This window comes from Archaeoglobaceae archaeon (assembly GCA_038734275.1).
Classification (GTDB): Archaea; Halobacteriota; Archaeoglobi; order Archaeoglobales; family Archaeoglobaceae; genus WYZ-LMO2.
This window is the reverse complement of sequence record JAVYOO010000004.1, coordinates 1-56826: the sequence shown is the minus strand read 5'-3', so window position 1 is coordinate 56826 and position 56826 is coordinate 1. Positions and strand designations below refer to the sequence as shown.

Below are 56826 nucleotides of genomic sequence, written 5' to 3'. Positions count from 1 at the left end.
AACTGCAAGCATTGCCAACTCAAAAACCGTGTGGTCCTGTTTTACATCCTCAAAATGTCTTTTCGTGTGAACTAACAACACGTCCTTTTCTTCCGCTGGTTTAGGCTCCACGAACTCATAGCATTTTAATTCATTAATAATCGACTCCATTCTCCCAGGTTCTGCAGCCGGCTCATGGCTATACACTTTATAGAATTTTGGTGAAAAGACGATTTTCATGCTCTATGATCTTATGCCGACTTTAAATATTTTTTGAGAAAGAAATGCAAAAGTTTAAAAATTAAAAGCCGAAGCAGTTTAACATGAAAAGGGGAGAAATTTCACTTATTGTGCTTGCGGTTGGAGTTATTGCAATCTCTGCATGCATAGGTTTGGGAGTTTCTGGGACATATGAATGCACGAAATCAGGAAATGGATTCCCAACTTTTTCTAAAGGAGATACTGTGGAGTTCAAACCAAATGGAGAAGTGATTTACAAATCACATCTTGGTGGACCTTCGATTGTGGGTGAATACGAGGTAAATGGAGACAAAATATCCATAAAAGTTACCTTACTCGGAACGAAAATCAGCATTAATGGAAGAATTGACGGCAAAAGGATCATAATGGATGACGGAGCAGTGCTGGAAAAGTCCTGATCTTTTTTATATCATTTTACTCCGAAAAAAGTTTAAAAGCTTCATGAAATAGCAAGTCAAATGATCGCCTCTGCTCCTGGAAAGATTATACTCTTCGGGGAGCATTCGGTCGTTTACGGAAGACACGCCCTTGTATCTGCTATTAATCTACGATGCAGGGTAAAAGTTAAGAAAAGCAACGATTTTCGTATTATTTCCCCGCTTGGAGCTACCGGAATCGATTTCAAAGTGCACCCCTATATAAGCACCGCAATAAAGAGGTTTTCTGATATTAAAAAAATTGATGGAGCAGAGATAATTGTAAAAAGCGAGATTCCAATCGCTTCCGGACTCGGAAGCTCTGCAGCAGTAACAGTTGCCACTCTCATGGCTTTGAGTGAGGAATTCGGAGCTCACTTAAACAATGAGGAGATATTTGAGATCGCGAAGAGGGTTGAGCTCGACGTTCAGGGTAGAGCAAGTGGAATAGATCCCTTTATTTCAACCTTTGGAGGTTCATGGCTCTTTCCAGAGAGACAGAGAGTAGAGTTACCATTTCAGTTCTTTGTAATAAAGCTGTGGGAAAGATCTACCAAGAAAATGGTAGAGAAGGTTGCAGAAATGCGAAAAGCATATCCGGAAGTTTTGGAAAAAATTTTCGATGCAATTGATGCAATAGCCCTAAAAGCCCCCAAATGTAAAATTGAAGAATTCGAAGAGCTAATTTACATTAACCAGTCTCTACTAAGAGCAATAGGTGTGAGTTCACCAGAGATCGATGAAATAATTTCCAAGCTCGAAAAAGATGGTTTTAAGGTTAAGCTAACCGGAGCTGGTGGCGGTGGATGCATTTTCGGGATATACAAGGGTAAAAAGCCTGCTGGGAGCTTTTTAGTTAAACCCGAAAGGGAGGGGGTCAGAATTGAAGATTCTTAAAATCGGAGGCTCTGTTCTCACACAGAAAGAAAAATTTGAGACTTTCAACGAGATAGCAATAGAAGAGATATCCTCAGCTATCGCGGAGAATTACGAGGATTTGATCCTTGTTCACGGAGCTGGTTCATTTGGTCATCCACATGTTAAAAAATTTGGGCTTGACGATCCTGTTTCGATTGCCAAAATCCATGACGCATGTGTAAGGCTGAACGAGAAGTTCTGCAAGAAGTTAATCGAGTTCGGCGTTCCCGCAATCGGTATGCATCCGATGACTTGCGACTTTTCCAAGATCGCGGAATTTTTGAAGAAGGGATTTCTGCCAGTGCTTCATGGAGATGTGAATCTGAACTTTGGAATCACTTCTGGAGATGATCTCGTCGTAGAACTTGCAGAGAAATTTAAGGTTGAAAGAGTTGGTTTTGCAACCAACGTCGAAGGCATTATCGTTGGGGGGAAAGTTGTCAAAAAATTCACCCGCGAGATGAGAGCGGATCAAATTGGTGAAAATGATGCAACTGGAAAAATGAGCGGAAAGATTGAGAGAGTCCTCAGTATGAAACATAAATGCAGAGTTTTTATATTCATGGGTTGCGGGGAAAATGTTAAGAAGTTTCTGAACGGCGAAGAGATCGGGACTGAGGTGATTCTGTGAAAACTGGAAAAAGAAAGTTGGATCACATAAGAATATGCCTAACCGAAGAAGTGGAGACAGGTTATACAGGACTGGAAGATGTCATGTTAATTCACAACGCAATCCCCGAGATAGATTTTTCAGATATAGACCCATCAGTGGAATTTTTAAATAAGAGGTTGTCCTTTCCTTTTATCATAGCCTCAATGACGGGGGGGCATGAAGAAACAGAGAAAATAAATGAGAATCTTGCAATAGCGGTCGAGAATACAGGCATTGGAATGGGTGTTGGAAGCCAGAGAGCAGGTTTAGAAGATGAAAAAGTTGTTAATACATTCTCAATCGTGCGAGAAAGGGCTCCAAAAGCTTTTATTTACGCAAATATCGGTGCACCGCAGATTATTAAAGACTCTGAGATTGTGGATAAAGTAATCGAAATGGTGGATGCAGATGCTGTTGCAATTCATCTAAACTACCTTCAGGAAGCCGTTCAGGACGAGGGAGATAAAAATGCGAAGGGTTGCCTTGAAGCCATTGAAGGAATTTGCAAGAGTGTTAAGGTTCCGGTCATTGTAAAGGAGACGGGTGCTGGGATCAGTAGAGAGGTTGCAATAAAATTAAAAAAAGCCGGAGCTTTTGCAATCGACGTTGGAGGTAAGGGGGGGACTTCTTTTAGCATTGTAGAAGCATACAGAAGCGAAGATGATGTTATAAGAGATGTTGGATTCGAATTTGCAGACTGGGGAATTCCTACAGCCTTTTCGATAGTTGACTGCGCAGACGTTTTGCCAACCATTGCTACAGGGGGGATTAGGACTGGCTTAGATGTTGCGAAAAGCATTGCACTTGGAGCTAAACTCGCAAGTTCAGCATTGCCTTTCTTGGCCCCAGCAAAAATTAGTCCTGATGCGGTGGAAAGAAGAATTCGTAGATTTTTGCTTGGGTTCAAAACTGCAATGTTTTTGACGGGTTGTATACAAGTTGAGGAATTAAAAAGAAAGCCTTTGTTTATAAGCGGAAAACTTGCAGAATGGATAAAGTTTAGAGGTTTGGATCTTGAGAGTTTTTGTGGAGGGAGAAGATGAAAGATTTACAGGATAGGGCTAGAATAATTAACGAAGCCATACAATGCTACTTACCCGAAAAAGAGTTAGAATTGTATAAAGCTGCAAGGCATCTAATCAAAGCTGGTGGAAAAAGGCTTCGTCCCATAATAGCGATGGTTGTAACAGAAGCTCTGGGAGAAGATTATCAAAGAATTATGCCCGCAATCGTTGCCCTTGAAGCCATACACAACTTCACACTCATCCATGACGACATCATGGACCGGGACGAAATGCGAAGAAATGTTAAAACTGTCCACACACTTTTTGGGGAGGCAACAGCGATTCTCGCTGGAGACACCCTTTTTGCTGAGGCTTTCAGTCTTATTTCTAAGTGCAAGGTTGATGGAGAAAATATAAGAAGGGCTGTAGAACTCATAGCAGATGTGTGTGTAAAGATATGCGAAGGACAGTTCATGGACATGAGCTTCGAGAAGAGAAATATAAAGGAGCCAGAGTATCTCGAAATGGTAAAATTAAAGACAGGGGTGCTTATCGCGGCGTCATCATCACTTCCCGCAGTGTTATTTGGAAAAAAAGACCATTTTCAACCACTTTGGGACTACGGAATATTTGCAGGAATCGGTTTCCAAATCCACGACGACATACTTGACCTGATAGGTAAAGATATCGGTAAAGACTGGGGAAGTGATATCGTTAAGGGAAAAAAGACTCTTATAGTGATAAAAGCACTCGAACAAGGTGTCGAGCTCAAGACGTTTGGAAAACAAAAGGCAAGCATTGAAGAAATTAAAAAAGACGTGGAAAAACTTCAGGAGTGCGGTGCAATTGACTATGCTAAAAGAAAAGCTCAAGAATACATAGAGCTGGCCAAAAAGAACTTGAGCTGTATTAAAAACGAAGAAAAGAGAAGAGAAATTGAAGAACTGACAGATTTCCTTATAAAGAGGGGGAAGTGAATTTACGGAGAAAAATTTTTAATCTTTCTTATCAAATTTAATTTGCCCGTCAGCCATGCGTCCCATGAGATAAAGATGAATGGGAATCCACATGGCGGGCTACAATGATGCTCTATGGAGACGCTCGAAGACATAAAAAAGGAAATTTTGAATTGTAAGAAGTGCCATCTTCATTTAACAAAGAACAAATACGTTCCTGGAACTGGAAGTTCTTCGTCAGGTATCGTATTTGTGGGAGAAGCACCAGGAAGAGAAGAAGACCTCAAGGGAGAACCTTTTGTCGGCAGTGCTGGTAAATTGCTGACCGAAATGCTATCATCAATAGGACTGACAAGAGAAGAAGTCTACATATGCAATGTTCTAAAATGCAGACCACCAAATAATCGGGACCCATTGCCTGAAGAAATAGAAGCATGTGGTGACTACCTCATCCGACAGCTAAATGTTATCAAGCCAGAAGTCATAGTCTGCCTCGGAAGGCATTCGGCTAGCTTTATTTTCGGTCTATTTGGCCTTCCATTTACATCAATCACAAAAGTTTGTGGCAAAGTTTTTGAAGTGGAGAATTGGAACAAAAAAGTAAAAATATTGCCCATCTACCATCCTGCAGCTGTTCTCTACAGACCACAGCTTAGAGAAGAATACGAAAAGCACTTTCGAATAATAAACGAGTTATGGGGAAAAGGAAAACAAAAGACCCTATTTGACTTTTGACTACTTTTTAACTAATTTAATAAAATTACTTAGAATTTTTAGACCATTATCTCCACTTTTTTCTGGATGGAATTGCAGACCATAGCAATCTTTAAAAGCCACCGCAGAGGCGAATACGATTCCATAGTCTGTCTCAGCTATAACGAATTTTTCATCTGTCTTCAAGTAATAAGAATGGACAAAGTAAAACTGAGTTCCGTCTTCAATCCCGTCCAGTATCTCACATTCTTTCTTTATTCTCAGCTCATTCCAGCCCATGTGGGGAATTTTTCCCACAGAAGCTGGAAATCTCACGACTTCACCCGGTATATAATTTAATCCCGAATGAATGCCGTTTTCAAAGCTTCTTGTAGCAAATAGTTGCATTCCCAGACATATTCCAAGCTTGGGAACATCTGGAAATTCGTAATTCGAGTTTACGATCTTTTCTATTGCGGGCTTAAAAGCTCCTACTCCAGGAAATATGATTGCTGAAGCGTTTTTTATTTCATTTCGTTCTGAAGTGACTTTGGCATTGCCTCCAACTCTTCTTATCGCGTTTAATACACTTTTCAGGTTCCCAACTCCATAGTTCAAGATTGCAATCATTAAGATAAATTCTCATCTGTGTTTTTAAGTATAGCCCCCCTCCGAATTTGTAAAGCCCAGTTTATGGAAACATCTGCAACCGAAAAATAGATATCGAAATGATCACCTCTCTCATTTATGGACTGGAAAAGTGTAGTAGATGAACTTTCAGCAGCAGTTGTTATAATTAATGGAGAGGGTAGAGTAACCTATGTTAACAAGATTTTACTTGAAAGAAGTGGTCTCGATTACGAAGAAGCGGTTACCAATCCGCATAAATATTTCATCCCTGAGGATTATGAAAAGCTTGCTCAATACGTTCTCGAAACATTTCTTCAGAAAAGAAAAAATCCTGATCCTGCAATAATTATTCGTGCAATAACTTCCAAAGGAGAAATTGTTTGGATAGAAGCAAGAGCACGGTATGCGGAGATAGATGGAAAACCATTCTGTATCCTGACATACACCGATGTATCTGAAAGGATAAAATTACAGAAAAAGGTCGAATCTTTAAACGAGTATCTTAGATTCCTCAACAGCATGCTTCGCCACGATATTTCAAATATATTCACCCGAATACAGTCTTACTGCGAATTGCTCGAAGAAGAATACACACCAGAATACGTAAAGAAAATCCTCGAGAGTATAACAGCTGGCTCGAGACTAATTAAAAAAGTTAGAGAACTAGAATCTTCTGCCGTAGATGTCAAGAAACCATACAAACTCTCAGAAGTAATAAAAGAAGTTTCATCGAGTTTCGAAATAAAAGTTAGGATAGAAGGCGATGCTATTGTTATTGCAAATGAAGGAATTTATAGTGTCTTTGAAAATCTTTTCAGCAACGCAATAAAACATGGTAGAGCCACAGAAGTCAATATAAGGGTTATGGATGGGGTCGATCATTGGGAAATACTTTTTAGTGATAATGGCACAGGTATAGCAAAAGAATACAGACATAGGATATTTGAAAGAGGTTTTACAACAGGAGGGAGTGGGCTTGGTCTTTTCATAGTAAAAAAATTAATTGAGAGCTACAATGGTGAGATAGAGCTTGGAGATCACGAGAAAGGGACACTCTTCATAATAAGACTTCCCAAATATTCTCCTGATAACCAGACAACCCGGAATTCCGCCAGTCTTCAATCAGAATCTTCCTCAACCGTTTAAATTAAAAATCTAACAAACTTTGGCTGAAAACCTCGTTTGCTGTCATGGAATAAGGCAGGAAGATGCAATACTTTCCATCCTTCCAATCGAGATATTATTCCTACCCAATATTGCAACCATAATTTTTAATCTCATATTTAAGTCTTATTTCAAATATATTATTGTTGTCCGCTGGTAGCTTGCGTTTCAATCATTTCGGGCAAAGAGAAGAAGGCAACGATTTGTAAGATCATGGCTATGAAGACAATTACCAATCCGATTAAAACTATAACCAAAAAAGCCCCTATTAGGTAAACAGTAGCAGTTGTGCTGAAAAGAGATACCTTCGTGTGTGCATAAATTGAATTGTAGCTTCTTCTAAGGAATACTGCACTTAGAATCACCAAGATCCAGAAAGCAACCAATGCTAAACCTATAGAAGCTAAAAAATTAACCAACCCAGAATCCGAATTTCCTCCCGAAAGCAAAAGTCCTAAATAACCCATAACTAAAACTAATACGGCAACTACAAATGCGACTATAGCGAAAATGAACGAAAATAGGTAATTTTTGAATATTCCTGGGTCTTTTGTTTCATCGGAGATGTATTTTACCGCTATTAGAACCATTATAAATCCAACAATCGCTACTGCTGTCCCTATTACAGGGATTAGCGCTCCAACAACTATCAATATTGAGCCTATACCACCTAAATTTTTTGCAGAAGCCAGATTACCCATGCTGAATTGATGCAATTTTACATTATAAATTTTTCGTTATACCTAAATGCTAACTTCGATCGACCAGAACCTTAAAACCCATGTTTTTGAGTATCCTAATGACTTCAGTGTTGTATGGTATTTTATCTGCCGTGATGTAATTCTCAATAAATTTCTCAGCGAGTTTTAATGAATCTCCGTCTGCAAACTCGTCCTTAGAAACAGTTATTGTCATCTCAAGAAGCTTTCTCTTTAATTCTCCATCAAACTCACAGCCATCGCTAACCGGAAGTCCATGAAGAGAACCGCGCCAGTAAACCACGAGCCCTTCGCCAAAAAGCTCAATGTATTTTGAAATCTGCTTCCTGAAATAGAGTCCATAAGTTTGCAAGTCTGCAAATAGAGCTTTGCTCTCAATCCATCTCAGCTTTTTTCCGAAAAGTTCCAAGGACTCTTCAAAATAGAAATCAGGCGTTTTCTGCATTTTGAGCTCTTTTTCAGTCTTGAATTTTATACCGAGATCTTTCAGCTTGTCTTCAATTATCTTCTCTCCAATTTTTCCCAGCACTGTCTGAAGCTTTGCTGCAAGTGGAGAGTAAACGAAATCCCTCACCACTGCATCATAAACTATACTCGAAAGGTCCCTGTCAAGAGACATGGGTTCTTTAAGCGATCTATTTATTTCTTTGGTTGAAAATTCCATTCCTTTAAGTAGCAATCTCACTTTAAGAACAGGCGTTAAAGTTAACCATTGTGGAAAACTTTTTCTTTCTTCCCAAAATTGAAGAATTTCTTTCGTTCTCCCGGAGAACAGGTGATATTTTTTCTTAACACTTTCAATTTTTTTCTGCATCAATATTGCATGTAAAACCCCCCTGGGTAACTGAAATTTATCTAAATCAGATATCTTGTTTAGATTTTTTCTCACATACAGATACTCCTCTATAGATAGTCTCATAAGTTCTCGCACATTTTAAGATGCATCAGATAGTCGTCAATCGCATAAAGAAGTGAATTAACCTTTTTGGCTCGAATTTCGATTACAATTTTACCTTCCTCACATCTGCACTCGCACCAATCTGGATCGTCAACCCTCAAAGCCCTCACGGTTTCTTCAGCATCTTTACTTTCTATTTCTATGCGAGCATAGCACAGCAAAGTCGATCGACCTCTTTCAAAAATTCTTCAATCTTGTCCTTATCAATGTTTGCCCCTGCAGCAACTCTATGTCCCCCACCAACTCCATTTACACGCAAAGCGGATAATCGCATTACTTCAGCCAAATCAAGTCTTTGAGCTATCTTTTCAGTCGTTCTTGCCGAAACTTTTACCTTTCCATCCCTTTTGATGTTCAAAACAACAATAGGCTTATCGGGTATGAGATAACGTGAAAGAATAGTTGCTATTGGACTCGTAGAGACCGAATCGTCCATTATCAGATATCGGATACAAAAACCCTCCCGAACTTCCTTTCTTCTTTTTGTAATTTCTTCTAAGATTTCCGTTGTGAATTTCTCGGCAATCTCCAAACCACTCTTAAGCGCCTTTTCATCGCCCAAAAGCGCACTCAATGCTGTGCTCGTCTCACCCACACGGCCACAGGAGTTTACTATATCCACAAGACTGATCGCATTCCGAATTGGCAGATTTTTTAGTAAAATCTTCTTACCTACAACCTGTTCAAAGACACCTTCATAAGCACCTATTCTCAGGAGTCTCAGGATTATGGCGTCTGCAAGCTTTTGGATTTCTTTGAAACTAAGTTCATCCACTTCTTTATCCCCATCAAGGCTTAGATTTTTCAAAAAAGATTGCAATTCGTCATCTTTTTTGTAAAAATCGAGATAGGGCTCAAGACTCATTTTCAAAGCCTTTGACAATTTCCCCGAAGGCAAATATACCCCGGGCTTAACCTCTGCATAACCCCCAGAAATTGAATCGTCGAGAATTTCTTTATTTAAACCTACAAACTTTTGCTTGTCTCCAATAATTCCAATGATAGCCATGGAAGACAGATCTTTGTTATTTCCGAGTTCTCTGGCAAAGAGATACGCAACACCACTTGCTGAAACCTCATATGTCCCATCAATCCCGACCAGATGGGGGTTTACATGGGCAAAACTCTTTTTTGGTGTTATCTCTCCATTCGGTTTGTGATGATCCAGGATAATTACGTCCGAATCTATACGGGAAATCAGATCACTATACCCGCTCCCCATGTCGGCAAATATCTGCAAACCATCTGTTTCCGGTTCAAAGTCGTTTAATCCTTTCAAAAAAGAGAGATGAAAATCCTTATCTGCCCTTAGTAAAGCTTTTGCAAGTATTGCTCCTGCTGAGATTCCATCCGCATCGTAGTGTGTATAAATCCTTACGAAATCGTGTTTTGAAACTAAATTCACCGCCTTTTTTATGAGATCTTTAATGGTCAAGCCCGAATTCATCATGGATTACTCTTAATGCATTAATTCCCTCTTCAGACTTTACCGCAAACGAGATGTTGTATTCCGAACAGCTCTGGCTGATCATCACAACATTTATCTTGTTTTTGCCAAGTGCAGAGAATATTCTTCCAGCCACGCCTGGAGTCCCTGCCATACCTGCTCCAACTGCACTTACAATTGCTACGTTCTCAATTTTGCTAACTCGCGTAACTCCATTTTCGATAACCTTTAAAGCCTTGTAGGCCTTTTCCACATCTTTTTTATCCACTACTATTGACAAATTAAGCTCAGAAGAACTCTGAGAGACCATTATCACATTAACCTTCTCCTCTGAAAGAATTCTGAAAACTTCTGCCATGATTTCTGCAAAATCAACTCCGGCACCACTTACATTTACTATTCCAGCATTCTGAATTAAACTGAGAGCCTTAACGATATCCTTGCTTTCCTTTTTGCTTGCTCCAATTACAGTTCCCACCGCATCGGGATTGAAGACATTCTTAATCCTAACCGGAATTCCTTTTCGCATCACCGGAATCAGAGCTAATGGATGCAAAATTTTTGCTCCAAAGTGGGAAAGTTCCATTGCTTCCTGATAAGAAATTTCAGGTATAAACTTCGCGTTTGGCACAAACTTTGGATCACAGGTCATAATACCGTCTACTTCCTTCCAGAGCCAGACCTCATCTGCATTTATAGCTGAAGCTATTATCGTTGCAGTATAATCACTCCCACCCCTACCGAGCGTTGTAATTGTTCCGTCCTCCGTTGAACCGATAAAACCAGTAACGACTGGCACAGTTTTCTTTATTTTTAGAAGGGGTTCGATTCTCGCTCTTATTAACTCATGAACTCCTGGTAGTGGTTTTGCTCTGCCATAGTTCTTATCTGTGATTATCCCAGCATCCCCACCGGTCAAGGCCACAGAATCTACCCCAAGAGAAAGAAGTGATGCTGAAAGAATTGGTGCTACAAGTCTCTCACCAAAAGAGACAATATAATCTTCGCTTCTCTTTGTCAATTCTCCAAGGTAGCTGATGCCAAGTAAAACCTTCTCAAGTTCATCAAAAAGTCTTTCAAGAGCCTGTATAACTCTGCCCTTTATTTCGTCGCTCAAAACCGCCTTTTCTACCGCTTCATAGTGTCTTTTCATCATATCGGCCACAAATAACTTTATGTAGCCCGCACTCGGTTCACTGCTACACTTTGTAGCTGCAGAGATAAGAGCATCTGTAACTCCGGACATAGCAGAGACCACAACGACCACTTCATTACCTTCGGAAAATTTTTTGATAAGATTAGCGCAATGAAGTATACTCGCACCATCTTTTACACTCACGCCCCCGAATTTCATTACGATTCTCATATCTTTGCCCAGTAGCCATGAGAAATATAAACCTGTCGGGATCAGAATATCGAGCTCCAGAATTTAGAAATTAGATATATAAGTATATAAGTGTAAAGTTAAAACAAATTTTAAGTTATTGAGTCTTTAAAATAAACGAAGATTAGACTTCTTACTTATACAATAGGGTTGTATGAACCCTGTTTTCTCGCTATTAGATTTGTTAGCAGAATTTTACATTAATATAAATAAATTTTTTAAATAATAAGTTCGAAATCTCCAAGTCTTCCCTCCGCTTCGTCTCTCTTCTCTTTATGCTCCTTCAAAAACTCCACCATTAACTCTGAAGCAAGTTTTTTACATTGTCCGCACAGCATTTTTCCAGATTTGCAGTCTTCTTCTATTCTTCTAAGTTCATCATCATCCTCTACAAGATGGTATACGTAGAATTCAAATACTACACATTTTTCCGGCTCACCACCGAGTCTCTTCTGCTCTTCTGCAGTCGTTCTACCCCCGGTTAATGCGTTCTTCAACTTTTTAATTGCACTTTGTGGGTCTTCGAGCAATGAAATGTAGCTTTCTGGTTTGCTCGAACTCATTTTTCCTCCAGTGAGCCCAGTTGTAAATTTATGATAAATAGAGCTTGGAGATATGAATGCAAATCCCCCCAATTCGAGTTCGATCTCAGTTAAAGCATTCTCTATATCTCTTTGATCTCCAAAGATATCTACATGCCCTTCGAATTTAACGAACTCAAATCCAATATTTTTCAGCTTTTCAAGAAGCTCCTTTCTTTTGCTCCTGACTCTTATGCCATTTTGAATCCTCTCTACCGAGAAAAGGTTCATTCTTGAGGCCAAATCTCTCGTTAATCTTAAATGTGGATCTTGATCCGCCCCAACAGGCACAACAACGGGCTTTGGGCCACCAAATTCTCTCAATTGAGGTTGAAGAATATCTGCTGACTGAATCAATGATACGAAAGCTTTTGCTATTGAAGTGTCGCCTGTAAATCCGTAAATTGCTCTCATTTCGTTTAAATTAACTTCTGCTGAAAGTTCAAATGCGAGATTCTTGACTTTGTCGTTCTTTGATTGAAAATAGATAAAAGCATTTTTTTCGAGCCCAAGAGCTATTATGCTCTTAACATAATCCATACCAATTTGTTTTGTCTTTTCATAGCTCAAACCACGAACCAGATGAGCCTCCATATCCGCAATCGCCACAAAAGCCTTAGCTCCAAGTTTTTGATGCCAGATTATTTCATCCATCGTCATCTTGTGGCCGAAATGAATTGCTCCCGAAGGCATGAACCCGGACATTACCGCAAATTCTCTGCCACCTTTCATGCTCTCAAGGATTCTCCAGTAATCTCTATGTCCAAAAATTACTCCCCTCCGCATCAATCTATGTGGGCTTGGAATTGAACTGATTAACTCACCAAAAGGATTGATCCCAAAATCTTCAAGTAATTTCCTGTAGTCTATAGCACCCTCAACCTCCCACGGTGTAATCACAGTTTCCCGTTTACATTAGGTTAATATTCTTTGTGCAAACTATTCTCGATGATACAGATTATGGGTGCAGGAGCGCTTGGTTCTCTACTGGGTGCACTTCTCCAGCTTTCTGGTTACGAGGTATTATTCGTAGCAAGGGGAAAGCAGTTGGAGGCGCTTAAAAAAAAGCTGATCATTTCTGGACTTTTAAACGCAGATCTAAAGGTTAGGGTCGTTGAAAGACCTGCAGATGCAGATCTTACACTCTTCACAGTCAAGGCCTATGAGACTGAAGAAGCGGGAAAGGCACTAAGCAAGGTGAATGCGGGAATAGTCTGCACAGTTCAAAATGGAATTGGAGTAGAAAAAATACTGCAGAGATATGTTGAAAAAGTCGTCAGAGGCGTTACAAACTATGGAGCAAACCTCAAAAACTTTGGACATGTAGTTTACGCCGGTGAAGGTAAGATATATCTGCCCGAAAACGAACTTGGAACAGAAGTCTGGAAAATTCTCAGGAACTCTCTTCTAAATGTAGAACTGGTAAAAGATATCGAATTCCGTATATGGGCGAAGGCCGTGGTAAATTCCGCAATAAATCCCCTAACTGCAATATGTAGTGTAAGAAATGGCAGAATTGTTGAAAATGAATATTTATGGAGTCTTGCTGTTCAAATCGCTCGTGAAGGCGAGGAGTTGATGAAAAAATTGGGATACGAATTCGATGCAGTTAACGAAGTCAAAAAAGTTGCAATAGCCACTTCTAAAAACAGATCTTCAATGCTTCAAGACATTGAAAAAGGAGATATGACAGAGATTGACTATATAAATGGTGCAATTATTGAAAAATGTAAGGAATTCAGTTTAGATTGTCCCACTAATTCTTTTATCTATAAGCTCGTAAAAGGGATAGAATATGAACTCGCTGCTCGTTCTCGCAGTCTCTGCAGCCCCGATCTCTGAACTTAGGGGTGGTATACCGCTTGCGATCTATCTCGGATTTAGCCCACTTGAAGCCTACCTACTCTCGGTCATCGGAAACTTTTTACCGGTTCCAATTATTCTTCTCGCTCTGAATAGGCTCTTAAAAATTTTAAGTCGATTCGGTTCAATCTGGGAACTTTACAAAAAAATTGAGTTGAGAGTAGAGAGAAAAAAAGATTTAGTGAATAAATACGGTTACCTGGGACTGGCATTATTTGTTGCAGTTCCCCTTCCTGTAACGGGTGCTTGGACTGCATGTCTTTTAGCATTTCTTTTGAATCTTGACAGATTAAAATCGTCCCTATCTATATTAATTGGGATCTGCATAGCGGGTTTGATCGTGTTGTCACCCATAATTGGTCTCGTTAATTTTATAAAATAACACAAAATAAAAAATTTAATTTATTCTAAAGCTACTTTCCTCGTGCTCGAACTAATAGCTTCAACGAGACTCCAAATTCTCATTAAATTGAAAGAAAGACCTTACACTGCTTCAGAACTTTCCAAAATTCTCGGATTATCAAAAACAGCAGCAAGTTATCACTTAGACAAGCTTGCCTCCAGTGGGCTCGTCGAGAGAATCGAACGGGGAAAGTGGGTATATTATAAGATCACAAATCGCGGACTAAAAGATATGCAGATTAGACTCCTTGCATCGATTATCTTCCTATGTTCCTCGATCCTATCAGCAATTGTACTTATAGCCAGATTATTCCAGAGAATTCCCGAAGTTACAATGCCACAAATTTCAAAAGAAGTAAGACCAGCTGCTCTTCCTACTTCTCCTGACTACTACGTGCTGGAAATAACCGGCATAGCTCTGATAACTATGACCTCAATTATACTTTTTCTATATCTCAGAAAGTGATGAAAAGCCATGCTATCGCTACAGCATAAACTGTTCCCAGCACATCCGCGATTGTAGTTGTTAATGGAATCCCTCCGTTGTCTGGATCAATTTTAACCTTGTGGAGAAGCACAGCGATGCCAAAGGAAAGAAGAAGAACTAAAAGGACAATTAAGATAAAACTGATAAAGAAGAGTGTGAACACCAACACATTCACATAAACATAGCCAAAATAAACATAGGCAAGCACTATTGGGATAACTGAAACGAATGGGAAGACAAAAAGAGCAGTAGGAAGGATAAACTTAATGTCATTCATCGCTTTCTTAAAGTCGAAACCTTCTATTTCTCCAAGATGGAGCTTAGTAGAAGTTCTTGCAACAATTATTGAACCGTAATTGCCAAGCTGGTCAATAATAGATGGATAAGCAAAGCTCATAAAAAGAGATAAATAGATTATCTCGCCAAATTCTTCGAGAACGTTTCCAGTTATACCCTGAATAAAGGCAAGTGAGCAAACAATAGCAAGAGATTCCTCATATATCCTCCAATTCTTTTTATCCCTTAAAGAAAGAACTATAGATGCGATTAAAATCAAAAATGTCAAAAAAGCAACAACCCAACTAATTTCAACCTCAAATAAAAAGATTAGAAAAACCAGAGATGGGATAGTTATCAAATCCGCAATAGAAGTGATAAATGGTCCTGAAATGCTGTCCGGGTCTATTGCTTTCCTGAATGCAAGTATAACCACGGATGCTGTGCAAAGAGATAAAAAAAGTGCGGTGATAACACTTGAGCCGAGTGCAATTTGAGTCGCAGTTGCCATAGAGCTGATGTCCGGATATTTAACGAATGCCAAAAGAAGAAGGATCAGAACAGGCATTGTTGCAAGCCAGATTGAAAATAGAGAATTCGTTATTACGTATCTATCTTTAAAACTCGCATCAGATGAACCAAGATAAAATGCAGTGGAGAGTCTTGAGGCCATGGCACCAAAAACATTTCCTCTGAGCCCCATCAACCCAGGAAGAACAATAAGTAGATAAGGATAATTTTCAACAAGTTTTTCAAAGTTTGCCCCAAGAAAGAATCCTGCAAATATATCAAAAGCTAAACAGAGATATAGAACAGGCACAATTAACTGTAAAGCCATTTTAAAGCTCAACTCCCGCTCGGGAATTAGCACTGGCAAGATTATCCCCTAAACAGAAACCCCGACAGGTATATATACTTTCTTGTTATAAATTATTCTGGGGTGTTTTAAATGGCAAAATACCAGTGCAGTGTATGTGGATATATCTACGACGAAAAAGAGGGGGATCCAGATGGCAACATACCTCCCGGAACCAAATGGGAGGATTTACCTGAAGATTGGGTTTGTCCTGTTTGCGGTGCGACAAAAGACCAATTTGAAAAAATAAGCTAAAGATATATATAATTTTATTTTTAAAATTTAATTTAATGTAGAAATATAATATGATAAAAAATGCTGGAAAGGTTTAAAAAGAAAAGGACTTTCTAAGACGTTAAAAAATTATTTTAAAGTTAGCAAACTTTAAATACTGTTAAAAAAACTGTCTGACGGTGATAGAAAATGTTGTCGGAATTTCTCCTGACCGACGAGCAGAAGGCTATAAAAGATGCTGCAAGAGAGTTCGCAGAGAAAGAGTTTCCAAAATATGCAGAGGAATGCGATAGAGAAGAGAAATTCCCATTCGAACTTTGGAAAAAAGCCGCTGAGCTTGGATTCATTGGAATGAGCTTTCCAGAAGACTATGGTGGCCAGGGAGCGGGTGTTCTTGACTCCTGCTTGGTAGTGGAAGAATTCTGGAGGGTAGATGGCGGTTTGGGTCAGATTCTCTCAACAACCTTCGGTTCAGAGCAGATCCTGATGTTTGGAAATGAAGAGCAGAGAGAGAAATACCTGCCACCACTTGCAAAGGGAAAGAAAATCTGCTGTGCCTGCTATACTGAGCCACAGGCAGGTAGTGATGTAGCGGGAATAAAAACAAGAGCAGACAAGGTTGGAGACGAATACGTGATAAATGGAACAAAGATGTTTATCACAAATGGAACAATCGCAGATTACTACATCGTTCTTGCGAGAACTGATCCGAACCCGAAGAAGAGACATCACGGAATGAGTGTATTCATAGTTGAGAAGGGAACTCCAGGCCTTGAAGCCAAAAAACTGCACAACAAGCTTGGAATTAGAGCCAGTGATACTGCTGAAGTCGTGTTTAAGAATGTCAGAGTGCCAAAAGAGAACTTAATCGGTGAGGAAGGAAATGGCTTCCTCCAGACCATGATGTTCTTCAATGTAACACGCATCCCAGTAGCCTTCCAGGCGGTCGGTTTAGCACAGGGTGCATTTGAGCTGGCATTCAACTATGCAAAGAACAGAGAACTATTTGAACAGAAGCTGATTGACTTCCAGGTTACTCAGGACAAGCTCGCAAAGATGAGGGTAAAGCTTGAGTGTGCAAGACTTCTTGCATACCAGGCTGCCTATCTGCAAGACAAACAGGGCATGCCGGATCCAGGAGTTACCGCAATGGCAAAATACTACTGCGCACATGCCGCAAACGAGATAGTTAACGAAGCTTTGCAGATACACGGTGGTTACGGATACATGGGCGAGCAGGCAATCTCGAGAATGTATAGAGACGTAAGAATCCTTGAGATATACGAAGGAACAAGAGAGATTGAGCTTGAAATCATCGCAAGATCATTGATGGGAAGAATTCCATCTAAGCTCAGCCAGATAAGAAAGCATCCACTCATGTAAATTTTTATTTTTTGGGTGATGAAAATGGAAGAAGTCTATATAGTAGACTATATTAGATCTGCATTTTCGAGATCTCGCCCGAGAGAACCGGAGAAAGACGTTTTCAATAAAATAGACATGCCTGCAGTTGCGGCAATGCTCGTAAAAGAGATGGTAAACAGAACAGGTATTGATCCAAGAGAGATCGGTGATCTCATAACTGGATGCACAATGCAGATGGGTGAGAGCTGGTTGTTCGGCGGTAGAATGGTTCACATGCTCGCTGAATTACCAATCGAAGTTCCAGCCCAAGGAACTGAGAGAGTTTGTATCTCTGGGATGTCTGCAATGCATCAGTGTGCAATGGAAATAATGCTTGGACTGAGCGATATTACAATTGCCTGCGGAATAGAACACATGACACATCTGCCCATGCAACCAGATCTGAATCCACACATGGGTATCTCGCCCTCGCTACTCAACAGACAGGACTTGATCGATAAATACGATTTAATGACCGCAGTAAGCATGGGTTTAACCGCAGAAAAGCTATTTGCAAAGTGGAAGGATAAGCTTGGCTGGACAAAGAGAGATCTTGATGAATGGGGCGTTAGAAGCCATAAACTCGCTGCAGAAGCACTAAAAAGCGGTTATTTCCTTAATGGAGAAGGATATCCAACAAAGAGAAGAGGAGAGATATTGCCAATTGAAGTTGAGCAAGCTGATGGAAGCAGAAAGGTGATCGATAGAGATCAATCCATCCGACCAGATACAACCCTCGAAGCAGTTGAAAAGCTCCCTCCAGCGTTCAAGCCAGATGGAGTTATAACTGCTGGCAACTCCTCGCCTCTAAACGCCGGAGCTACTGCGATAATGCTCATGAACAAGAAAAAGATGAAGGAATATGGCCTAGAACCGATGGCCAAAATCGTCTCTATTGGATGGGCGGGCGTTGATCCGAGTGTAATGGGTGAAGGGCCTGTTCCCGCAACACAGAAGGCTCTAAAGTTTGCAAAGCTCGAAGTTAAGGATATTGACTACTGGGAGATCAACGAAGCTTTCTCCGTGGTAACACTCTTTGCAATTAAGATGCTCAAAATTGATCCAGAAAAAGTAAACGTAAAGGGCGGTGCAATTGCGATTGGTCATCCACTTGCAGCGAGTGGAATAAGACTTACGGGAACGCTTGCAAGGATTTTAAACCTCGAAAATGCGAAATACGGAGTTGCTACCCTCTGTGGTGGCGGTGGCCAAGGAGGAACGACTATAATTGAGAATCCATACGTTTAAAAATTTTATATTTTTCCAATTAAAATTAAATTAAAAGATTATACTCTTGGCCAAAGTCCGTAATATGCGTTCAAAACCATTACGAGGATAAATGTAAGCAAACCTGCAAACACAACCGCCTTCGGGCTTATCTTTATCTTTGTTTTCTCCTCCTCAAAATACCTCATTATACCTGCAGAAGACATCAAGGGTGGAGTTCTTTCCTTTGTTCGTGACACCTTCGCCATAAAAGTAGTTTGTGTGAAGAGTATATAAAGACTTGTGTTGGATTAGTGAAATATTTAAGCAACTCCCAGAAACTTTAACACATGTTCCTCAATCTCATCAAAGATGCGATTCGAAGTTTAGAAGAATTCGGAGACGAAAAGCTCATTAAAGAGAGTGAACATGCGGATTTGACGACCACAATAGCTTTCAAAATAGCCAAAGAAAGAAACCTGAATCCGCAAGACGTTGCAAACGATATCCTGAATAAAATAGAGCCCAAAGGCTACGTAGGAAAAGTGGAAGCTGTTAATGGATACATCAACCTGTTTGCTAATTACGAGTTCTTGGAAGACACCATATACGCCATCCTTAACGATGAAAACTATGGATCAATTGGTGCTAAGGGTAAGGTCCTTATAGAACACACATCTGCAAATCCCGATGGTCCATTGCACATAGGCCACATTCGAAACTCTATCATAGGAGATACTCTGGCAAGAATATTTAAAAAAGCAGGGTTTGATGTTAAAACGCACTACTATATAAACGATATGGGAAGACAGATGGCTATAACTGTGCTCGGTGTGGAGAAATTTGGCTTATCAAATAAGAAGCCCGATCATGCGATTGCTGAAGCATACATTTCCGCAAACAAACTCCTTGAAAGTAATCCGGAACTTGAAAAAAGAATTGAAGAACTTATGTTGAAATACGAAGCTTTAGAGGAGGACACTGTAAAAAGATTCCGAGAAGCCATTGAGAGGGCAATGGACGGGATAAAAGCTACGATGACACGAATTAACGTATTCCATGACGAGTTCATCTGGGAGAGCGATTATATCCGAAATGGCTATGTCGATAGGGTTCTAAAAGCTCTTGATTCAAAAAATCTGATAAAGAAAGACAAAGCCTGGATTATAGAACTCGAAGGATTTGAAAAGGAAGTTGTGATAAGAAGAGAGAATGGAACGTCTCTTTATATCACAAGAGATCTGGCTTACCACCTGTGGAAAAGCGAGAATTTTGAGAGAATGATCAACGTCTGGGGTGCAGATCACAAGCTATATGGTTCACAACTTTTAAAAATCCTTGAAATACTTGGAATTAAAAAGCCTGAAATCGTGTTCTTCGAGTTCGTATCTCTTCCAGAAGGAAGAATGAGCACCAGAAAAGGTAAGTTCATTTCTGCAGATGAATTAATTGAGAAAGTTAAGGAAGAAGCAAAAAAGAGCATTGTAAACAGAGATTTTTCAGCTGAAGAAATTGAAAAAATCGCTGAAGCTGTTGCGATTGGTGCAATAAGGTTTGATTTCTTAAAAGTAGCACCTGAAAAACCAATGATTTTTGACATGAGTAAGGCATTAGACTTTGAGCGACAGACAGCGAGCTACATCCAATACACATACTCAAGAGCATGTAGCATCTTAAGAAAAAGCGATGAAAAGCCCGAATTTTCAGCGGAACTTTGCGAGAAGATCGAAAGAGACCTTGTGATCATGCTTTCAAAGATGCCTTTCTACATATACAAAGTTGTAAATGAAGTTAGACCAAATCTTTTCGCAGAATACATGCTTGGGTTAGCATCAAAATTTAACGAATTCTATAGAGACTACCCTGTTCTAAAGGCGGAAGATGAAATAAGAGAGCACAGATTAGCCATTGTTTCTGCAGTTAGCAGGGTTTTAAAAATTGGACTCGAATTAATGGGAATCCAGCCCCTCGAGAGGATGTAAATGATAGAATCAATAGCAGAAACGCTGATCGAATATCGCTACATCGGCGTGTTTCTTTTATCCCTTATTTCCAACTCGATACCGTTCGTAGGTGTCCCATATCTGAACTTTTTGATTCTTCTCGCACCCTTTCTAAATTTCTGGGAACTGATACTAGTTGCTCTTCTGTCAGCGCTCGGCGCATCGATTGGAAAGGTTGTTATATATCTTTTTGGCTTCGGTATTGGCCATACTCTCCCAGAAAAAACAAAAGAAAATTTAATGTTTTTTCAAAGATTTATAAGAAGATGGGGTGTCTTTGCAATTTTTCTCTTTGCTGCCTCGCCTTTACCAGATGATGTCCTCTACATACCGCTCGGAATGGCGCAATATAAGTTGGTTTATTACTTTTTGGCGATTCTCTGTGGCAAGATTCTCGTTACGAGCTACGTGCTGTTTGCCGGAAAATTTGGAATGGAAATAATCGAAAGCTACACAGAAAATTTCGAACTCAGCTTTGTGGTATTCCTTGTTGCAACGATCATCTTATCGATATTCGTGCTTAAATTCAACTGGAGGAGATTTTTCGAGGAGTTTTTTGAAAACAAATAGCTAAACCATTATATTCCTCTTCTTCAAATAGCTATTGCAATGCCCAACTACAATGTGGTGCTACAGGCCGGGTGGATTGTAAAGAGGGCCAAAAGTGTGGAGGATGCAATAAACATAGCGATAGCAGAAGCTGGAAAGAAACTTAATCCTGATCTCAGCTTCGTTCGAGTTGAAGTCGGCGGAGTAGAGTGCCCCAAATGCGGGGAAACATTTAAATCTGCATTTCTGGTATCAAAAACCGCTCTTGTTGGACTGATATTCGAGATGAAGGTATTCAACGCAGAAAGTGAAGAACATGCGGCAAAGATCGCAAAATCCGAAATCGGTAAGAGAATGCCAAACATTCCGCTTGAAGTCGTTGAAGTTTCGAAAATATGAGGCCATACGTTTTAATAAACGTTGCTTCGAGCCTTGACGGTAAAATAAGTGATGAAACAAGAAAACAGCTTCGAATTTCCTGCAAAGAAGACTTGGAAAGAGTTGACAGGCTTCGAGCGGATGCAGATGCTATAATGGTTGGAATCGGAACCATACTTTCCGATGATCCGAGATTAAACGTTAAAAGCAAAGAACTCAGAGAGCATAGAATTTTGAACGGCAAGCCCGAAAATCCGATTAAAGTCATTGTTGATAGCAAATGCAGAATTCCGGAGACTGCAAAGGTATTTGAGGGAGAAGTCATAGTTGCAGTTTCAAAGATTGCAGACAAGAGTAGAGTTGAGAAGATATCAAGAAAAGCAAAAGTTGTAGTTTTTGGCGAGGAAAAGGTCGATCTAAAGTCTCTTATGGAGTATCTCTACGACATAGGGATCAAGAAGTTGATGGTTGAGGGCGGAAGCACATTGATTTCGTCTCTGCTCAGCCAAAACTTAGTTGACGAGATCTTCATTTACTATGCTCCAATAATGATTGGTGGGGCTAAATCGCCAACCATTTGTGATGGTAGTTCTTTTAGTTTTCCATTAAAAATTGAGATTGTTTCTTTCGAAAGACTTGGAGAAGGACTACTTGTGCGTTTAAGACCTATTAAGATTTAGATAAATATATAAATAATATCATAAATAATATGCCAAAAGTTTTATATTGATAATTTTCAACATTTAATCGGGTGAGAAAAATGAAGTTTGTAATACTTTCGAGATTGACAGACGAAGGGGCAAAGACTTTGAAAGAGAGGCCCCAGAGACTTAAAGAGGTGAATCAGGAACTTGAGAAAATGGGGGTAAAAGTTTTAGAGCAGTATGCGGTTTTTGGTGAATACGATTTTGTTAACATAATCGAAGCAAACGACAATACAACCGTGATGAAGGCCATGTTGGAACTTGCAAGCAGAGGAACAATAAGAACGATTACGATGCCAGCAGTCCCGGTGGAAGAACTTATTAAAAAATTATAAGTTTAATTAATTTTTTAAACATTAAAAAGACTTGTAAAGTTTTTCATGCCTTAAATAAGCCCCCCTATCAACCAAATTCTCAATTGCAATCCTATCTTCTGGCAATTTTAAAATCTCTGAGGATTTAAACCTGCTCCTCCCAATTCCCAAAATGTCGCCATATCTGTTGCACACAAAAACTACTTCGTTCTCCTCAAACTCCCCGACCTTCTCAACTGAGCCCGCGAAAATGTCCCTACCATAAAGAAAAAGCATCTCGCCACGATTATTTACCCATATTTTTTTCTTTTCATTTTTCATCAACCAGAAGGCTCCCTCCAGTGTTAGCCTTAGCCTTTTACCAATTTCGCCAACCTTTACACCCGCAACACATTCAAGATTTCTAAGCTTTAGAAATTCAAAAAGTTCTCCTGAGACAGCATAAAGCTCTTTTTCAACTGCGATCAGCCTATAATTTGTAAGAAAATCAAAAGAGTTGAAAAATTTTAAGGCTTTTCTTAAAACTCGAAACTCTTTTTCACCAAGCTCTCTCAAGCAAGAAATTCCTCCGGTTTCGGAATTTCGAGCTTCAGACCTTTTCTCTTCCTGACTTCCATCACGAACTCTTCAAGTAAACTCGGTGGAACCCTTTCAAAGCCCGCATGCTCAGTGCTCCAGATGGCTTTACCGGAAGTTGCACTCCTGATGCTCCCGGCGAAGCCAAACATCTCTTTAACTGGGGCTTTTGCAACGAGATTTGCAGTATCTCCTTCGATCTTTATCTCAAGAATCTGTCCACGCCTACCCTGAATTTCCCTTGTAACGCTTCCTGTCATTGTTTGAGGTGCAAATATGAATATCTTCTGATAAGGCTCAAGCAAAGTTGCATCTGCCTGTAAAATTGCCGCAAAAATTGCAGATCTCACCGCTGGAATCACTTGGGCTGGTCCGCGATGCACAGCGTCCTCATGAAGCTTGCAGTCAACAAGTTTCACCTTTATACCCATGCAGGGCTCCCTTGCCAACGGTCCTGCACGCATTGCTTCCCTGAAACCTTCGAGAATCAACTCCATTGTTTCATTGAGATATTGAATGCCTTTTGTGACATCACAGAATAAGTTCCCCTCGTAAAATTCGACCGCTCCGGCAGCTTCCTCTCCGGTAAGTCCTGCCTCTTCTAATTTCTTTCTGCGTTCCTTCTTGTCCATCTTAAAGTCTACTTCACCTTCCTTGAACATCCTTAACACTTCTTCTGGCAATGGCTCCACAACTATGTAAAATCTGTTGTGCTTGTTCGGAGACTTACCTTCAACCACAGGCGAAGTCTTTGTTACGGTTTCTCTGAATACAACAATCGGTGGTGAAGTTATGACCTCAAGATTGTATTCTCTCCTGATCTTCTCGACCTTCACTTCCAAGTGCAGTTCTCCCATTCCACTCAGCAAATGTTCGCCAGTTTCTTCATTTAGGGTAATTTGCAACGTCGGATCCTCTTTTACAAGCTTTCTGAGCACATCAACAAGCTTTGGCAGATCTCTTGGATTTTTAGCTTCAATTGCCATCGTCACAACGGGCTCGCTGTAGTGTTTCAGAGATTCAAAAGGCTCAATTTTTTCTATTTCTGAGCAGGTTGAACCTGAAATTGCATCTTTTAGCCCCACGAGAGCTACAATGTTGCCCGCAGGAATTTCCTCAACTTCAACACGTCTTGGACCCATATAAAGACCTGCAGTCTGCACCCTGTTCTTTGCTTTTCTGTCTACTATGTAGAGTTCCGTTCCAGGTCTGACAGTTCCGCTAAAGAGTCTTCCAACAGCCACTTCGCCCGCCTGTGGATCTACAACAATCTTTGTTACCATCAAAACAACCGGTCCCTTTGGATCGCAATTAACCATTGCCCTGCCAACTTCGCTATTTGGATCCCCTTTCCATATTATCTTTATTCTTTCTTTTTGAGCTTCAATTGGATTTGGAAGATGTCTTACTACCATGTCGAGAATTACAACATGAAGTGGTGTCTTTTTGTGAAGCTCCTTGGCTTCTCCTCTCTTCAAATACTCATAAACCTCCTTAAAACCAATTCCTGTGTTCTTTTGAGATCTAACACTAACGCCCCACTTCTGAAGAGCAGAACCAAAGGCCACATTACCCTTTGCAACTTCTATCTTCCAATCGTTGAATTTCTCTGGCTTTATCGATTTTATAAGTTTGTTAACATCATTTATAACCTTTATAAGTCTTTCCTGCATCTGCTGTGGTGTTAACTGAAGTTCTTTGATCAGTCTATCGATCTTGTTCACAAAAAGCACGGGCTTAACTCCTTCTCTCAGAGCCTGCCTTACAACGGTCTCTGTTTGTGGCATCACTCCTTCTACTGCATCGACAACTATTATAACTCCGTCAACCGCTCTCATCGCTCTTGTTACTTCTCCACCAAAGTCAACGTGTCCTGGAGTGTCTATCAGGTTAATAAGATACTCTTCGCCCTCGTATTCATGAACCATGGATACGTTCGCAGCGTTTATCGTGATGCCTCTCTCCTTCTCCTGCTCATCGAAGTCCAAATACAACTGCTGTCCAGCAAGTTCATCGCTTATGATTCCCGCTCCAGCAAGTAGAGAGTCGCTGAGCGTTGTCTTTCCGTGATCAATATGGGCAGCAATACCCATGTTTCTGATCCTCTCTGGCTTCCACATTAACTCCTCAATTTTTTCAACAAATTTCTTCGCTCTTGTTGCCATTTTATCACCTTGCAGACTTGGCTACTCTTTCAACTTCTTCTTTCTTTGAAACTGCAAAGCTCTTTGTGTCATTATTCGAAGCTGCAATAATCTCATCTGCTAAACAATAAGCTATGCTCTTCTTGGATTTAAAAGCAGTCCTTCTTGCCCCTTCAACAATATTTCTCAACGCAACGTCGATTCTTCTTAGACTTGAGGTATCAACAGCCTTTGGCACAGCAATACCCCCATATTTGATCCTCACTACCTCTTCTCTTGGACCAGCATTCACAATCGCATCCACGAGGACTTGAATCGGATTCTTCTTCGTCTTTCTTTCAATAATCTCGAAGGCCTCTCTGACGATGTTGTATGCACTCATCTTTTTGCCGGTGTTTCTCTCTTTTCTCATTACCTTGTTTATCAATCTCTCCACGATGAATACTTTCTCCTTTGCAAAGGGATCGAAATGCCTTCCGTGAGTGTGAAGAGTGAAAGTGGGTTGTAAACAGATATAGCTCTTCAAGGCTGGATCCTTTATCTCGATATCTTTAACGCTATATTTCCCGAATACAAGCAGATCTTCTTCACTAAAACCGTATGGCATACTTCACCTCATCTTCTTCTCCTTTCTTCCCCTTACAAGTTCCCTGAGGCTCGTTTCGTTTACCTTGATTACTTTATACCTCACTCCTGGAATATCTCCCATGCTTCTACCCATTCTTCCGCCAATCTTTTCTACAATTACCTCATCGTGCTCGTCTATGAAATTTATTGCTCCGTCTCCTGGAGCAAAGGCAGTGATTTGCCTTCCATTCTTTATCAACTGGACCCTGACCGCTTTTCGGATTCCAGAGTTCGGCTGTCTCGCTTCGATGCCTATCTTCTCAAGAACTATACCACGAGCCATTGGAGCTCCTTCTAAGGGATCTGCTTTCTTTGCCAAGCCCAATGCTCTCTTCACGAACTTCTTCTGACTCCATCTAAACTTCTTCTTTACTTCGAGTATCTTTCTTGCAGCGAACAATCCATAGCCCATATCATCACCTTACCACTATGTCTTCAATATTGTGATGCCTTTTAGCTAATTCTTTCGCTTTATTAATGTTTTTGCCACCTTTACCAATGACAATTCCTTTTAGATCTGGCGAAACGGTGATTTGAGCTGTCTTTGAATTCCCCTTGTCAAGAACTTTCACATTAACCTTAATTGGCTTGAATATGTTTGCTATAAACTCTGCTGGATCGTCAGAATGCTCAATTATTTCTATTCTTTTCCCTATCAGCTCTCGGGCCCTGTCCACATTGATACCTCCTTTTCCAATTGCCAGCCCCATGTCTCCCTTCTTTACGACAAAGATAACCTTGTCCTCGTAGACTATGCAATCCTTTACACTCGCCCCCGTTAAATTCTCAAAAAGAGTTAGATACCTGATCTCCTCTGAAGATAATCTCATCTCCATATTCATCACTCTATCTCTTCCGTTATTGCCATCGAAGCGATGCTAAACGGTTTTCTGCAAAATTCTCCAAGTTGCATGTTTGTTCCATCAAACACTAGCACAGGAACATTGAATTCCCTGATCTTATTTAAAAATTCTTCAGGACAGTTCTTTGAAACCACTACTGCCTTTGCTTCTCCCTTCTTCAGCGCTTTGATCGTTCTTCTGGTCCCTATATAGTATTTTCCACTCCTTAATGCCTTTCTTAAAACTGCTTCAACGTCGCTCATTTCTTCATCCCTCCGCCCAATCTGGCTACAAGTTCAACATCACCTGTTCCCAGCTTTATGGGTTGTCCAATTATTATATTCTCGGTTATTCCCTTCAAATAATCAATTTCACCCCTCATGGCAGCATCAAGAAGATTGTTTACAGTCATTTCAAATGCTGCCCTTGCAAGGATACTCTGCTTCTCACCCGCAACACCATGCCTTCCAATTTGCCTAAGCTCCCCATCTGCAGTCATAACGTCTGCAAGGAGCATTATATGGCGAACGTCAACCTCAAGACCCTGCTCTTCGAGTGTGCTTAAAGCTTCGTTTATGATCGCGGTTCTCGCTGCCTCGATACCAAGCACTTCGTATATCTCATAGATGTCATTTGTGAGGGTTCTTGAAAAGTCAACTCCCTTGACCTTCATTACCTTTTTCAGACTTGAACCCTCTGTGTAAAGAACGTATTCATCTCCCTCTTTTCTTATAATGACTCTCTTTATTTCCTTTATCCCCATTACAACCAGGTCTCTGAGCTTTTCGAAGACGTCCATAAGGTATTTATAAGATGGCTCTTTGATTTTCACCACCAGAACGTCGCTTTCCTGCTCGAGATCGTCCTTTATACTCTTTTCGATCTTTTCCTTCAATTCCTCCAAGCTCAGACCCTTTCTTTTCAAGGCCCCCTCGTCAGGTTTTATCAGGATTTTCATCTCTCTAAGATCTACCTCTATTTCAGCCAGATCCTTTAGATAAGTTGCCTCGATTCTATTTGCAACTTCTCTTGCCTTTTCTCGATCCCCTGCTATCTCTTTCTCCAAATGGATTGTCATCATAGGTGTGGAGGGGTTTTTCCTTACATCCAATATTTCAATTAGTCTTGGTAAACCGAGGGTAACATTGAGCTCAGCAACTCCTGCGTAGTGGAAAGTTCTCATCGTCATCTGCGTTCCTGGTTCACCAATAGATTGAGCTGCAACGATTCCTACTGCTTCTCCAGGCTCAATTAGATTTGAAAGATATGCCTGATAGCATCTTTCCACAATTTTTTTTGCAACGTTCTTCTTTATCTTCAATCTCTCAAGTTCTTCTTTTATCTCGTTCTTAACGGACAAAGGCAGGGGATATTGATCCAAAATTTGATCGTAACTCATTCTTTCACCTCACCCATAACTTCTTTAATAATTCTCTTAACATCGACAGCCTTTCCTCTAAAGCTTTTCATCGGATCTACACCATCCTCCCCATATTTGAACTGCACAATCACACCCGAAGTTTGTTCTCTTACGGTGCCATCATACTCTACTTTAAGATCTTGCAGAGCATTTATCATTCTTCTCTGCAGATAACCGGACTGAGAAGTCCTTACCGCCGTATCAACAAGACCTTCTCTACCACCAGCAGCATGGAAAAAGAACTCAATTGGCGAAAGTCCAGATTTATAACTGCTTCTCACAAATCCTCTTGCTTTTGCTCCGAGATCGTTTGGCTTGAAATGACTTGTAGTTCTGTGAGTATAAGCATAACCTCTCGTTAATCTCTCCCCTCTGACTGACTGCTGTCCTATGCACGCTGCCATTTGCGTTAGATTAAGCATGCTCCCTCTTGCACCACTTACCGCCATTATCACTGCAGAGTTATCCATACCAAGGTATCTGCTTGCAATTTTTCCAGCTCTGTCTCTTGCTCTGCCAAGTTCCTGCATAATTCTCAATTCTAGGGTTTCTTCTATACTCCTTCCTGGCATTGGTTCAAGGTTCCCTTCACGATAAGCCTTAATCAACTCTTCAACTCTTTTTTCTGCCTCATTTATTGTTTCCTCGATCTGCTGAACTGCCTCTTTAGGTATATCCTCATCATCAATACCAATCGTAAATCCCAGTCTGCTTATAACGCCAATGGAGAGCTTTGTCATGTCATCTATGAATTTTCTTGCAACTCCTGCTCCGAATTTACGCATAATTTCATCGATTATTATACCCTTAAACGCGCCTATTGCCTTCTCATCAATCGTGCCCTTTAAAAGAACTCCATTTTCGATAACAACATAGGCGTCGTTATCGCAATCCTCTTCCTTGCAAACATCGCATCCCTGGCAAACTTCAGCTCTGAACTTAATTGATATCTTAGGCAAAATAAAGCTGAAAATCTCCTTTCCCGTATACTCCTCCTTTGCAGGAATTTCAGAGATATCGACTGCTCTCAAAAAGGCTAATGCCTCCTCTTTTGTGAATTTTTTATTTCCTCTTGTGAGCAAGTAGAGACCAGTGACATGATCATGAATTCCACCAATAATCGGGCCACCGAATCTTGGGGATAAGATGTGTTCTTGGACTGCCATAAGGATCTTTGCCTCAGCCTGCGCTTCAAGACTCTGGGGCACGTGGAGGTTCATTTCATCTCCATCAAAATCTGCGTTATATGGTGGACATACCGCTGGATTCAAGCGGAAGGTTTTGTAAGGCAAAACCCGCACGTAGTGTGCCATTATACTCATTCTGTGCAGAGAGGGTTGTCGATTGAATAGAACTATATCTCCGTCTGCTAACTCTCTTTCAACAATCCAACCTAGCTCGATTTTCTCGGCAAGCTCTTCCCTATTTGTTTCAATAACTCTGATTTTTTTGCCATCAGGTCTTACTACATAGCTCGCCCTTGGATGCTCATTTCTCATAATTATCTGCCTTGCAAATTCAAGGTTGCTGGGTGTTACAAAAATGGGGACCGTCAATTCCCTCGCAATCTCTTCAGGAACACCCACTTCACTAACGCTTATGCATGGATCTGGACTTATTACAGTTCTTGCTGAGAAATTAACTCTTTTTCCAGAAAGAGATCCTCTAAATCTTCCGTCCTTGCCCTTCAATCTTTGTGCCAATGTTTTGAGAGGTCTTCCACTTCTATGTCTGGCTGGAGGAATTCCGCTGACCTCGTTGTCAAGATAAGTCGTGACATGATACTGCAAAAGTTCCCAGAGGTCTTCAAGGATTTGCTGTGGTGCTCCTGCTTCTCTATTCTCAATAAAACGCTGATTAATCCTTATTATATCAACCAGTTTATGAGTTAAGTCGTCTTCACTTCTCTGGCCTGTTTCAAGAATGATTGACGGTCTTACAGTTACTGGTGGAACTGGAAGAACAGTGAGAACGAACCATTCAGGTCTAACTGCTTTTGGATCAAGACCAAAAGCCAAAAGATCTTCATTTGGTATTTTTTCAAGTCTTTCCCTTATGTCTTTTGGAGTTAGCTTTTCTTCTTCTTTCTTCTCGGGATCGATCACTTCAAAGAAAGATGTGGGTTTTTCAAATTTGATCTCTCTCTGCTCTGCTCCACAGTGTGGACACTTCTTTGCAGCCTTTGTTAGTCTAAAGACTTCTTTAAGAACTTCATCATAATTTTGTCCGAGAACCTTTAGTCTTTCGATTTCTCTAATGAATTTGTCTCTCCTTTCCTCTTTCATCAGAATTCTTCCGCATTCCCTGCATGTTCCTGTTAGAAGTCTTGCGATAACTTTCGCATATCCTACGTGGATAACCGGTGCTGCAAGTTCTATATGGCCAAAGTGACCGAAGCACTCACCAGCTTTACCACCGCAGGTTCTGCATTTGAGTCCGGGATCTATAACTCCAAGACGGGGATCCATCAGGCCCCCTTCTACAGGAAAACCATCATCGTCATAAGTTTCAGGGGTTACAAGTTTTGCAACGCTCATTCTTCTTATTTCTTGAGGAGATAGAACCTCAAACTTTATAGCGGAAATTCTCTTGGGATACATACTACCACCTCAAGCTTTATCACCAAGTTTAAGGTGTGGAGAGATCATCATCGCCTTTAATTCGTCGAGAAGTAACTTGAAGGCGTAGCTCATCTCCACCCTGAAGATGTTGGTGTCATCATCGCAAACATTGCAGTATGCGGTGTTCTTTCGGTAGTCAAACATCGCGACATGCCCACAATTACCACAAACCCATACGTCAACCTTATCCGACTCATTTAGCAACCTATCTTTCAAAAGCAATGCCGCTCCATGGCCAATCAAAACGTCTCTTTCCATTTCTCCAAACCTAAGACCTCCTTTTCTTGCTCTGCCTTCGGTGGGCTGTCTCGTGAGTATCTGCACGGGTCCTCTACTTCTCGCATGAATCTTTCCTGCAACCATGTGATACAGCTTCTGGTAGTAGATAACACCAACAAAAATGTCTGCGAGGAATCTCTTACCGCTTATTCCGTCATACATGACTTCCTTACCAGTATGGCTGAAACCATATTTTTTGAGGGCCTCTCTCAAATCGCTCTCCTTTTCGCCATAGAATATTGTGCCATCAACTCTCCTCGCCTCCAGAGAGCCGACCTTACCTCCGATCATCTCAAGAACATGTCCAACAGTCATTCTCGATGGGATTGCATGCGGATTCAGAATCATATCTGGAATTATCCCGGATTCTGTGAAGGGCATGTCTTCTTCAGGAACTATGAGCCCCACGACCCCCTTTTGCCCGTGTCTTGAAGCGAATTTATCCCCAAGCTCAGGAATTCTCAGATCACGAACTCTTACCTTTGCAAGCTTTGAACCACTTTCAGACTGAACAAGAAACACTGCATCGACGACTCCCTTCTCGTTGCTTCTCATTGTTATAGAAGTTTCACGTCGCTTTTGCGGGGATATGCCAACTTCTGGTTCTTCCAAAAACCTCGGTGGAGAAGTTTTTCCGATTAAAACGTCATCAGGACCGACTTCAGTTTCAGGATGAACAAGACCGTCTTCGTCGAGATGAGCATAATCTTCAGAACCTCTAAATCCAGAAATATCTGCTCCAGGAATTTCAAATTTATCTTCCTGACCACCTGGATATCTCATTTCTTCTGTTTCGTATGTTCTGAAGAAGAAACTTCTCCCAATTCCCCTGTCAACGCTCCCCTTGTTTAGAATTACCGCATCCTCTATATTATAGCCCTCATAGCTAAGCACTGCAACTATGAAATTCTGCCCCGAGGGGCGGTCGTCATAGTTCATTTTTGCCTGCGTGTCTGTTGTTACAATCGGAATTTGTGGATAATGCAGAAGATGCCCTCTCGTGTCAGTTCGCCAGTCTATATTTGAATATGGAATTCCAAGTCCTTGCTTTATCATTGCTGCGCCCATCGTGTTTCTCGGAGAAGCGTTATGCTCGGCATAGGGTATGCTCCCCACACAGATGCCCACGATCAGAGTTGGATCGAGCTCAAGATGTGTGTGCTCAGGTGTTAAATCTTTCTCATATACTGCAACGAGAGCATTTTCCTCTTCTTCAGAATCGAGGTACTCTATTAGTCCCTGTTTCACAAGATCTTCAAAGGTTATTTCACCATTCTCAAGCTTTTTTATGTGTTTATCGGTTATGAGCGGCTTTCCATTTTTCACAACAATGAGTGGTCTTCTCGCTCTTCCCGCATCGGTATTTATCCTGACTTCATTGGAGTCTGAAAAGTATGCCACATTAACCTGGCTCGAAATTTTTCCCTTTCTTCTCAACTCTCTTATTTCTTCTGCAAGCTTTTCACCATTTTCGCAAAAACCAACAAGTGCTCCATTAACATAAACTCGACACTTTCTCATCTTAACCCCTCAGCATTTCAACACCTAATTTTGGCAGAAGATTTATAATTTCCTTCTCATCAACTCCGACGCTTACCTCAGCGTATTGAGCAAAGTTTTTCACCAATCCACAATTTGGACCTTCAGGTGTCTCGGAAGGACAAATTCTTCCCCAATGCGTTGCATGAAGATCTCTTGCCTCAAAATGAGGTTGAGATCTCGAAAGAGGTGACACAACTCTGCGAAGATGAGATATAAGCGAGATATAGTTATGCCTATCTATTAACTGCGATATGCCCGTTCTTCCGCCAACCCAGTTTCCAGTCGCCATGGGGTGCATCAATCTATCTGTAAGCACATCACTTCTGACTGCAGTCGACATCTTCATGCTTCTTCCACGTTGTTTCGCTCTATCAAGCTGATATTTAACGTCTTTTATAAGTCTAAGAAATGCAACTCTGAAGATCTCCTCCATCAGATCTCCAGCAAGTCTTAGTCTTTTGTTTCCGTAGTGATCCTTGTCGTCTTCTCTTCTGAGTCCAAGATGAAGTTCAAAGATCAATTCGGCCATTCTTGCAAGGAAAAATGCTTTAGCTCTTCTGGCTTCTTTGTCAATGCCAAGATGAGGCAAGAAATACTGATCAAGAACCTGTTCAGCTCTCTGCATTCTATATTCCCTACTCTGCCCCGGAGCAACCCTTCTTCCGAGATACTCTATTGCATCTTCTTGTGTTTCAACTTCAGATACTTCGTTGTCCTCTATATTCTGGAGCATGTATTTCATGATCTCCGGGTTCGTGCTTACCATCTCCACAATCTCCTGGTCACTCTCAACCCCAAGAGCACGCATTAAAATGACGAACTTTACGGGCTTTGGCAGCTGTGGGAATGTAACTTCAAGAACGTTGTTTTTACCCCTCTCAACAACAATCAACGCCCTGTAACCTGCCCGCTGACTGAAACACTTCGCTACTTCTACCATTTCCCCGTATTTTTCTTCTCTCTCGAGGAGCACCTTGTTTGGTGCAAGATCCTCGAGAGTTACAATCGCTCTTTCAGTGCCATTGATTATAAAATACCCCCCTGGATCCAGTGGATCTTCCCCGGCGAGATAAAGTTTCTCCTCGTAACTCAAAGATTGAACGTTTCTCTTTAAAACTGCTTCAAGAACTGAATCGATTCTTTCAGGACTTAGATTACAGATCTTGGATTTTACCATCACCGGGAGCATTCCAATCTCAACCCATTCGGTCTCCAAAGGTCTTCCACCATCGTATACAGTTGCTTCAAGCCAAATTGGAGCGGCATAGTTTAGGTTCCTGAGCCGTGCGTGACTTGGAAGTAATGGAACTTTCAGACCCTCTGCTTCTTTGACAATTGGAGTTCCCACTTTAATTCTGCCGAGCTCTATGTATGTGTCTTTTGCTTCGAGTTCAATTATTTTCTGCTCATCAATCACTTTCTGCAATCCCTCGTCAATGAATCGGTTAAAAGAGTCGATTTGATGCTTCACGAGTCTTTCAGGCGTGAAATAGGCTCTTGCAAGAACGCGAGTATTGAGCATACAACCACCTTTACTCAATCACCAGCCTGTAAAATATACTAAAACCTGCTGTGTGGCTTTTTCGGGTTATCTTTATTATATCACCCGGTTTTGCACCGATTTCTTTAACAATTGGGTCTGTAGCTTTGATTTTTGGCAACTGCTCTTTACTTACTCCAAGTAACTTAAGCAATTCCTCAGCTTCGCTCTCCTCTAAAATTTCGTGCTTCGGCACGAGCACGTGATCCTGCAAACTCACCTTCATACTCCCCCCGAAATTATGCGGGCTCGACGGGATTTGAACCCGCGACCGACGGGTTAAAAGCCCGTCGCTCTACCTGGCTGAGCTACGAGCCCTTAAGCTCGTTGTGCTGAGGATTTAAATCTTTTTCGTGTTAACTTAAAAATTGAGAAAAGTTCATGTAAGTTCGAGTTGATGATTCATCACTCCACAAAATTTATATCTTTTCCGGAGCCATCCATAATATGCGTCTGATGCCAATACTTTTGCTATTGGCTTTTTCTCTTCTGATTCAGCCAATCTTAGCTTTTGACATCCAGAAAACGATCAAAGCTGTGGCTGTAACCAGTGGAGAGGAACCTGAAGGTGTAGTAATTAATATAACGGTTCTTATCAATTCTGGAAGCGGTAGGGTTTTTGTTTCCACAACACCCTTCACCGAAATCGACATGCAGGGAAGTGCTCAGCTTTCAGCTCTAACTGCATGTGACCTCTTAGGGATTGATTTCACAAAATACGACTTCTTTTATATTATAGAAGCTGACGCACCGATAGTCGGTGGCCCTTCGGCTGGAGCAGTAATGACAATTGCCACAATTTCTGCGCTTAAAAATCTAAGCATAGCGGAAGACGTCTACATGAGTGGAATGATCTACCCTGACGGGTTTATCGGCCCGGTGGGTGGTTTAAAGTATAAACTTGAAGCGGTTGCAAAAAGTAATGGCAAGATTTTTCTAATCCCCCATGGGCAGAAAATCGTTACAGTCCAAGAAAAGGTCGTAAGAAAGGTCGGAATGATAAATATTATCACCACAACCTACAGAGAAGTCGATCTCGTTGAATACGGCAAACAACTTGGTGTAAACGTTTACGAGGTTGCAACGATCAACGACGCCCTGAAATATTTTACAGGATATGAGATAAAAAGAAAGGAGACGAGCTTTAGAATTTCAGAGTATTCAGAGATTCTGAAAATACTTGCAGACAACATGAAAGCAAGTGTAGAAGAATTAAACAAATACACAACACCAGAAGCGCAAAACATTCTGAACAAGGCAGAGAGTGATTATATGGCTGGAAACTACTACAGCGCTACAAGCAAACTTTTCAATGCTAAAATCTTAATGAGATACGAAATGTATAAGAAAACGCTTTTGACCGCACAGCAGTTCGATGAAGAAGTCGAGAAAATAAAAGCAGAGATAGCAAATCTTAGAGAATATCTGAAAAAGGAACCTACAGGAATAAATTCCATTCAAATAATTGCTGCAGCGCAGGAAAGAGTGGCAGAAGCTGAAAAATCTCTCGAGTCAGCTATTAGTTCGAAAAGCTATAGCGAAGCGCTCCAGAACCTTGCCTATGCAAAAGAAAGGTTGAACAGCGCAAAGGTATGGCTCTCCATTTTGCCAATGCTCAAGGAGGACTACCTTTTAAATACTACAGAAATAAAAAAGAGAGCTGAATTCTACATAAATCAGGCAAATTCAGTCATAGTATATGCATCTTCGCTTAATGCATATTCTGAATTGCTCGAAAATGCATACGAGGCAATTGAAATTTCAAAAAAACTTTACAGAGATGACCAGTTTGCAGGAGCAGTTTTTTTAGCCTTAGATGCAATAACAGAGGCAAGCTTATCCATAGAGGCAAGCTATGGAAATATTTCGATGAAGATAAACGAAAAAAGAGAGAACGCAAAAGTGGCCCTGTCTGAATCAGAAGAAGTAAGCCATCCCGTTCTTCCCGCAGCTTATTTTGAATTTGCAGAAACGGCAGAGAATCCATACCTAAAGCTTATGTATTACTCACTTGCAGAAAGAATAGCAAAGTTCATAACAATAATGGCCGAAACAAGCGAGGAAAAAGAGCTAATTCACGCAAAATTCACAGAAACCCCGGTAACTCACCAAAAATCGGCGATAAGAGAAATGCTAAAAACCCCCGGTTTTGAAGTTGTATCGGCTATAGGCGCTTTAGCCGCAATCATAGCGATAAGAAAATACAAATGATTCCACCAAAAAGGGTTGCAAGAAAGTTCACTTCAGAGTTGTTCAGATAACCCTTTACTTCAAGAGTTGCACCCAAAAGGCTATCTATATGAATCGCAATGAATGCCGAAATGATGACGGGTAAAAAATGCTCAATCGAAAGAATTCCAAGAAAATGAGCAAGAATAGATACCAAAAGACATCCAGCCAAAGCGGCTATCTCACCAATTACAGAAATTCCGCCATTAGTCCCTGGTTTAACTTTTTTAAAATTTGTGATTAGATAGACATTCTTTGCGGTTTTACCAACTTCACTTGCCATTGTATCCCCGAGAGCGGTCGCTACGGAAGCTATGAATGCTAGGGCAAAAAAATTATCCCCTAAAACACCGTAATTCATGGTAAAAAATAGTGGGGCCAAGCTATTTCCAAAAACATTAGAAAAACCCCTCGCTCCTCCCGAAGGTTCCGCTATACCCAAGTTTAATTTTAATGAATACTTATACTTTGTAATCGCGGAACCGAACAAATAAAAGGAGAGAAGAACTGCGAAAAATCTCAAATCGGTGAAAAGAATCGTTATCGTCCCAACAAGAGTTGCACTCATCAACCCGCTTTCGTCTGCTACCCCTGCTTTAAGAGCCATTAAGCTGAGTATAAAAGATACCACGAAGGCAATGGCAAGTTCCTCAAGCGAAGCAGAAGGAATATAGATCCTAAAGATTGCAAAAACTGTAGCTAAAGATAGCAAAGTCAGAACTCTCTTATCTGTTCGGGTATCTATACTCTCCATCAGAGCTCCTGATAGGCCACCCGCGAGTGCTATGAAAAGTATGTTTGAGATGGAAAGCTCAAGATTGTTTAGCATATTGTATGTATAAAAAAACCCGGTTCCGGCAATTGTATAGATGGGGATGCTCAACAAAGAACTTTTTCGGAACTCGTAAAAAGACGAGACGAACATTGACGCATAGATTATTCCTTTTTCCATAAAACATGCAAGTCCCGATAATAGTGTGGCGGTAAGGAGATAGCGAAAATATTTGTTATGCGTATCTTTCGCGTAAATCGCAGTAACAATAAACATTACTGCAAAGACTAATCTCGGATCTGAGATCTGATGGGGCAAAATACCGACCAATGCTATGACTGCAGTAATCATTACGGGAAGCATTGAAAAGAATTAAGTATTCGGACATTTAAATTTTCACGTGCTTCTACGAATCTATCAGCTGATGCTTGAGAGAAAGATTAAGAAAACTCCAAAGCATTTAATGATAATCTGCTCGGAAGTTAATGAAAACTTCAAGAAGTTTCTGGAATGGTGTAGAAAGTTTGGAATTCGTGAAATTACAGTTTGCACAAATTCATTTCCGATTAAGCTTGAGAAAGTTAAAGTCAATTTTATTGATGATAAAAATTTTTATAGCACAGGTGAAGGGGATTTAACTGTCAATGTAGTAAAAAATCTGGGAAGAAATGAGATTGTGAACGCAATAAGAGAGATTGCCAGAAAAGCAATTAATGGTGAAATTGATCCAGAGAAAATTGATGAAAAGGTTTTTGAATCAGTGCTCAAAGTTAAGTCCCAGCCGGACATGATAATAAAGGCAGGATCAGAAGTTCCGGACTTCTTACTATGGCAGAGCATATACAGTGAACTATACTTTACCGACATTGACTGGAACACCGTGAGATACGTTGATTTTTTGAGGATCCTGAGAGAGTATCAGAGGAGGGAGAGGAGGTATGGTAGATAATCTGAGAATTGTAAGAGTAATAGCTGATTACCAATTCGGTAAAGGTGCAGGTTTGGCCCTTTTTCCTGACACCTGCAGGTTTTTACTGTCAAAGAATGGAAAAATAAGACAAATTTTAGACGGAGATAGGAGAATAGCAACACTAAAAGCAGACTCGGGGCTACTAACTCTAAGCATAGAAGGGGCAAGGAGACTTCAAAGAGTCTTTAAATTTCCTAAACTGAGAGTTGTTGTTCTAAACGAAGTTTCAGAGTTCATAGCAGAAGGAAAAAGTGTTTTTGCAAAACACGTGGTAGCGGTTGACGATAGAATCAGAGCAAATGATGAAGTGCTGATTGTGAACGAAAGAGACGACTTGCTCGCCACCGGCAAAGCTCTGCTTTCAGCATTTGAGATGCTTGAACTAAAGAAAGGGGTTGCGGTCAAAACGAGACAGGGATTAGAATGAAAGTTGATAGAGAAAAGGGTATAGTGGTGCTGGAAAACTTTTCGAAAATAAAAAAGAATTTGAAATTTGAAGGTTGTGTAACTCTTGGCATCGGATGTGAGACTGCAGATTTATTTGCAAAGGAGGTTATTACTGGAAAAGGCTGTTCTTTGAGAGATATCGTTTGTGAGCGTATAATTCTTGGTGCATTCTCCTCTTTTAGATCAATCCATGCAGAGGAAGTTATTCTCCTAAATTCCTGCACAGGCGAGAAAATTGACGCAAAGGTTGTAAAAATAGGGGAGAATTGCAAAATTTTTGAGGTTAAGGCTGAAAAAATTGAAATGAGAGGTTTATCCAGGATAGAGAAAATCGCTGCGAACAAAATAAAATGTATGGATTTTATATAAATCCTTTACGTATTAATTCCAGCGGTATTCTTTTTTTGTGAACTCCAGTAGAAACGAGGGTTCCTTCGCAACCCATCTCCTTCAGTTTTTCAAGATCTTTCAGCCCACTCACTCCCCCACCCAAATATACAGGATTATCTGAAATTTCAAGCACTTCAGAAAGAAGCCTGAAATCTGGGCTACCCGAACCAACCCGCTTTATGTTCAAAACGATTATTCCGCGAATTGAATAAGAGTTCAGAAACTCAAGAGCTACTCTGAAATCTTTAAATCTTCCCGAAGCGTCAAGAAACTTCTCTTCGAGAAAATCAAAACTAACATAGCAATCCTTGCCAACTTTACCAATTTCTGTGATGTCAAAGGTCTCCGTTCCAAGAACGGGAATAAAGTTAAGATCTTTAAGCTCTCCGACATTCCGAAATCCACAATCTGCCATTATCTCTTCAACTCCGCTCGAGAGAGCTTTAAGAATTCCCATGTTGTCCCCAACTCGTTGAATTCTGTCCAAATCAGCAACGTATAAAAATTTGGGCCTAATTTCTGACAGAACTTCGATTGGATCGCTACTTTTAACAAGATGGCTACTCTCAGCTACAGGCCTATATTTCTTCCTTTCTCCCCTTTCAGCCAGAACCACAACTCCGTTCATTATGTCCATCACGAAAATCAGCTTCATAGTAGCCTGAGAAATGGATAGAGAAGCCTAAGCTTCAATGGGATTCTGCAGTGAAATATTTCCTCAAGATCTCTACTGTTCGCCAAATTCATCAAACTCGAGATTCTTTCATTTTTTGCAATAACGTCCCAAGCTTTTTTGATGCGATGAGATCTCATTAAAGCCTTCCAGAGATATTTTTTCCATAGCTGGTCATATTCCTCCAACGAACCTCCTTCAAAGTAATGATTCACGACTTTACCAGCCAAATCGCCCGCTATCATGGATATCGGAATTCCACCACCCGTATGGCTAATGATCATGCTTGCAGAATCGCCTGCAAAAATAACGTTCCCGTAAACGGCCTTTTTAAATGGCTTATCTACTGGAACTACTGCTCCGATTTTGCTTACAACTTCAGCCTTTTTTAAAAAACGACTCGAATAAGGATATTCTCTTACAAATCTCTCCAAAACCTTATGAACATTTTCATTAGAGAATTCTCTTCTAAAGCCAACACCAACATTTGCATAGCCATTTCCCTTTGGAATAATCCACGCATAGGCTCCCGGAGCGATGTCTCGACCAATAAACATGTAAACAGTATCTTCTTCGCAATCCACATTTCTCATGAGATACTGCTTTGTGGACGAGACTTCGTAATTCCACAGGCCCATGTCCTTCGCAATTCTCGAGTTGGCACCATCACTTGCAATAATAACTCTCGCTTCGTATTCACCTTTGTTCGTTATTAATTTGCCATCTTTAAAGCCCCTAATAACTGTTTTCAATTCCAATCGATGGTCAGATTCTTTTGCAATTCTCTGGATCATTTCGTCTCTTCTTACCACATGAAACTCAAAATCAATCCATAATTCCTTTCTATCCATGTTAAAACACACTCTCTTTGTTCTGTTGCTCTCAAACCTGCGCGGTATATCAAACAAAGAGTAATCATATAGATCTGGAAGTAAAGACTCCATTTCTTTCCTTGTCGGAATTATCTCTCCGCATTTTACTGGAAATCCAAGTCTTTCTCTTTTATCGATCCCAACTGCATCGATGTTCTTCGAAATCCTTCTAAGCGCGAACGCCCCGGCTATTCCAACACCAGCGACTACAACATCCACAATTGAATTCTGCTTTTCGGATTAAAAAACTTGGAGTGTGATCGGATTAAAATTCAGGTTTTTATAAGCAAGATATTTCTGTTATGCTTAATATTGATTTTCTCTCTGAGCTCGTTTACGAGCTTGCAGGCCTGGCATATTCTCTGAGAAGTTGGTTCTCCGCATATTTCACAGCTATTTAAATCAATCTGCGGATTCGTTATCTTTAAGCACTCTGAAAGTTTTTCAAGACTCCTGAGAATTGAGATCTTCCTCCCAGGATACTTTCTCTCAAATTCATACAAAAAGTCCCTGACAACGGCCCTTACGGGATAGTAACTGTATGGACACTCGTCAAAGATCAATGGATAACCTTTTAGAAATCCATAAGTAACGACTTCTTTTTCGTATAGCTCCATAAATGGTTTTATTCTCCTAATAAGCCCTTCTTGGTCTTTCTGCGGAATGAGTCTTGCAAGACGATCGATGTCCGCATTAATGAAGTTCATAAGAATCGTCTGTGACTCATCGTCAAGATTATGCGCAGTGGCTAATTTGTTCGCAGAAAGTTCCTTTGCAGACTTATTGAGCAGATACTTCCGAAATACACCACAATAGGAGCATGGTAGCTTTTCTCCTACTTTTACAATGTCATCAAGCTTTGTGGAGAAGTTGTCTTCAAATCTTGCAACATAGTGCTCTACACCCACTGTTTTTGTGACTTCTTTTGCTATCTTCAGGGTGTTTTCTCTATAGCCCGCTATTCCCTCATCGATAGTTATGGCCAAAAATTCAAGATCTCTGCGATCTCCGTAGATTTCCAAGAGAATCTCAGTTAACGTAACGCTATCTTTGCCACCACTCAATGCGATTGCAATTCTATCTCCTGATTCGATCATTTTGTGCTTTTTAACCGTTGACCTCACTTTTCTCTCGAAAAAAGTCATAAAATGCTTTTTACATAAATGCTTACCCGAATATCTCTGAAAGTAGACAGCCTTTCTAGTGCAGTAGGAGCAATTCATATTCAGGTTTTTAAGTTTGCCTTACTATATATTACCCTTATATCCATAATCTCATCCAATTTGGCAACTTCTCTTTTGAACTGCTCTATCTTATCTCTCTCAACCGCATGAACCATGAAGTATATCGGATAATTCCACTTTCTGCTTGGAATCCGCTCTATTAAATGAGTTATCTGATAAAAATTCAAAAGTCTTCTTGCAAGTCTTTCAGGATGCTCTGTAGAAATTACATTCATACCGTTGAACTTGAAACCTATTTTGGATTCGCTCAGCACACCGCTAAAATCCCTCACCACTCCTTTCTTTTTAAGTTCCTCAATAAGGCTAACTGCCTCTTCTTCCTGCATTCCAATCTCCCTGAAAGGTCTTTCAACAACCGGCAACGACTCAAGTCTTTTTATTTCCTCACCCAATCCAAGCTCATCAATAGTGGCAACTTTCTCAGGCTCAAAGCCATAACTCCAGGAAATTCCTCTATAAAGATCGTATTTCACATCCATTTTGTAAACCTTCTTCGTCGGAAGGATCACGAAGTCTTCTACTTTCAACTCGCTTGCAAGTTTCAGGACTATTTCTTCTATCTCCTCAACATTTCGACCCTTTAACGTAAACCAAACGTTGAATTCTGCATCCCTGAGATAGTTATGTTTAACCCTTTCTCCAAGCTCATTTATCTTTTTTGCATCTGCCTCATTAACCTTAAATCCAACGAGAGAAGATTGCCTATGGTTTGGAAAAGCCCTATAGTTAAGATTAGCACCGTATCTTTTTACTATTCCCGACGTGATGTATTCTCGAAGCTTTTTCTCAACAATTTCATACTTGATGCCCATTTTATCCGCCAGATCCACTATGGGGGTCGTGGACAGTGGAAGATCATACTGAATCGCCATTAGAAGCTCAGAATCCATTTTCAACACCTCTAAACTCTAAAGCCTTGTTTTCAGCAATTTTCTCAACGAATTTTTTCGCCTCCTCGAGGTTTCCAGTCTCCGCGATCTTCCAAAGTTCCGAACTTGAGCTAACAATACTGTAAATTTTCATCCTTGCATTTACAGGAATTTCTTTCTGCTTCATGAACTTTTTGAGATGTTCCATCGCATTGAGATACACAAAGATCGTTTTATCGCTCTCAAGAACATTCTGGAATATTTCCCGAACTTTTCTCGCAACAACTCCACTTCTTCCCTCAGTTGTTACTGCAAACCTGATACCATCTTTTCCTCCCTCGAAGGGAACTACTACCTCCGTTTCCTCAGCACTGTTGGCCAAATTTAGAAGAAAGCGATATTTTTTACTCAGATCGACGAACTTTTTATTCAGCCCCTTATCACCTATCGCAACAACCACGAGATCGAAATCCCTCAGTTCTTCATCCAATTCTGATGCTTCTTTTTTGACAAGATTTACCTTACCTTCTTCACTCAACTTTAAAAGTTCATCTGAAAAGTTTAAACTGAATACAGTAACTTTTGCACCCGTTTCCAAGAATTTTTTGGCTCTCGTGGTTCCAACATAACCTCCTCCGATTACAGCGACTTTTTTACCTTCGAATTCGATGAACAATGCTACCCTCATCAATTGGAATTCCTTACAAGTAATTTAATTTTGTCGATTTGAAAATGCTGTAGTTTAAGATTTTCAAAATCCAGAAACGTAAAAATTAAAAATTTATTTAAAATTCAGGCATTTCAGGTGCTCCGCCCTTTTCTTTTTCTTTCTCTTTCTCCTTCTCCAGCCCCTTCGCCGCAATGACGTCGTCAACTCTCAGAATCATCACTGCAACTTCTGTGGCAGACTGTATTGCCTGTGTCTTGACTCTCAAAGGCTCAATAACTCCCCTCTCCTTCATGTCAACTACTTTGCCTGTATCCACGTCAACACCCGCGTATCTCTGTCCCTTTTCGTGAGCGGACTTGAGATTTACAATAACATCGATCGGATCAATTCCTGCATTTTCTGCGAGAGTCCTTGGAATTACTTCCAGCGCGGTTGCAAATGCCTCAATTGCGAGCTGTTCTCTACCGCCAATGCTTGGAGCCCACTGTTTGAGTCTAAGGCTTAGCTCCATTTCTGGTGCTCCCGCTCCCGCTACGACTTTGCCGTCCTCAATTGCGCAGGCTACAACCCTTATCGCATCCTCAATTCCCCTTGCGATCTCGTCGACTACGTGTTCAGTGCCTCCTCGGACCAGTATCGTTACAGCCTTTGGATTCTTGCAACCCTCAATGAAGACCATTTTCTCGTCGCCAACCTTTCTCTCCTCGACAAGCTCAGCTTCACCAAGATCTGCCGGGCTTATCTCTCTCAGATCTGTGAGAATCTTTGCTCCAGTTGCTTTTGCAAGCTTCTCAATGTCGCTCTTCTTAACTCTCCTCACTGCAAGAATTCCGGCCTTTGCCAGATAATACTGGGCAAGATCATCTATACCCTTCTGGCAGAACACAACATTTGCTCCCGCCTTTGCAATCTTGTCTACCATGTCTTTGAGCATCTTCTCCTCCTGTTCAATGAATCTCTGCAATTTCTCTGGATCTGTGATTCGGATCTTCGCATCTATCTCGGTCTCCTTAACCTCAAGTGCAGAGTCGAGAAGGAGAATCTTTGCATTTCTGACTGTTTTCGGCATTCCTGGATGGACAACTTCCTTATCCAGAACGATGCCCTTGATCAACACTGTATCCTCAATGCTCCCGCCCTGTCTCTTCTCAATCTTTATGTTCTCCGTATCTGCCTTGTATTTACCATTAACTTCCTCAACGATCATCTTCACTGCATTCACTGCAATCTCTGAAAGCCTGTCCAAAGCAACTTCAGCCCCTTTTCCAGTCATTGCAGTGCTGGCAACTTTCTTCAACATCTTATCGTCATCCTTGCTAACAGAAATTGCGATGTCATTTAATATCTCAAGAGCCTTGTTTGCTGCCAGTCTATAGCCGTTTGAGATAACTGCTGGATGAATCTCCTGATCAAGAAGCTCTTCAGCCTTCTTCAGCAGTTCTCCCGCGATAACCACTGCAGTTGTTGTTCCATCTCCGACTTCGTTGTCCTGAGTCTTGGCGACTTCGATCACCATCTTTGCTGCTGGATGCTCTACGTCCATTTCCTTGAGGATTGTGACTCCGTCGTTTGTGATTGTTATATCTCCAAGGCTGTCAACCAGCATTTTATCCATTCCCTTTGGACCGAGAGTGCTTCTAACGGCTTCAGCAATTATTCTCGCAGCCGTAATGTTCATTCTCTGTGCATCCCTACCAACTGTTCTTTGAGTCCCCTCTTTAAGTATAAGCACGGGTGTTCCCTGAAGCACAGCCATTCAACCACCTCCTTACAGACTTTGGTGGATAGGTATTTCTATATAAAGTTTTCGGTTAATTTAATTATCGAGAAGAATATTTACTCGCAATGAATTCCATAATCAGTTTTGCTGCGAGATTTTGCGTCACCTTATTGGCATCCGGCACAACTTCAACGACGTCGAGGGCAACAATTCTATCAGAAATTTCAGAAAACACCTCAAGAAATATTTTAGGCTCTACACCAAAAGGCTCCGGTGTTGAAACCCCGGGTGCAAAGCTCGGATCAAAAACGTCGACGTCTATAGATAAATATATCCTCTCGTAATCCTCAATGAATTTTCCAATGTCTTTATAGCTTTTTAGATTCCACGAAAATACGTAGCTTATTCCATTTTTTTCTGCAAAAGCCCTTTCTTCTTTGCAACCACTCCTCACACCAGCAATTACAACATCAAATCCGTTCTCAAAAACCCTTCTAGTCGTGCAGGCATGATTAAACCTATTTCCATCAAATTCGTCCCGCAAATCAAAATGCGCATCAAAAACCAAAAAACAGCAGTTTTTAAACTTTTTTGTAGTCAAACAACTTATACTGTGCTCCCCTCCAAGAGCTATCGGAATTCCCGAGACTTTATTTAAAAATTGCTCAACTCTTTTTCCGATCTCCTCAAAACTACCATCACAGTTAATGTTTCCTGCATCGCAGACTTTTGCGAAGGATAGATCAAAGGAAAAAAATTGCGAATAAGATTCAAGATTCCAGCTTGCTTCCCTTATGGCATTTGGAGCAAACCTGGAGCCCGGTTTAAAAGACTGAGTAGCATCGTAAGGAATGCCATAGATTACGAACTCAGCATCCGTTATTTCAGAATTCGAAATTGAAAAATAGTTATCTATGTGCATTAAGCCATCCTTTCAATTTTTCTCTTTCCAAGAGACTCGATGTAGATTACTTCCTTTCCTGGTGAGATCTTATCTTTCAGATCCTCTGGAATTGGAAGCTCGAAAGTCTCAAAAGAGCTCAAATCCATAAGCTGGGCGTTATCTCTCGCGACACTGAGAACTTGGGCCCTCTTTCTTTCCACTATGGGTATGTAGATTTTGGCTGTAACCGGCTCTACAATGCTCCTTTTTTGCGAATCAAAGATACCTATGGCATCTATTCTCGCCTTCGCTGCTCCATGTTTCCCTGGTTTGCTTACAGAAATGCTTATGATCTCACATGGCTCTTCATCGATTACTATATACCCTCCTTCTCTCAGCTGTCGAACTTCTGCCTGCTCTTTCATAATAAAAACCGAAACAGGAAAATGATTTAAATCTTTTGGTATTTAGATGGTATTTAGACCCTAATGACATTTCTTGCAGAACGATAGAGTCTGTGCATAACCGCTTCACCGATCCCCTTTTCCTCGATACCCTCCACGAGTATCACTTCAGCCCCCATTTCCTCCGCTTTTCTCAATGCATCGAACAAATTCATAGCATAACTTTCTGGGCTCTCTCCAACTTCTATAACTCTGCCACCATAGACATTTTTCTTGGCTATAACCACAGAATTTTCTTTTTTTGCAAGAAAACTCCTGATCGCTTCTTCAACTTTCTCACCAACAAAAACATAGACGTCTGCAGAAATATCATATTGCCCAAAGATGTCCTCAGAGAGAACAAAATCCACGAATTTCTTTAATACTTCTGTGCTAACTGCACCGGGACGAATCAATTTTGGCGGATTGACCGTAACATCCAGAATGGTTGACTCTATTCCAACCATGCACTTACCAACCACTATTGCATCAATTTTGTCCCCAAAATCCGCCATTACATGTTCAGCTTTTGTAGGACTTGGTCTTCCGGAAATATTTGCTGAAGGAACTACAATCGGCCTTCCAAGCTCTCTGATAAGTGTCAACGGAATCTCATGCGCTGGCATTCGCACAGCAACCTTATCTGAATTTGCAGTGACAATAGGCGGAATTTTCTTATTTTTAAGCAAAAGCGTAAGAGACCCAGGGAAAAATTCTTTAATAAGTCTTTCTGCTATTTCGTTTACTTCTGCAATATTATATATTTCATCAATTCCACCAACACCAACTATCAGCGGTTTATTTCTCGGTCTATTTTTTACCTTGTAGAGTCTATCCACGGCTTCCTCGTTAAATGCATCACACCCAAGTCCATAGACAGTCTCAGTTGGAAAAGCAACAATACCTCCTTTTCTAAGGATATCAACTGCTCTTCGAAGATCCCTTTCCACAGGATAGAGAAGTTCCATAAGAAAGTTCGCCCTAAGACTTTAAATTCTCTCTGAACAAAAGCTTTTTTATCTTTAATCTGCTATTGATTCCATGGCTGATGACAGGTTTCAGGCGATTGTGGAAGAAATCTACGAAAAGTTTAAAATTTATGGTGTTACAAGAAAAGAGATTGAAAGTAGATTGAAGCTCCTTCTTTATGAATTCAAAGTTCCTGAAGAAGAGGCCAAAAAAACCATAATAAATGGTCTGAGAAAGAACTACAATATTGCAAAAAGTGATTTAAAACCTCCTTTAACCAAAATCTCGGAAATAGAGCCAAATAAGTGGGTCAGTTTAAAGGCAAAGGTAATCCAGCTCTGGGAACCCAACAGCCCCGCTATTGCTCAAACGGGCCTCATAGGAGACGAAACTGGCACTGCAAGATTTGTTGTGTGGGCTAAAGCAAACAAGAAAAGGTTAGAAGAGGGTAAGTGTTATCTTTTTGAGAGAGTTGTGATCGACGAGTTCATGGGGCTTAAGAGTGTTAAAGTTACCAGTGCAAGCGAGGTTAAGGAAATAAACGAAAACATCGAAGTAAAAGAAGAAAAAGCAGAAGTTGAAGTTGTTGGGGCACTTATTGCGATTCAACAAAATAGCGGACTGCTTCAGAGTTGTAAAATTTGTGGAAGAGTTGTAAAAGCAGGGGTTTGTATTGAGCATGGGAAAGTTGAAACAAACGACATCCTGCGAACGAGATGCGTTCTCGATGATGGAGAAAGAATCTACGATCTCATATTGAATGAGGACAACATTAAAGCTTTAACAGGAATAGGGCTCAAAGAGGCAAGAAAACTCGCCGAAGAGCACTTAGACAGAGGTATAGTGCTTTTAGAGATCAAGAAAAAGCTTCTTGGCAGATATTTACGTGTTCAAGGCGAACTGAGGTTTAGATCTCTAACTGCCAACAAAGTTGAGTTCTACCGTCCTAAAATACTTGAAGAAGTTGAAAAAGTTTTAAGGGAGGCGGAAGCATGATAAGAAGTGCCAAAAGGGAGGTAGCAAAAAGGTTGTTTTCAAAAGAGTTTAACTCTTCCAAATACAAGGTAGGTGGGGAAGGAGAAAAGGAAGCAGTATACGTTTTAACTCCTCTTGGCTTGAGATGTAATAGAGTTTTTATAGTCGGTGTGTTGCTCGAAAAGGAAGAGGTGAAACCCGATTCAGATATGTGGCGAATTCGTATTACAGATCCAATGGGATCCTTCTTAGGCTTCGTTAGTAAGTTCCAGCCCGAAGCTCTTGATTCGCTGGCAGACATAAATCCGCCAGAAATAGTTTCGGTAACTGCAAAGGCAAAACTACTTGAAAGAAACGATCGAAGTTTACCTCTTCTTAGGCCCGAGAACATAAATGTTTCTGATTTCGAAACTCGCGATTATTGGGTATTAGAAACTGCAAAAGCCACTCTAAAGAGAATTAAAGCACTCGAGATGGGAGAAGATAAAATAGTATTAGAAAAATACAATCCCAACCTCGAAGATTTTCGAAAAGCCGTTATAGATGTGCTGATGAAGCTAAGAGAAGAACAGACAGTCATTGAAGACGAGAGTGAAGAAGAGGAAGATAAAGATTTGGGATTTGAACTTGACGAAGAGATAATCGACCTAAGCGATTTCGAAATCGGAGACTGATCTTTCATAATCAAGCTCCGTAATTATACCATTTTTATTGAGAATTCTGTTTGCATCTTCTAAATCTCCACAATCCTTTATCAGTTTTGCTGTTTCGTTTATTTCAAATACATTCTGCGCTTTGAAGTAAAAAATAAGAGCCGAAATCGGGGTTACCAACACAGTCCTTCCTTTTCGTATCTTCTTCAGACCAAAATCTCCCCTAAAGGCCATAATCGGAATTTTACTGGCTTCAGTAACCACCTCCTTGCAAAGAGTTAGCATTTGTGTGCAGTCCTCTGCAGTTATGGCAGAACAGCCCAGAAACCCACCATTCTTGTAAATTTCAGCAATGTTGAGCATCAGTTCCTCAAATTTCAACTCCCCGTCGCTGCCAAGCCCAACTACAGCAACAAGGCCGTTGAGTTCGTTAAGCACAGCAACGCTTACAGCATCCGCAAGCGGACTACGAACGCCAGATTCGTATCCCACCGCAAGAGCATCGCCACCCGCATCAACGCCAATCGTGATTCCAATTTTTTTCTCTTTGATGAATTCCTCCAATCCAAATGTAAGCTTTTTTACTCCCTTTGTGATATCGAGGGCAAAAACTTCTCCTAATTGCTTTACAGATCTTGCAAGATTTGGCTTAACGCCGTAGTTCGTAGTAGTGTTTTCTTTGACTAATGCAATAACTTCGTTGAATATTTCAGCATTTTTTAGTTCATGAATCGCTCTCGGCCCGGGTTTTGGGTCTAGAATGAGCCTATCCCATAAAACCCCGCCATGGATAACATCAAATTCAAAAAGTCTAAGGAAATTTGCAACGGGAATCGTGCTTACTATGTCTCCTCCACCACCCATACCAAAAACAAAGGCTCTTTTCTGCTTGATTTCTTTTAGCATCCTGATTAACTCCATGCTTACTTAGCTGAACCATTGCATATCTTTTTTGCTGTCTACTCTTCGATTTCATACAAGTTCAAAACTGGGAAAGATTTATAACTAAAAAACACATTCAGTTTTAACATGAGATTTGCAAGTCTGCTCCTGTTAATGGGTATGATCGTCGGGGTTATATTATTTCTTGGCTGTTCTCAGCCATCGATAGTTCCTGAAACTGTCCCTGAAGCAAAAGTAGACTGGAATAAAAACTTTTACACAAGTTTGCATTATACAAGGCAAGGAAAAATAACATTCTATTCTGCAGAACATGGAGGAGCGGAGCTGATAACAGGAAAGCCCATAGACGATTTTGGTTGCATTAAGTGTCATGCAAACACAAAGGCGAACGGTGATCCGATTTCAACTGAAACTTACACTCCAGACTGCTACGACTGTCATATAACTCCGGGAGACAAAGTGAACGATTCAAGATGTTTAGAATGCCACGCAAGGCAGAGAACTGAGATTGCAGTGCTTAATCTCAGTGATGTTCATAGAGGAATGGGTTGTATGGACTGTCACAGCAAAGAAGATGTGATGGGGGATGGAAATCATTATCCTACTCTACTAAAAAGAGAGACAAGAGTTGAGTGCACGGATTGCCATCAATACAACGGTAGTGCTGTTCATAATCTGCATGGAAAGGTTTACTGCACTTCCTGCCATCAAACTACAGTCATAGCCTGTTACAACTGCCATCTCGATAGCGCTGAAAAGCATCAGAAAAGAGCTTTTCGACCATTCGCCGGATTCGAAATACTTGTTAACTACAACGGTAAAGTGTATCCTGCAAATTTCATGACTGCAGTGTATCACAATAAGACCTTCGTAACAATACAGCCGTTCTACTCACACTCTATCAGCGAGAAGGCAAAGAAATGTGATGAGTGCCATGGAAATGAGATCATCAAAAACTATCTTGCCACCGGGAATATAGTGATGACCAGATGGAACGAAACCAACAAGAGCCTTTCAATAATTCGAGGAGTCGTTCCTCTGCCCGAAGACTGGAAGTCGGCTCTTAAATTTGACTATATCACCTACATTGGGGACCCTTCAAATCCCGTAAAGCCTGAACCGTGGAACTGGACTTATGTAAAGAGTGAGTCCGATGTTATGCAGATCTGCTGTGCAGAACCTTTGACAAAAGAGCAGATTGAAAAGCTTGCAAAAGAATACGGAAAGGGTAAAACATCTTAAAATTTTTATTTAAAATTTTAAATAGCCTCTTCTTTCAAGCCATTCAACCTGTGGGTTTGTGTAGCGCCAGATTATATCTGCACGATCCTTCTGAAACGGCCAAGGAACTACTATTACAACGTCTCCTTCTTTAATCCAGATCTTCTTTCTCATTTTACCCGGAATCCTTCCCAGCCTTTCAACACCATCTTCACATCTTACCTTGATATGTCCCGCACCAAGCATTGAAGTGACAATACCAAACATTTCGCCTTTACGTTTGTCTGGAAGTTTTACTCTTATTACTTCCTCCTCCCCCAGAGCGACACCTCCAAGATAAGAAAGTGGAATGGCTTAAATAGTTTATCTAAATAGTTTTCTCTGTAAAGCATCTATCCTCTCTCCAAGCTCCCTCAATTCGGGTCTAATTGCTCTCGAGATCCTATCTTCGAGTTCATCTGAGCTTATTACAATAGTTCTTTTAACACTCTGGAATTCTTCAGTCATTTCTCTCATTCTCATTTCTACGGTAATTAATAACATTGCCAAGCTTGTCATAAGTAGTGCAGCGAGAAAAACGAGAGTTGGTTCAAATCGATTATACATCGACAGCCACTGATAGACGAGAGCCGCTGCAGAGAAAACCATTACGATCGAAAGAACAACCTCTCTGAGCATTTCTCTCCAGCTAAGCATGTCTTTCTTTAAACTTATGACTATTTATACTTTTTTATTAATCCGAGAATTCAACGGAGCTGGGCGATTCAAGGGTAAACGATTTATTTGATAAATGTCAATGAGAACTTGTGGAATTTGTTGCTCATCCGCTGATCAAAGAGATGACTCTCGAAAGAAGGCTATATCAGATTGCAATAGCAATGAATGCCTTGCTTAAAAATACACTTGTTATACTGCCCACAGGACTCGGAAAAACTTCTGTGGCAGCACTGGTTATCGCTTCAAGACTGCTAAATGAGAACGGCAAAGCGCTATTTCTTGCTCCAACCAGACCACTCGTAGAACAGCACGCAGAATTTCTCAGAAGAACCCTAAAAATAGAGGAGAACAAAATAGTGGCTTTGAGTGGTGAAGACGAGCCAGAAAAAAGAAGAAAGCTGTGGGAAATAGCAAAAGTTATTGTTGCAACCCCTCAGGTGGTTGAAAACGATTTAATCGCAGATAGGATAAGCATAGAAGATGTTGTAGTCGCTGTTTTCGATGAAGCCCATCGTGCAGTTGGAAATTACAGCTATGTCTTTATTGCAGAAGAATATATTAAAAAAGCAAAAAAACCTCTCATTCTGGCCCTCACAGCTTCACCGGGTAGCGATCCAGAAAGAATTCTAGAAGTTGTAAAAAATTTGCACATCGAATCTATAGAGCTCAGAAGTGAGCATGACGATGACGTCAGGCCATATGTAAGCGAAAAAGAGATCGAATGGGTTAAGGTCGAAGTTCCCAAGGAGATAATGGCGATTAAAGAGAAGATTGAAACAAGTTTGAAGGTAAGGTTAAGGAGAATGAAGGATATAGGAATAGAGATTCCAGAAAAAGCTTCTAAAAGAGAACTTCTTGAGATTCAAGAGCTCATCCAGACTGAACTTGGAAAAGAGCAGAGACCAGAACTTTATGAGGCCATTTCTCTTTTGGCAGAGATCCTAAAGCTCTCCCATGCAATCGAGCTAATTGAAACGCAGAGTGTTGAGAGTTTCAAAAGTTATCTTAACAAGATCCTCAAAGAGAGTTCTTCTAAAGGTGGTAGTAAGGCCGCAAAAAGTATAGCTAACGATCCAAACTTTAGGGATGCACTTTTACTTGCAATGAGGCTAAAAACAGAACACCCAAAAATTGAAAGACTTAAGGAGGTTATTAAAAAACAATTAGAAGAAAATGAAGATTCCAGGATAATAGTATTCACGAACTATCGTGATTCTGCAGATTTTCTTGTCTCTGAAATTTCGAAAGTTGCCCCTGCAGTCAAATTCATCGGCCAAGCAGATAGAGAGAACGAAAAAGGTATGAAACAGAGAGAACAAATCGAAGTTCTCCAGAAATTCAAAGAGGGAATTTACAAAGTCCTTGTTGCAACTTCTGTTGGCGAGGAGGGACTCGACATTCCGGCAACTGATCTCGTTATATTTTACGAGGCTATTCCCTCAGAAATAAGAGCAATACAAAGGAAAGGTAGAACTGGAAGAGGAAGAAAGGGAAGAATAGTGGTTTTGATGGCTAAAGGAACGAGAGATGAGGCCTATTATTATACAAGTCTGAGAAAAGAGCGTTTGATGTTCGAAAAGCTTCGTGAAATTAAAGCCATGCTCGATAAAGGTGAACCTAAAGCACAGGCAAAATTAACGGACTTCGAAAAAACAGGAATTAAAATCATAGTTGACTCAAGAGAGTTGCGATCAGAAGTCGTTAGGTTACTAAAAGAAGCTGGAGTGGATTTAGAAGTTAAAAATCTCGAAATCGCAGACTATATACTGAGCGATAGGGTTGCCATTGAAAGAAAGACAGTAGATGACTTCGTTGACAGCCTTATTTCCGACAGACTTTTCTCACAGCTTATCAAACTGAAGTCCTATGAGAGACCTATTATAATAATCGAAGGTGAAAACATATACCGAAGGGCTGTGCATCCCAATGCAATTCGGGGAGCACTTGCAACCATTGTAATTGATTTTGGAATTCCTCTGATCTTCACAAAGGATGAAAAAGAAACTACAGACTTTATTTTGGCCATAGCAAGAAGAGAACAGGAGGATAAGAAAAGGGAAGTTGTAGAACACTATGGAAAGACAAAGAGAACTCTCAAAGAAGAGCAGGAGTACATCGTCTCAGCCATATCAAACGTTGGCACTGTGATCGCAAAAAATCTACTTGAACATTTCCAAACAATAGAAAAAATAGCTACTGCAAGCGAAGAAGAGCTAATGGAAGTGCCAAAAGTTGGAAAAAAGACCGCAAAACGCATAAGACTCGTGATGTCAATTCCCTATAGTGAGGCTGATAAATACGATATAGAAAATTTTTAAATCTGAGAACCCCTTAAATTTTAAAGGCCACGGTAGCTCAGCAGGGAGAGCGCTTGCTTGGTAAGCAAGCGGTCGCGGGTTCAAATCCCGCCCGTGGCTTACTTTGTTCAAAATCCAAACCCTCCACTTCCTCATTTCTCTCTCTGTTGATTTCTATCCAAAAATTAGCTATCTGGTTCATTAGTTCTCTTTCTATCTCTAAAACGAAACCCTCAAAGTCCAATCTTACAAAATTTCCCCTAACGCTTAGGCTAACACTTTTTAAAGACTTTTGGTATTCATAACTAACTTTCCAATCCATGTTCTCACCCACTCATGATAGGCGAATGGATAAGTTAAAGTTTATTATGAATTTTTAAAATTCCTAAACAAAAAAAGTAAAATAAGATAATTAAAACTTGGTGCCAAAAAATAAACTCCCTTTTACGCATACTCCATCAGAAAGACATAAAAATAAGCAGATCGGTTTTAATTGAAATACTTTTGAACTATGGGTTCATGTATCTTGATCAAAGGAAAGGAGATATTATAGGTTTAATAGATCAATCACGTAAGAACATTAAGATGGGCTCCGAGAAGGGCAGGAGGAAAAAAGTATGATGGAACTCAAAAGAGAGAATACAATTTTGACAAGAGTTGATGACTACATCATTGAAAGGATCAATGCAATAGTTGAGCAGTCAAAAGACCTAAATTTAACGAAGTCCGAAGTGGTTTACGTGATCCTTAAAGCCTTCTTTGCAATCAACCCAAAGGATGACATCAAGAAAGTAAGAGAGCTAATAATAAAGAATCGCCAAGGTGTTATCAAATACAAGAGCTAAATCAACTCATCCAATACAAAAAGGATCCCCTAAGACCATTATATTAACCGCTATACCGAATAAGAACAATAAGACCAGACTAACAAACGATTCTTTTTTCATAATTTTTTGGACTCTCTCCTTGAACTCGGAAACCTTACCGCATAGCTCACGATCCAATATAGCCAAGGCAATCGAAGCTATGAAAGGTGAACCATTAACTATCAGATACTTGAGCTTTTCAATATCCAATTCACCCATTCAAAAGACGATGTAGTTCTCAGGTTTATAAAATGTCCAAGACTACTTTTTATCTATAACACTCAGAAAATCTTTCATCAAATTGGGATTATCCCTTAAAACTTTTAGAAACTCAATCATCTCTTTAGCCTTTTTAAGCAAATCGGTATCTCGAATAGCTAAATCTATAAGCTCCTTGGTAATATTGGGTTCCTCAATCTCAAATCTTAATCTCTCCTTTTCATCCAGTATCAAAGCACATTGACTACAGTATTTGGCTGTGGGCTCATTCACCTTTCCACATCTTGGACATCTTATAGGTTTGGTCACCTTAGGTCTCTCTCCATCGAGTCCATAGAGCTCATGGATCACCCTTTCCACATCACGATTGGCAAGATGGATATAGACTCTTGGCATATCGCTACCAATAACCCAACCTAAATACTTCGATATTATGCTTTCACCTACACTGCTCAATGCTAAAACTGTAGCTCTTGAATGTCTCAATATGTAAGGATGAACTCTTTTCTTAATTCCCGCCTTTTTTGCAGAATTCTTTATAACCTTGGCTAAATTAGCATATTTCAAAGGTTCTCCAAAACTCCTATTACTCAAACTACAAAATAGATAGGCGTCAGGATCATTTCCGAATGGGTGCATTTCTAACCATGCCCTTAGATATGGAACAGACATCCTTAAAGGAACTACTCTCTCTCCAGTTTTCCCGAAAACTTTAACTCTCGCCTTAAGTTCCCCTTCTCTCTTGTCAAAATCGATATCTTTTATCCTTATTCCCGCCAATTCAGAAGTTCTAAAACCACCCTCATAACCTAAGGCTAAAATAGCCTTATTTCTTAAATTATTTCTTAAATTTCTCTCAAGTTCGATCATCCTTAATTTTTCTTGTATTCGTTAACTGTTTCCTTCTTATAACCTCTCTTTTCCAAGAAAGCGAGAATTTCGATAATACCCTCTTCGTTCCATTCTGAAAAAGGTTTATTCCTATTATAGAATTTAAAGATTAATTCTTTGTTTAAATCGCAAATAGAAGACTTCTGAATCTTTTCTATCTCTCGTTCTATGTCGCTATCGAAGTTGTAAAGCATGAAGATAGTTTCAAAATAAGTATAAAAAAAGTAGGGTTTTAACTTTCAAAATCTAAACCCCGCCGGCGGCTTTTCTTTTAATTCTGTTTCTTGGAATGAGGAGATCATCAACGATCTTGTTTCGCAAGTTGAGTTAAGGACAAGGGATAAACGCTACGTCAAGGCTTTAAAGCTGAGATTGAAGCGATTTTCTGAGTTTTGTTCATACTCCACAAATCTTAACAACATATTAATTTATATAAACGAAATCGAAGCACCATTTGTTGAAAAAATCGATCTTCCATCCAAGCCACGTCGACTTAAGAAGGTTATAAAGCTGAAGGAAATCCAGAACACCTTAAAAAAGCTTCAGAATTTTAGCGAGTTGCAGAAGCTAAGGTTAACCACAGCCATTCTAATCTCTGCAACCTCAGGAATTAGGGCTGAAGAGCTATACAAGTTGCAAAGAGATAACGTAGATGTGGAAGAGCGAATGATAAACATAGACTTCAGAATCACCAAAGACTATGAAGAGCGTTTAACTTTCTTCTCTGAGGAGGCGAAGCAATGGCTTGAAAGCTATTTGTCCATAGCTGGTAAAACACTATTTCCAGAGACAAGCATAAGAAGATGTTTCAGAAAACTGGATTCTTTCCTTGGGCTTAGGCACATGCGAAAGTTCTTCTCTCAGCAAAGCGATCGCTTGGGGATGCCAACAACGATTAAAAAAC

General features: G+C 40.4%; 65 protein-coding genes and 2 tRNA genes (1 of these 67 only partly in view). 29 read left to right on the top strand and 38 right to left on the bottom strand.

Annotated elements, in window-relative coordinates:
- Positions 1-219 carry the 5' end (the start) of a histone deacetylase family protein gene (locus QXI54_05770; GenBank protein ID MEM0302658.1) on the bottom strand. Its footprint begins 513 nt before the window's first position, so 219 of the gene's 732 nt are visible here — the first part of the coding sequence; it begins with the start codon at positions 217-219; its stop codon lies off the left edge, out of view.
- 83 nt (positions 220-302) lie between these two features.
- Between QXI54_05770 and QXI54_05765 the strand changes: the two genes are divergently transcribed.
- The 6 genes from QXI54_05765 (at position 303) to udg (ending at position 4921) form a co-directional block, all read left to right on the top strand.
- A complete protein-coding gene (locus QXI54_05765; GenBank protein MEM0302657.1) occupies positions 303-638 on the top strand; it encodes a hypothetical protein in 336 nt (111 codons plus the stop codon).
- Between the two features lie 60 nt (positions 639-698).
- Positions 699-1553, top strand: a complete 855-nt coding sequence (mvk, locus tag QXI54_05760) for a mevalonate kinase (protein ID MEM0302656.1) — start codon at positions 699-701, stop codon at positions 1551-1553.
- The gene (locus tag QXI54_05755) at positions 1540-2205 is read left to right on the top strand and encodes an isopentenyl phosphate kinase (GenBank protein MEM0302655.1); all 666 of its coding nucleotides are present in this window, start codon (positions 1540-1542) and stop codon (positions 2203-2205) included. Before mvk ends, QXI54_05755 begins: the two co-directional genes overlap by 14 nt.
- On the top strand, positions 2202-3269 hold the full coding sequence (fni, locus tag QXI54_05750; GenBank protein MEM0302654.1) for a type 2 isopentenyl-diphosphate Delta-isomerase: 1068 nt from the start codon (positions 2202-2204) through the stop codon (positions 3267-3269). The genes QXI54_05755 and fni overlap by 4 nt, the downstream gene beginning before the upstream one ends.
- On the top strand, positions 3266-4207 hold the full coding sequence (locus tag QXI54_05745) for a polyprenyl synthetase family protein (protein MEM0302653.1): 942 nt from the start codon (positions 3266-3268) through the stop codon (positions 4205-4207). Before fni ends, QXI54_05745 begins: the two co-directional genes overlap by 4 nt.
- Positions 4208-4321: 114 nt before the next feature.
- Positions 4322-4921 carry a type-4 uracil-DNA glycosylase gene (gene udg / locus QXI54_05740; protein ID MEM0302652.1) on the top strand — a complete coding sequence of 200 codons (600 nt, stop codon included), beginning with the start codon at positions 4322-4324 and terminating at the stop codon, positions 4919-4921.
- Here udg and hisH read toward each other — a convergent pair whose 3' ends face one another.
- Complete coding sequence (hisH, locus tag QXI54_05735) at positions 4922-5509, bottom strand: imidazole glycerol phosphate synthase subunit HisH (GenBank protein MEM0302651.1); 588 nt, start codon at positions 5507-5509, stop codon at positions 4922-4924. It abuts the gene before it with no gap.
- 117 nt (positions 5510-5626) lie between these two features.
- Here hisH and QXI54_05730 point away from each other — a divergent pair, with 117 nt between their 5' ends.
- Positions 5627-6655, top strand: a complete 1029-nt coding sequence (locus QXI54_05730; GenBank protein MEM0302650.1) for a PAS domain-containing sensor histidine kinase — start codon at positions 5627-5629, stop codon at positions 6653-6655.
- Between the two features lie 158 nt (positions 6656-6813).
- Here QXI54_05730 and QXI54_05725 read toward each other — a convergent pair whose 3' ends face one another.
- The 6 genes from QXI54_05725 to QXI54_05700 all read right to left on the bottom strand — a co-directional run bounded on the left by QXI54_05725 (position 6814) and on the right by QXI54_05700 (position 12662).
- Positions 6814-7374 (bottom strand): DUF996 domain-containing protein, encoded by a 561-nt coding sequence (locus tag QXI54_05725; GenBank protein MEM0302649.1) that lies wholly within the window; start codon positions 7372-7374, stop codon positions 6814-6816.
- A gap of 49 nt (positions 7375-7423) precedes the next feature.
- Positions 7424-8077 carry a TPD domain-containing protein gene (locus QXI54_05720; protein MEM0302648.1) on the bottom strand — a complete coding sequence of 218 codons (654 nt, stop codon included), beginning with the start codon at positions 8075-8077 and terminating at the stop codon, positions 7424-7426.
- A gap of 230 nt (positions 8078-8307) precedes the next feature.
- On the bottom strand, positions 8308-8511 hold the full coding sequence (locus tag QXI54_05715; GenBank protein ID MEM0302647.1) for a KEOPS complex subunit Pcc1: 204 nt from the start codon (positions 8509-8511) through the stop codon (positions 8308-8310).
- Entirely contained in the window at positions 8490-9800 is a 1311-nt protein-coding gene (locus QXI54_05710; protein ID MEM0302646.1) for a DHH family phosphoesterase, read from the bottom strand. Before QXI54_05710 ends, QXI54_05715 begins: the two co-directional genes overlap by 22 nt.
- The gene (locus tag QXI54_05705) at positions 9775-11163 is read right to left on the bottom strand and encodes an aspartate kinase (protein ID MEM0302645.1); all 1389 of its coding nucleotides are present in this window, start codon (positions 11161-11163) and stop codon (positions 9775-9777) included. Before QXI54_05705 ends, QXI54_05710 begins: the two co-directional genes overlap by 26 nt.
- Before the next feature lie 236 nt (positions 11164-11399).
- On the bottom strand, positions 11400-12662 hold the full coding sequence (locus QXI54_05700; GenBank protein MEM0302644.1) for a tryptophan--tRNA ligase: 1263 nt from the start codon (positions 12660-12662) through the stop codon (positions 11400-11402).
- A 48-nt stretch (positions 12663-12710) separates the two neighbouring features.
- Between QXI54_05700 and QXI54_05695 the strand changes: the two genes are divergently transcribed.
- The 3 genes from QXI54_05695 to QXI54_05685 are packed head-to-tail and all read left to right on the top strand — an operon-like array spanning position 12711 to position 14493.
- Positions 12711-13604 (top strand): 2-dehydropantoate 2-reductase, encoded by an 894-nt coding sequence (locus QXI54_05695; GenBank protein MEM0302643.1) that lies wholly within the window; start codon positions 12711-12713, stop codon positions 13602-13604.
- Positions 13558-14007, top strand: a complete 450-nt coding sequence (locus QXI54_05690) for a small multi-drug export protein (GenBank protein MEM0302642.1) — start codon at positions 13558-13560, stop codon at positions 14005-14007. The genes QXI54_05695 and QXI54_05690 overlap by 47 nt, the downstream gene beginning before the upstream one ends.
- Before the next feature lie 42 nt (positions 14008-14049).
- A complete protein-coding gene (locus QXI54_05685) occupies positions 14050-14493 on the top strand; it encodes a winged helix-turn-helix domain-containing protein (GenBank protein ID MEM0302641.1) in 444 nt (147 codons plus the stop codon).
- Here the strand turns inward: QXI54_05685 and QXI54_05680 are convergent.
- Positions 14483-15661: a magnesium transporter gene (locus tag QXI54_05680; protein ID MEM0302640.1), complete on the bottom strand. Its 1179-nt coding sequence runs from the start codon at positions 15659-15661 to the stop codon at positions 14483-14485. The two genes, QXI54_05685 and QXI54_05680, sit on opposite strands and share 11 nt — an antisense overlap.
- 78 nt (positions 15662-15739) lie before the next feature.
- Here QXI54_05680 and QXI54_05675 point away from each other — a divergent pair, with 78 nt between their 5' ends.
- The 3 genes from QXI54_05675 (at position 15740) to QXI54_05665 (ending at position 18532) form a co-directional block, all read left to right on the top strand.
- Positions 15740-15901, top strand: a complete 162-nt coding sequence (locus tag QXI54_05675; GenBank protein MEM0302639.1) for a rubredoxin — start codon at positions 15740-15742, stop codon at positions 15899-15901.
- A 168-nt stretch (positions 15902-16069) separates the two neighbouring features.
- The gene (locus QXI54_05670) at positions 16070-17263 is read left to right on the top strand and encodes an acyl-CoA dehydrogenase family protein (protein ID MEM0302638.1); all 1194 of its coding nucleotides are present in this window, start codon (positions 16070-16072) and stop codon (positions 17261-17263) included.
- A gap of 24 nt (positions 17264-17287) precedes the next feature.
- The gene (locus tag QXI54_05665) at positions 17288-18532 is read left to right on the top strand and encodes an acetyl-CoA C-acetyltransferase (GenBank protein ID MEM0302637.1); all 1245 of its coding nucleotides are present in this window, start codon (positions 17288-17290) and stop codon (positions 18530-18532) included.
- A gap of 38 nt (positions 18533-18570) precedes the next feature.
- Here QXI54_05665 and QXI54_05660 read toward each other — a convergent pair whose 3' ends face one another.
- A complete protein-coding gene (locus QXI54_05660) occupies positions 18571-18759 on the bottom strand; it encodes a preprotein translocase subunit Sec61beta (GenBank protein MEM0302636.1) in 189 nt (62 codons plus the stop codon).
- Positions 18760-18840: 81 nt separating this feature from the next.
- On the opposite strand from QXI54_05660, the gene argS reads away from it, so the two are divergent.
- The 5 genes from argS to QXI54_05635 all read left to right on the top strand — a co-directional run bounded on the left by argS (position 18841) and on the right by QXI54_05635 (position 22459).
- Positions 18841-20472, top strand: coding sequence for an arginine--tRNA ligase (gene argS / locus QXI54_05655; protein ID MEM0302635.1), 1632 nt, complete (start codon positions 18841-18843; stop codon positions 20470-20472).
- Positions 20473-21063: a VTT domain-containing protein gene (locus tag QXI54_05650; GenBank protein ID MEM0302634.1), complete on the top strand. Its 591-nt coding sequence runs from the start codon at positions 20473-20475 to the stop codon at positions 21061-21063.
- Positions 21064-21102: 39 nt separating this feature from the next.
- Positions 21103-21441 carry a DUF555 domain-containing protein gene (locus QXI54_05645; GenBank protein MEM0302633.1) on the top strand — a complete coding sequence of 113 codons (339 nt, stop codon included), beginning with the start codon at positions 21103-21105 and terminating at the stop codon, positions 21439-21441.
- A complete protein-coding gene (locus QXI54_05640) occupies positions 21438-22100 on the top strand; it encodes a 2,5-diamino-6-(ribosylamino)-4(3H)-pyrimidinone 5'-phosphate reductase (protein ID MEM0302632.1) in 663 nt (220 codons plus the stop codon). The genes QXI54_05645 and QXI54_05640 overlap by 4 nt, the downstream gene beginning before the upstream one ends.
- A gap of 80 nt (positions 22101-22180) precedes the next feature.
- Positions 22181-22459 (top strand): GYD domain-containing protein, encoded by a 279-nt coding sequence (locus tag QXI54_05635; protein ID MEM0302631.1) that lies wholly within the window; start codon positions 22181-22183, stop codon positions 22457-22459.
- 21 nt (positions 22460-22480) lie between these two features.
- Here QXI54_05635 and QXI54_05630 read toward each other — a convergent pair whose 3' ends face one another.
- The 12 genes from QXI54_05630 to QXI54_05575 all read right to left on the bottom strand — a co-directional run bounded on the left by QXI54_05630 (position 22481) and on the right by QXI54_05575 (position 34347).
- Positions 22481-22993, bottom strand: a complete 513-nt coding sequence (locus QXI54_05630) for a PUA domain-containing protein (protein MEM0302630.1) — start codon at positions 22991-22993, stop codon at positions 22481-22483.
- Positions 22990-25179 carry an elongation factor EF-2 gene (locus QXI54_05625; GenBank protein ID MEM0302629.1) on the bottom strand — a complete coding sequence of 730 codons (2190 nt, stop codon included), beginning with the start codon at positions 25177-25179 and terminating at the stop codon, positions 22990-22992. The genes QXI54_05630 and QXI54_05625 overlap by 4 nt, the downstream gene beginning before the upstream one ends.
- Positions 25180-25183: 4 nt before the next feature.
- Positions 25184-25765 (bottom strand): 30S ribosomal protein S7, encoded by a 582-nt coding sequence (locus tag QXI54_05620; protein MEM0302628.1) that lies wholly within the window; start codon positions 25763-25765, stop codon positions 25184-25186.
- A gap of 3 nt (positions 25766-25768) precedes the next feature.
- The gene (locus QXI54_05615) at positions 25769-26197 is read right to left on the bottom strand and encodes a 30S ribosomal protein S12 (protein MEM0302627.1); all 429 of its coding nucleotides are present in this window, start codon (positions 26195-26197) and stop codon (positions 25769-25771) included.
- A 4-nt stretch (positions 26198-26201) separates the two neighbouring features.
- Positions 26202-26627, bottom strand: a complete 426-nt coding sequence (locus QXI54_05610) for a NusA-like transcription termination signal-binding factor (GenBank protein MEM0302626.1) — start codon at positions 26625-26627, stop codon at positions 26202-26204.
- The gene (locus QXI54_05605) at positions 26627-26890 is read right to left on the bottom strand and encodes a 50S ribosomal protein L30e (protein MEM0302625.1); all 264 of its coding nucleotides are present in this window, start codon (positions 26888-26890) and stop codon (positions 26627-26629) included. Before QXI54_05605 ends, QXI54_05610 begins: the two co-directional genes overlap by 1 nt.
- Complete coding sequence (rpoA2, locus tag QXI54_05600; GenBank protein ID MEM0302624.1) at positions 26887-28026, bottom strand: DNA-directed RNA polymerase subunit A''; 1140 nt, start codon at positions 28024-28026, stop codon at positions 26887-26889. The genes QXI54_05605 and rpoA2 overlap by 4 nt, the downstream gene beginning before the upstream one ends.
- A complete protein-coding gene (locus tag QXI54_05595; GenBank protein ID MEM0302623.1) occupies positions 28023-30647 on the bottom strand; it encodes a DNA-directed RNA polymerase subunit A' in 2625 nt (874 codons plus the stop codon). The genes rpoA2 and QXI54_05595 overlap by 4 nt, the downstream gene beginning before the upstream one ends.
- 9 nt (positions 30648-30656) lie before the next feature.
- The gene (gene rpoB / locus QXI54_05590) at positions 30657-32468 is read right to left on the bottom strand and encodes a DNA-directed RNA polymerase subunit B (GenBank protein MEM0302622.1); all 1812 of its coding nucleotides are present in this window, start codon (positions 32466-32468) and stop codon (positions 30657-30659) included.
- 1 nt (position 32469) lies between these two features.
- Positions 32470-34011: a DNA-directed RNA polymerase subunit B'' gene (locus QXI54_05585; protein MEM0302621.1), complete on the bottom strand. Its 1542-nt coding sequence runs from the start codon at positions 34009-34011 to the stop codon at positions 32470-32472.
- A gap of 10 nt (positions 34012-34021) precedes the next feature.
- A complete protein-coding gene (locus QXI54_05580; GenBank protein ID MEM0302620.1) occupies positions 34022-34255 on the bottom strand; it encodes a DNA-directed RNA polymerase subunit H in 234 nt (77 codons plus the stop codon).
- 18 nt (positions 34256-34273) lie between these two features.
- A tRNA-Lys gene (locus tag QXI54_05575) sits at positions 34274-34347 on the bottom strand.
- 129 nt (positions 34348-34476) lie between these two features.
- On the opposite strand from QXI54_05575, the gene QXI54_05570 reads away from it, so the two are divergent.
- Entirely contained in the window at positions 34477-36240 is a 1764-nt protein-coding gene (locus tag QXI54_05570; GenBank protein MEM0302619.1) for a S16 family serine protease, read from the top strand.
- On the opposite strand, the gene QXI54_05565 is transcribed toward QXI54_05570, so the two are convergent.
- Complete coding sequence (locus tag QXI54_05565; protein ID MEM0302618.1) at positions 36215-37393, bottom strand: TIGR00297 family protein; 1179 nt, start codon at positions 37391-37393, stop codon at positions 36215-36217. The two genes, QXI54_05570 and QXI54_05565, sit on opposite strands and share 26 nt — an antisense overlap.
- 37 nt (positions 37394-37430) lie before the next feature.
- Here QXI54_05565 and QXI54_05560 point away from each other — a divergent pair, with 37 nt between their 5' ends.
- Genes QXI54_05560 through QXI54_05550 form a run of 3 tightly spaced genes read left to right on the top strand, consistent with a single transcriptional unit; the run spans position 37431 to position 38816 of the window.
- On the top strand, positions 37431-37979 hold the full coding sequence (locus QXI54_05560; GenBank protein MEM0302617.1) for an undecaprenyl diphosphate synthase family protein: 549 nt from the start codon (positions 37431-37433) through the stop codon (positions 37977-37979).
- On the top strand, positions 37969-38427 hold the full coding sequence (locus QXI54_05555) for a PUA domain-containing protein (GenBank protein MEM0302616.1): 459 nt from the start codon (positions 37969-37971) through the stop codon (positions 38425-38427). Before QXI54_05560 ends, QXI54_05555 begins: the two co-directional genes overlap by 11 nt.
- Positions 38424-38816, top strand: coding sequence for a hypothetical protein (locus tag QXI54_05550; protein MEM0302615.1), 393 nt, complete (start codon positions 38424-38426; stop codon positions 38814-38816). The genes QXI54_05555 and QXI54_05550 overlap by 4 nt, the downstream gene beginning before the upstream one ends.
- On the opposite strand, the gene QXI54_05545 is transcribed toward QXI54_05550, so the two are convergent.
- From QXI54_05545 to QXI54_05505, 9 genes are all read right to left on the bottom strand, one after another.
- Entirely contained in the window at positions 38809-39492 is a 684-nt protein-coding gene (locus QXI54_05545) for a HisA/HisF family protein (GenBank protein ID MEM0302614.1), read from the bottom strand. The genes QXI54_05550 and QXI54_05545 overlap by 8 nt on opposite strands.
- Positions 39489-40601 carry a geranylgeranyl reductase family protein gene (locus tag QXI54_05540; protein MEM0302613.1) on the bottom strand — a complete coding sequence of 371 codons (1113 nt, stop codon included), beginning with the start codon at positions 40599-40601 and terminating at the stop codon, positions 39489-39491. Before QXI54_05540 ends, QXI54_05545 begins: the two co-directional genes overlap by 4 nt.
- Before the next feature lie 53 nt (positions 40602-40654).
- A complete protein-coding gene (locus QXI54_05535) occupies positions 40655-41506 on the bottom strand; it encodes a TIGR00269 family protein (protein ID MEM0302612.1) in 852 nt (283 codons plus the stop codon).
- Positions 41507-41607: 101 nt separating this feature from the next.
- Entirely contained in the window at positions 41608-42516 is a 909-nt protein-coding gene (locus QXI54_05530) for an Lrp/AsnC family transcriptional regulator (protein MEM0302611.1), read from the bottom strand.
- Positions 42506-43183: a bifunctional precorrin-2 dehydrogenase/sirohydrochlorin ferrochelatase gene (locus QXI54_05525; GenBank protein ID MEM0302610.1), complete on the bottom strand. Its 678-nt coding sequence runs from the start codon at positions 43181-43183 to the stop codon at positions 42506-42508. Before QXI54_05525 ends, QXI54_05530 begins: the two co-directional genes overlap by 11 nt.
- A gap of 97 nt (positions 43184-43280) precedes the next feature.
- On the bottom strand, positions 43281-44921 hold the full coding sequence (thsB, locus tag QXI54_05520) for a thermosome subunit beta (protein MEM0302609.1): 1641 nt from the start codon (positions 44919-44921) through the stop codon (positions 43281-43283).
- A gap of 64 nt (positions 44922-44985) precedes the next feature.
- Positions 44986-45807 (bottom strand): agmatinase, encoded by an 822-nt coding sequence (gene speB, locus QXI54_05515; GenBank protein MEM0302608.1) that lies wholly within the window; start codon positions 45805-45807, stop codon positions 44986-44988.
- A complete protein-coding gene (locus tag QXI54_05510) occupies positions 45807-46193 on the bottom strand; it encodes a translation initiation factor IF-5A (protein MEM0302607.1) in 387 nt (128 codons plus the stop codon). The genes speB and QXI54_05510 overlap by 1 nt, the downstream gene beginning before the upstream one ends.
- A 53-nt stretch (positions 46194-46246) precedes the next feature.
- Positions 46247-47179, bottom strand: coding sequence for an L-threonylcarbamoyladenylate synthase (locus QXI54_05505; GenBank protein MEM0302606.1), 933 nt, complete (start codon positions 47177-47179; stop codon positions 46247-46249).
- A gap of 73 nt (positions 47180-47252) precedes the next feature.
- On the opposite strand from QXI54_05505, the gene QXI54_05500 reads away from it, so the two are divergent.
- Together QXI54_05500 and QXI54_05495 are read left to right on the top strand one after the other, a co-directional pair.
- Positions 47253-48176 carry a replication protein A gene (locus QXI54_05500; protein MEM0302605.1) on the top strand — a complete coding sequence of 308 codons (924 nt, stop codon included), beginning with the start codon at positions 47253-47255 and terminating at the stop codon, positions 48174-48176.
- Positions 48173-48829 (top strand): hypothetical protein, encoded by a 657-nt coding sequence (locus QXI54_05495; GenBank protein ID MEM0302604.1) that lies wholly within the window; start codon positions 48173-48175, stop codon positions 48827-48829. The genes QXI54_05500 and QXI54_05495 overlap by 4 nt, the downstream gene beginning before the upstream one ends.
- Here the strand turns inward: QXI54_05495 and QXI54_05490 are convergent.
- On the bottom strand, positions 48803-49729 hold the full coding sequence (locus QXI54_05490) for a DUF1152 domain-containing protein (GenBank protein MEM0302603.1): 927 nt from the start codon (positions 49727-49729) through the stop codon (positions 48803-48805). The genes QXI54_05495 and QXI54_05490 overlap by 27 nt on opposite strands.
- A gap of 108 nt (positions 49730-49837) precedes the next feature.
- On the opposite strand from QXI54_05490, the gene QXI54_05485 reads away from it, so the two are divergent.
- Positions 49838-50953: a cytochrome c3 family protein gene (locus QXI54_05485; protein MEM0302602.1), complete on the top strand. Its 1116-nt coding sequence runs from the start codon at positions 49838-49840 to the stop codon at positions 50951-50953.
- Positions 50954-50962: 9 nt separating this feature from the next.
- On the opposite strand, the gene eif1A is transcribed toward QXI54_05485, so the two are convergent.
- Positions 50963-51253: a translation initiation factor eIF-1A gene (gene eif1A, locus QXI54_05480; GenBank protein ID MEM0302601.1), complete on the bottom strand. Its 291-nt coding sequence runs from the start codon at positions 51251-51253 to the stop codon at positions 50963-50965.
- Positions 51254-51295: 42 nt separating this feature from the next.
- On the bottom strand, positions 51296-51628 hold the full coding sequence (locus QXI54_05475; GenBank protein MEM0302600.1) for a hypothetical protein: 333 nt from the start codon (positions 51626-51628) through the stop codon (positions 51296-51298).
- Between the two features lie 110 nt (positions 51629-51738).
- Here QXI54_05475 and QXI54_05470 point away from each other — a divergent pair, with 110 nt between their 5' ends.
- The 3 genes from QXI54_05470 (at position 51739) to QXI54_05460 (ending at position 54791) form a co-directional block, all read left to right on the top strand.
- Entirely contained in the window at positions 51739-53967 is a 2229-nt protein-coding gene (locus QXI54_05470; protein MEM0302599.1) for a DEAD/DEAH box helicase, read from the top strand.
- Between the two features lie 26 nt (positions 53968-53993).
- Positions 53994-54066, top strand: a tRNA-Thr gene (locus QXI54_05465).
- A gap of 500 nt (positions 54067-54566) precedes the next feature.
- Complete coding sequence (locus QXI54_05460; GenBank protein MEM0302598.1) at positions 54567-54791, top strand: hypothetical protein; 225 nt, start codon at positions 54567-54569, stop codon at positions 54789-54791.
- 6 nt (positions 54792-54797) lie between these two features.
- Here the strand turns inward: QXI54_05460 and QXI54_05455 are convergent, their stop codons facing one another.
- Genes QXI54_05455 through QXI54_05445 form a run of 3 tightly spaced genes read right to left on the bottom strand, consistent with a single transcriptional unit; the run spans position 54798 to position 56116 of the window.
- Positions 54798-55031, bottom strand: a complete 234-nt coding sequence (locus QXI54_05455) for a hypothetical protein (protein MEM0302597.1) — start codon at positions 55029-55031, stop codon at positions 54798-54800.
- Between the two features lie 42 nt (positions 55032-55073).
- The gene (locus tag QXI54_05450; protein MEM0302596.1) at positions 55074-55901 is read right to left on the bottom strand and encodes a tyrosine-type recombinase/integrase; all 828 of its coding nucleotides are present in this window, start codon (positions 55899-55901) and stop codon (positions 55074-55076) included.
- 2 nt (positions 55902-55903) lie between these two features.
- Positions 55904-56116 carry a hypothetical protein gene (locus QXI54_05445; GenBank protein MEM0302595.1) on the bottom strand — a complete coding sequence of 71 codons (213 nt, stop codon included), beginning with the start codon at positions 56114-56116 and terminating at the stop codon, positions 55904-55906.
- 178 nt (positions 56117-56294) lie between these two features.
- On the opposite strand from QXI54_05445, the gene QXI54_05440 reads away from it, so the two are divergent.
- A partial coding sequence (locus QXI54_05440) for a tyrosine-type recombinase/integrase (GenBank protein MEM0302594.1) occupies positions 56295-56826 on the top strand: 532 nt, incomplete at its 3' end.

Bases quoted from the DNA above. Each gene is read 5' to 3' on its own strand.
- QXI54_05765 (MEM0302657.1), top strand. From the start codon at position 303: ATGAAAAGGGGAGAAATTTCACTTATTGTGCTTGCGGTTGGAGTTATT.
- mvk (MEM0302656.1), top strand. From the start codon at position 699: ATGATCGCCTCTGCTCCTGGAAAGATTATACTCTTCGGGGAGCATTCG.
- QXI54_05745 (MEM0302653.1), top strand. From the start codon at position 3,266: ATGAAAGATTTACAGGATAGGGCTAGAATAATTAACGAAGCCATACAA.
- udg (MEM0302652.1), top strand. From the start codon at position 4,322: ATGGAGACGCTCGAAGACATAAAAAAGGAAATTTTGAATTGTAAGAAG.
- hisH (MEM0302651.1), bottom strand. From the start codon at position 5,509: ATGATTGCAATCTTGAACTATGGAGTTGGGAACCTGAAAAGTGTATTA.
- QXI54_05730 (MEM0302650.1), top strand. From the start codon at position 5,627: ATGGACTGGAAAAGTGTAGTAGATGAACTTTCAGCAGCAGTTGTTATA.
- QXI54_05725 (MEM0302649.1), bottom strand. From the start codon at position 7,374: ATGGGTAATCTGGCTTCTGCAAAAAATTTAGGTGGTATAGGCTCAATA.
- QXI54_05710 (MEM0302646.1), bottom strand. From the start codon at position 9,800: ATGATGAATTCGGGCTTGACCATTAAAGATCTCATAAAAAAGGCGGTG.
- QXI54_05705 (MEM0302645.1), bottom strand. From the start codon at position 11,163: ATGAGAATCGTAATGAAATTCGGGGGCGTGAGTGTAAAAGATGGTGCG.
- QXI54_05695 (MEM0302643.1), top strand. From the start codon at position 12,711: ATGATACAGATTATGGGTGCAGGAGCGCTTGGTTCTCTACTGGGTGCA.
- QXI54_05690 (MEM0302642.1), top strand. From the start codon at position 13,558: ATGAACTCGCTGCTCGTTCTCGCAGTCTCTGCAGCCCCGATCTCTGAA.
- QXI54_05675 (MEM0302639.1), top strand. From the start codon at position 15,740: ATGGCAAAATACCAGTGCAGTGTATGTGGATATATCTACGACGAAAAA.
- QXI54_05670 (MEM0302638.1), top strand. From the start codon at position 16,070: ATGTTGTCGGAATTTCTCCTGACCGACGAGCAGAAGGCTATAAAAGAT.
- QXI54_05665 (MEM0302637.1), top strand. From the start codon at position 17,288: ATGGAAGAAGTCTATATAGTAGACTATATTAGATCTGCATTTTCGAGA.
- QXI54_05660 (MEM0302636.1), bottom strand. From the start codon at position 18,759: ATGGCGAAGGTGTCACGAACAAAGGAAAGAACTCCACCCTTGATGTCT.
- argS (MEM0302635.1), top strand. From the start codon at position 18,841: ATGTTCCTCAATCTCATCAAAGATGCGATTCGAAGTTTAGAAGAATTC.
- QXI54_05650 (MEM0302634.1), top strand. From the start codon at position 20,473: ATGATAGAATCAATAGCAGAAACGCTGATCGAATATCGCTACATCGGC.
- QXI54_05645 (MEM0302633.1), top strand. From the start codon at position 21,103: ATGCCCAACTACAATGTGGTGCTACAGGCCGGGTGGATTGTAAAGAGG.
- QXI54_05640 (MEM0302632.1), top strand. From the start codon at position 21,438: ATGAGGCCATACGTTTTAATAAACGTTGCTTCGAGCCTTGACGGTAAA.
- QXI54_05635 (MEM0302631.1), top strand. From the start codon at position 22,181: ATGAAGTTTGTAATACTTTCGAGATTGACAGACGAAGGGGCAAAGACT.
- QXI54_05625 (MEM0302629.1), bottom strand. From the start codon at position 25,179: ATGGCAACAAGAGCGAAGAAATTTGTTGAAAAAATTGAGGAGTTAATG.
- QXI54_05620 (MEM0302628.1), bottom strand. From the start codon at position 25,765: ATGCCATACGGTTTTAGTGAAGAAGATCTGCTTGTATTCGGGAAATAT.
- QXI54_05615 (MEM0302627.1), bottom strand. From the start codon at position 26,197: ATGGGCTATGGATTGTTCGCTGCAAGAAAGATACTCGAAGTAAAGAAG.
- QXI54_05610 (MEM0302626.1), bottom strand. From the start codon at position 26,627: ATGAATATGGAGATGAGATTATCTTCAGAGGAGATCAGGTATCTAACT.
- QXI54_05605 (MEM0302625.1), bottom strand. From the start codon at position 26,890: ATGAGCGACGTTGAAGCAGTTTTAAGAAAGGCATTAAGGAGTGGAAAA.
- rpoA2 (MEM0302624.1), bottom strand. From the start codon at position 28,026: ATGAGTTACGATCAAATTTTGGATCAATATCCCCTGCCTTTGTCCGTT.
- QXI54_05595 (MEM0302623.1), bottom strand. From the start codon at position 30,647: ATGTATCCCAAGAGAATTTCCGCTATAAAGTTTGAGGTTCTATCTCCT.
- rpoB (MEM0302622.1), bottom strand. From the start codon at position 32,468: ATGAGAAAGTGTCGAGTTTATGTTAATGGAGCACTTGTTGGTTTTTGC.
- QXI54_05585 (MEM0302621.1), bottom strand. From the start codon at position 34,011: ATGCTCAATACTCGCGTTCTTGCAAGAGCCTATTTCACGCCTGAAAGA.
- QXI54_05580 (MEM0302620.1), bottom strand. From the start codon at position 34,255: ATGAAGGTGAGTTTGCAGGATCACGTGCTCGTGCCGAAGCACGAAATT.
- QXI54_05570 (MEM0302619.1), top strand. From the start codon at position 34,477: ATGCGTCTGATGCCAATACTTTTGCTATTGGCTTTTTCTCTTCTGATT.
- QXI54_05565 (MEM0302618.1), bottom strand. From the start codon at position 37,393: ATGCTTCCCGTAATGATTACTGCAGTCATAGCATTGGTCGGTATTTTG.
- QXI54_05555 (MEM0302616.1), top strand. From the start codon at position 37,969: ATGGTAGATAATCTGAGAATTGTAAGAGTAATAGCTGATTACCAATTC.
- QXI54_05550 (MEM0302615.1), top strand. From the start codon at position 38,424: ATGAAAGTTGATAGAGAAAAGGGTATAGTGGTGCTGGAAAACTTTTCG.
- QXI54_05545 (MEM0302614.1), bottom strand. From the start codon at position 39,492: ATGAAGCTGATTTTCGTGATGGACATAATGAACGGAGTTGTGGTTCTG.
- QXI54_05530 (MEM0302611.1), bottom strand. From the start codon at position 42,516: ATGGATTCTGAGCTTCTAATGGCGATTCAGTATGATCTTCCACTGTCC.
- QXI54_05525 (MEM0302610.1), bottom strand. From the start codon at position 43,183: ATGAGGGTAGCATTGTTCATCGAATTCGAAGGTAAAAAAGTCGCTGTA.
- thsB (MEM0302609.1), bottom strand. From the start codon at position 44,921: ATGGCTGTGCTTCAGGGAACACCCGTGCTTATACTTAAAGAGGGGACT.
- speB (MEM0302608.1), bottom strand. From the start codon at position 45,807: ATGCACATAGATAACTATTTTTCAATTTCGAATTCTGAAATAACGGAT.
- QXI54_05510 (MEM0302607.1), bottom strand. From the start codon at position 46,193: ATGAAAGAGCAGGCAGAAGTTCGACAGCTGAGAGAAGGAGGGTATATA.
- QXI54_05505 (MEM0302606.1), bottom strand. From the start codon at position 47,179: ATGGAACTTCTCTATCCTGTGGAAAGGGATCTTCGAAGAGCAGTTGAT.
- QXI54_05500 (MEM0302605.1), top strand. From the start codon at position 47,253: ATGGCTGATGACAGGTTTCAGGCGATTGTGGAAGAAATCTACGAAAAG.
- QXI54_05495 (MEM0302604.1), top strand. From the start codon at position 48,173: ATGATAAGAAGTGCCAAAAGGGAGGTAGCAAAAAGGTTGTTTTCAAAA.
- QXI54_05490 (MEM0302603.1), bottom strand. From the start codon at position 49,729: ATGGAGTTAATCAGGATGCTAAAAGAAATCAAGCAGAAAAGAGCCTTT.
- QXI54_05485 (MEM0302602.1), top strand. From the start codon at position 49,838: ATGAGATTTGCAAGTCTGCTCCTGTTAATGGGTATGATCGTCGGGGTT.
- QXI54_05475 (MEM0302600.1), bottom strand. From the start codon at position 51,628: ATGCTTAGCTGGAGAGAAATGCTCAGAGAGGTTGTTCTTTCGATCGTA.
- QXI54_05460 (MEM0302598.1), top strand. From the start codon at position 54,567: ATGGAACTCAAAAGAGAGAATACAATTTTGACAAGAGTTGATGACTAC.
- QXI54_05455 (MEM0302597.1), bottom strand. From the start codon at position 55,031: ATGGGTGAATTGGATATTGAAAAGCTCAAGTATCTGATAGTTAATGGT.
- QXI54_05450 (MEM0302596.1), bottom strand. From the start codon at position 55,901: ATGATCGAACTTGAGAGAAATTTAAGAAATAATTTAAGAAATAAGGCT.
- QXI54_05445 (MEM0302595.1), bottom strand. From the start codon at position 56,116: ATGCTTTACAACTTCGATAGCGACATAGAACGAGAGATAGAAAAGATT.